This window comes from Stenotrophomonas sp. STEN035 (assembly GCF_056759935.1).
Window position 1 is genome coordinate 1 of sequence record NZ_JBRRDY010000003.1, and the last position, 57,515, is coordinate 57,515.

Sequence of the window (57,515 nt, forward strand, 5' to 3'; positions counted from 1 at the left end):
GCGGAGAAAGTAGCATTTGCAACGATCCGGGTCATCTTTGGGGGCACGGGGGGGCAGATTGGGGCTTTGGCTTTGGCTATGGCTTTGGCTTTGGCTTTGGCTTTGGCTTTGGCTTTGGCCGTTGCCGTTGCCGTTGCCTACGCTTCTAAATGCCGTCATTCCCGCGCAGGCGGGAATCGCTCCTGCTCTGGCTCCTGCTCTGGCTCCTGCTCTGGCTCTGGCTCTGGCCTTGGCAAAGGCAAAAGGCAAAAGGCCAGAGCGATTCCCGCCTGCGCGGGAATGACGGTTCAGATATTGGGAGATTGCCCCGAAACCGACACCTGACGACTTCCGGCATGCCCCTGCCTAAGCTGTACCACCCCGCCCCATTCCAAAACCCATGCGCCAACGCCGCTACCTGCAACTGGACGTCTTCGCCGCCCGCCCCGGCAGCGGCAACCCGCTGGGTGTCATCCTCGACAGCGATGGCCTGGATACCGCCGCCATGCAGGCCCTCGCCGCCTGGCTGAACCTCTCCGAGACGGTCTTCTTCCTGCCGCCGGACGAGGGCGCCAGTTACCGCATCCGCATCTTCACCCCGAGCAGCGAACTGCCCTTCGCCGGCCATCCCAGCGTCGGCGCGGCGTGGGCGGCGGTCACCTCGGGCCTGGCGACGCCAGGTGACAGCCAACTGCTGCAGCAATGCGCTGCCGGCCTGCTACCCGTCCAGGCAAGCGGCCCGCGTGACGCCCCAACCATTCTGTTGGCCAGCCCACCCGCTTGGCGGCGGCAGACCGCGCCGGGTGTCGTACCCGAACAGCTGCAGGCGTTGCTCGCGCCGGGATATGCCCCCGAACTCTGGGATAACGGACCTGGCTGGTGGTTGCTGCCGGCGCGTGACGCCCACAGCGTCCGTGCGCTCGTTCCGGACATGCCTGCAATCGCCGACTGGAGCAATGCCACCGGCGCGACCGGTGTTGCGGTATTCGCCGCCGAACCCGGTGCGGACCACGCACTGGTGACACGGGCGTTCTGCCCGGCCGATGCCGCCGACGTACCCGAGGACCCCGTCACCGGCAGTGCCAATGCCTTGATCGCCGTGTGGCTGCAGCAACACGGACAGCTACCCAACGCTGATGGCAACTACGTGGCCAGCCAGGGCCGTGAAGTGGGGCGCGATGGTCGCGTGCAGGTCTCAATCGACACACAAGGCACCGTGTGGATCGGCGGTCAGGTCCAGCCGGTTATCGCCGGACAGGTGCACTGGTAAGCTGCCCAGCCGTCGTCTGGAACCGATTCGCAATGTCTGTTCGCCGTTATCTGCAGTTGGACGTGTTCGCCGCCCGCCCGGGCACCGGCAACCCGCTGGGCGTCATCGTCGACAGCGAAGGCCTGGACGATGCCGCCCTGCAGGCCATCGCCGCCTGGCTGAACCTGTCCGAGACCATTTTCTTCCTGCCGCCCGATGAAGGCGCCGGCTACCACATCCGCATCTTCACCCCGAAGGGTGAGCTGCCCTTCGCCGGCCATCCCAGCGTCGGTGCCGCCTGGGCCGCGGTGGAACTCGGTCTGGCCACACCCGACGACAACGGCCAACTGATCCAGCAATGCAAAGCCGGTCTGCTGCCAGTACGGGTACAGGGCGGTCGTTGGTTCCGCCAGATCCATGTGCGCAGCCCGCAGGCGGAACGCCGCGATCTCACCCTGGATGCCCTGCCTGAAGGCCTGGCGGCGCTGGCCAAGCCCGGCCACAACCCGGAACTCTGGAACAACGGCCCGGATTGGTGGCTGCTGGAAGCCGGCAGCGAGGCCGCCTTGCGCCGCTACAAGCCGGAGCTGACGGCAATTGCTGCCATGCCGGGCCGCGGCAAGCTGGCGGTGTACGCGCCGGCCGATCGCCCGGACGTGGGCTACCAGTATGTGGTGCGCGCCTTTGCCCCGGGTGTTGGCATCAATGAAGACCCGGTGACCGGCAGTGCGAATGCACTGGTTGCCGCGCAGTTGCTTAAGCAGGGGCGGATCAAACCGTTCCAGCAATACCTGGCCAGCCAGGGCCGCGAACTCGGCCGCAATGGTGAGGTGCGGGTGGAAGTGGATGCGGAGTCCAACATCTGGATTGGCGGCGAAGTGCAGCAGGTTATTGCTGGGCAGATTGAGTGGTGACAGCGCAAGCCATGTCAGCTTTTCCCTTCTCCCGCGCGCGGGAGAAGGTGCCCCGAAGGGGCGGATGAGGGGAAGCGTGCGAAGCACGCATGCCTTTGATTTTGCCTTTGCAGACAGCAACAACCCAAAAGCACCAAGCAAGCGGACTGCGTCCGCCTCCCCTCACCCCACCCCCTCTCCCGCAAGCGGGAGAGGGGCTGAAGCCAAAGACAACTGCCACAGCTACAGCTACAGCCAAAGCCAAAGCAACAGCAACAGCAACAGCAACAGCAACAGAACAGCCTCACAGCACTCGGACTCTCCCATGACCACCCGCCGCTTCCTGCAACTCGATGTCTTCGCCCCCCGCCCCGGCACTGGCAACCCCTTGGCCGTGGTCCTCGATGCCGATGGCCTGAACGACACCGCCATGCAGGCCATCGCCCGCTGGACGCGCCTGCCTGAAACCACTTTCATCTTCGCCCCGACCAAGCCCGGCAGCAGCTACGGCATCCGCATGTTCGCCCCGCAGAAAGAGGTGCCGTTCGCCGGCCACCCCAGCGTCGGCAGCGCGCATGCCGTGCTTGAAAGCGGTGTAGCGGCAGCCATCGACGGACAACTGGTACAGGACGGCATCGCCGGCCAGCTGCCGCTGCAGATCAGCGAGCACGGCGGCATCCGCACCATCGCCATCCGCACCCCGCGCGCCTCGGTGGCCGAGATCGTCACTGCAGAGGATCCACGCCTGCAGCCGGCCATCAATGGCTGGCCGCTGGGTGCCCTGCCACCGGCCCTGATGGACGGCGGCCGCCGCTGGTGGGTTGTTGAAGTAGCCGATGAAGCTGCTCTGCGTGCCCTGAGCCCGGATTGGGACGCGATCGCCACCCTCGCCGAAGACACCGGCGCAATGGGCGTATTCGCCTACGCACGCGCCGCTGGCGACGGTTACCAGCTGGTAGTGCGGGCATTCGTCGGCAATGGCCGCCGCTTCGAAGATGCTGCCTCCGGTGCCGCCAATGCGGTGCTCGCGGCATGGCTGGATGAACGCAACGCCCTGCCCGGCAGCGGCAAGCGCTACACCGCCAGCCAGGGCCGCGAAGTCGGCCACGATGCGCTACTGGAGCTGCGCATCGACGAGCACGGTGATGTCTGGTCCGGCGGTCAGGTGCAGACGGTGATCCGCGGCAGCATTGATTGGTAACCCACTGAAAGGAAAACCCTGTGCAGCACAAACAGCCATTCGATATTCACTGTGATTGTGGCCAGGTCGGCATACGCGTGGAGGGCGCACCTGCTGCCCGCGCGTACTGCCATTGCCGCGCATGCCAGCAGTTCTACGGACTGCCCGTACTGTCTGCCAATGCCTGGCCCAGCGAAGCGTTGAGCATCGTCAGGGGCAATGCTCTGCTGTGCACCTACCAGCATCCGCACTTGCAGATGCGGCGGCACTACTGCATCAGCTGCGGGCAGACGCTGTACGGCAGCAACCGGCTGGGCATGGCGGTAATCCGCACCACCCTGATCGCGCAGGCGCATGGCGGCCATCTCCTCGAAGAGCACGCACCCACACTGCATATTTTTTACGCGTACCGCGTGCTCGATATTGCTGATGCGTTGCCAAAATACAGCGAAGGTTGGGACGGCCCCCTTCATCAGATAGAAACCGCCATCGTCAAATCCACCGCCATTTGAGTGCCTGCGAATCGACGCAGAAAATCACATCAATAAAAAGATCGGAGCGGGAACCATTGACTGGCAAACGGGGTCACACCCGCGGCGACCACCAACCAATGCCGAAGGACCAAAAATGCGCAGATGGATCTCGCTGTTGCTGCTGCTGTTTGTATTTACCGCCTGCTCGGCCGAACCCGCACCGCCGCCGGCAAAAGCTCTGTTCGTTGGCAACAGCCTGATCTACGTGGGCAACCTACCAGCCACGTACGCAGCACTGAGCACCGCCAATGGCCATCCAGTGCATAGCCAGATGATCGTCAAAGGCGGCGCCCTCCTCGATCAGCGGGTTACCGATGGCTCAGTACAACGCGCACTGAGCGAGCATCGCCCGCAGCTGCTGATCCTGCAGGAACAAGGCGGCGCCCTGCTGTGCTGGCCGGACCAATCGGCCTGTACAAAGTCGCAGGCGGCGATAAAGGTTTTGGCAAAGGCTGGTAGCGACGCCGGTGCGCGCGTACTGCTGCTCGGCAGCTACCAGTCGCACCCAGCGGCCTCCGCCCGTCTGATCGCCAAGGAAGCAGCCGCCGCCGAACAGGCCGGCATTCCCTATGTGGCTATATCCGATGTACTACGCAACGCCTCGGCCGCAGCTCCCGACCTGCAGTGGTATGACGCTGACGGCGGGCACCCCGGGCCGGCGCTGACCCTGCTTGATGCAATCCAGCTCTATCGCGCAGTCCACGGCCGTCTGCCTGAGCACGGCTTCTCGGTGGCTGCACCAATCTATCTACCCAAAAGTGGGCTGGGCGCGGACCTGCGCGATGCCGATGCCGCTGCACCACTCGCCGACACACCCACCCATATCCACTACCCGGATGCGATGATCCAGCGCATCAACGCGCTACTGACGTCCACGCAGCCCTGACAACGAGTTCGCCATGCCCCACCTGACCATCGAATACAGCCGCAATCTCGCCACCGCCATTACCCCGGCAGTGCTGCGCACCCTCAACCTTGCCCTGCTTGGCACAGGCCAGTTCGAGGAGGCCGACATCAAATCGCGTGCAGTGGCGTTTGATTGCTTCGCGATCGGCACTGCTGACAGCCCGCGTGGCTTTGTGGCCGCACGGTTGGCAATACTCAGTGGCCGCAGTAGCGAGATCAAACGCCAGTTAGCCGACGTGCTGCTGGCTGCGCTTGAGTCTGCCATCGCCGCTGGTGGAATGGAGCTGCAGATCAGCGCCGAAATTGTCGACATCGATCGTGACAGCTACGCCAAAGCCGTGATCCAGCCCGGGACCTGAGCGAACATCCACAGCGACGGAACTGCCGCTAAAACCGCACTTCAATACGCAGAACCGAGCGCTGTGGCACTCAGCTCGCGTCCATCTTGAACTTGAGCTTCGCAGCGTCAAACAAGGTCAGATAGGCATCGTTTGAACGCAGTTTGACGTCTACCCAGAAGAGCATTTCCTTGGTCCCAGGTGCAAACTCGGAGAACGAGGTGTTGACGCTGAGCTCCACCTTCCCCCTATCGGCCCGCGAGTTCAGCACTTCGCGTTGCAGGCTACGCAGCTGGCTGGCACCCTCTGCGGTCAGAGCCAACTCATAGGTCGTAACGGCGATATTCCTGCTGAGCACGCCGGGGCTGCGTTCACCCTGGGTGCTGCCCATCAAGCGCAGTGGCATCGCCGCGACACGCGCAGCCTGCCCTTCTGGCTGCAGCGTCAAGGTCAGGCGGGTGGCCTCCGGGTCCAAGGTATTGCCGCGAGGAATCGCCACCTTGACCCGGATACCCGCAGGGTCCAATTGGACCAAGGCACGTTCATCCAATGAAGAAAGCCGTAGCGCGGTGGACAACGGAATCGAGGCACAGGCAGACAACAGGAGCAAGCACAGCAATATGAACGTTCTTGCGAAGAACACAGGAAAAGGCATCGCAGCATCTCCTTGATATTTGCACTTCCCTATTGCCGCGCCGGTTCCGAGAACCCTCCCATGTCCCGGCCGTGCCACTATCGCCGCAGCCCTGCCATGGGATCAACAGCGTGATGCCTGTTCACTTTCACTCCGTTTCGCCTTTCCTTGCTACCGAAGACTTGTCTGCCGCATTGGCGTTCTACCTCGACAAGCTCGGTTTTTCCTTGGCGTGGGAATGGGGACACCCCACTGAACTGGCGGCCGTCTGTCGAGATGAGGTCGAACTGACGCTCGCCTGTCGTGCCGATGCCAAGCCAGGAGGCATCAGTCGGTTGTACCTGCACATCGACGGCATCGACGACTATCACGCGCAGCTGCTGGCTGCCGGCGTCGCCATCACCGTTGCCATTGCCGACCGACCGTATGGCATGCGCGACTTCAGCGTCACCGATCCGGCGGGGAATGTGCTGTGCTTCGGGCAAGCCTTGCCTGCGGGCGTGTAGGAGCGGCGCAAGCCGCGAAGCTCGTACCGGCTCTGCCAGCCCAATGCCTGCAATTGCAGGTGGAATGATTCCAGATGGAATTTCAGCTTCGCGGCTTACGCCGCTCCTACAACCGCGGTTTTCTTGCCAATGCGTAACCCAACCAGGCAAATGGCAGGTAGGCCAGCAGTACGTCCAGCACCTCGAACCAGCGTGGTGCTGGCAGCATGAAGCAGCTGGCGATGCCGCCGACCAGGAACAGCAAGCCGATCAGCAGTGCCGGCACTTTACTGACTCGGCCAACAATCCAGGTTGCCAGCAACGCACCCGCAAAGGTGCCCAATGCATGGGCGAGGAAGGGAAACAGGAAGTGGCGGGCTTCGAACATGGGCATTGCGGCTTGCAGGCCTTCCGTGGTGTTGGTATCCGCACCCGCTGGCGGTGGTATCAACTGGCCACCGAGCAGGATCAGCCCCATGTTCACCGCGCTGCCAGCGATCAAGCCCAGCACCACCGCCAGCAAGCCTCTCAGGAATGCGCGCATCACCCTCTCCCCACCCGTCCGATGATGGGCTGAGTATGATCCAAGCCTTGCCTAGGCGCTCATTTTGTTTTTTGGAGATACGCGTGTCCCACCGCCCCCTGCAGACTTACCAGGGCAGCTGCCATTGCGGCGCTGTCAGCTTCCGCATTCAGACCGACTTCCCGGAACTCACCACCTGCGATTGCTCGATCTGCCGGCGCAAGAACGCCTTGATGGTGAAGGTGCATGAATCCGCGTTCGAGCTGCTGTCCGAGCAGGAGGCACTGGTGGAGTATCAGTTCCACACGATGACCGCGCACCACTATTTCTGCGGCACCTGCGGTATCTACCCGTTCCACCGCAAGCGGGTCACCCCGGACTACTACGGGGTGAATGTGTTCTGCCTGGAGGAGTTTGATCCGGCCGGGATTCCGGTTCGGGCGACGGTTGGTGCAGGGATGGTCTGATCGGGCATCTGGAATTCGCGCTCGCTTTGGCTTTGGCTCTTTGCTCCGATGCCGTCATTCCCGCGAAGGCGGGAATCGCTCTGCTCCTGGCTCCTGGCTCTTATGCTTTGGCTTTGGCTTTGGCTTTGGCTTTGGCTTTGGCTTTGGCCGTGGCCGTGGCCGTGGCCGTGGCCCTTTCCCTTCTCCCGTTTACGGGAGAAGGTGCTCCGCAGGAGCGGATGAGGGCGGCTTTTGGCTTCCAGCCCCTGCTTTGCCCGCAGCACTACCAAAGCAGAGCGCAACTCCACGATGCTTCGCCCCCACCCTCACCCCAACCCCTCTCCCGGAGGGAGAGGGGCTTCAAGCAAAACTCAACGCCAGTTGTAGTTGAACGAAACACCAATGATGCGTGGGTCGTTGTAGACCGCCGCCATATAGTTCTCGATCACACCCTTGAGGTTCTTCTCGTTGGTGATGTTGCGGGCGAACGCCGCCACTTCCCAGGCACCGTAGCCGCCGGTATAGCCAACGCGCAGGCCACCTTCGAAATTGCCCTTGGAGTAGAACTCCTTGCTGTCGTACAGCACGAACTGGGTTTCGCCCTGCTTGTTCCAATCCGTTGAGAAGAACACCGCGCCATCATCGCCCACCGGAATGTCGTAACGTGCGGCCAGGTTCAAGTTGTACTTGGGCGCATTCGGCAGCGGGTTGCCGTCGATCTGGGCGTAGACGTTGCTGCCGATCTTGATGGTCGGGTCGTTGACCGTGCACACCACCACACCATTCAAGGCACAAACCTGCGCGTAGACGCGTTTGTCCTGGATCTCGCTGTGCAGCAGGCTCAGGCCGGCCGTCAGCGACAGGTTCGGGATCGGGCGCCAATCCATGTCGGCTTCCAGGCCGTAGGCACGCGCCTTGTCGGCATTGAACAGCACGCCATTACCGTTGGAATCGTTGCCGTTGAGCTGGATGTCGTTGACGGTATAGGTGAAGCCGCTGACATTCAGACGCAGGCGGTTGTCGAACAGGCTGCTCTTGATGCCGGCTTCCCAGGACAGGATGGTTTCCGAATCGGCGGTGGTGAAATCGGCATTGAATACCGCCGAGCGGCCCTGGATGGTAGGGCCACGGAAGCCACGTGCCACGCGTGCGTACAGGCTCAGCTCCGGGCTGACTTCATACATAGCGCTCAGGTCCCAGCTCGGCTGGGTGTCCGACATCTCGACGCTGTGGCGGCCCTTGTAGGTGACCAGACCGGCAGCGGTATCGGCGGTCTTCAGCAGGCGCGTGCTCTTCTCGTCCTTGGTGGCGCGGACACCAGCAGTCAGCGTCAACGCATCGGTGGCCTTCCAGCTCACCTGGCCGAAGCCTGCCCACGAGGTATTGATGTTGCGCAGGCGCACCCAGTTGTTGGGATTGCGTGCCGGCGTGTTGAGAAACCACGCACGCTGGTAGAAATCGGTGGTGTCGCGGCCATCGAAGTAGAACGCACCTACCTGCCACGACAGCGGATCGGTGGCATTGGAGGCCAGACGCAGCTCCTGGGTGAACTGGTCCAGGTCCTGCACCTGGCCCATCGACTGGCCATAGCCGTTGGGCAAGCCATTGACCGGATAGTTCGCCGCCGCACCGCCGTCGGTGTCGCCACGGCTGTAGCCGGAGGTGGTCTCGTAGCCGCTGATCGAGGTCAGCGTGGTGTTGCCGAAGTCGTAGGTCGCCTTCAGCGAGCCACCATGGGTCTTGTAGGCCTGCGGGTTGTTGTCGGCCTCGTCGAAAGCGACCTTGTCGCGCGCCACATCGACGCGGTTGCTGCCCTTCACCAGCGCATTGCGCAGGAACAGGGTGGAGGTACCTTCATAGTCGCGGGTATGCACGGAACTGAGCAACGAGAACTGCTCGTTCGGCTTGTACAGCAGCTGCAGGCGCAGGTTGCGGTCGTCGTAGCCGCCCATGGTGTCGTTCTTCGGTGTCAGCGTGCCGTCGGCGCTGGGGCCGCGATAGGTGTTGTCCACCCAATCGTCACGATGCTGGTACAGGGTCGACACGCGGTAGGACAGCACGTCATTGATCGCGCCGCCCATGCCGCCGTCGATGGCGACGCTGTTGTAGCTGCCGTAGCTGACATTCACGCGGCCACTCGGGTCCTGGCTGGGTTTGGCGGTATCGAACTTGACGATGCCGGCAGTGGTATTGCGGCCGAACAGCGAGCCCTGCGGGCCGCGCAGCACTTCGACCTGGTCCACGTCGTAGACCGGGTTGGACTTGAGCACCACGTGTTCCAGCACCACGTCGTCCTGGATGATGGAGACCGGCTGCGAGGCGCCGAGGTAGAAATCGATGTTGCCAAGGCCGCGGATGTAGAAGCGCGGGAAGATGCGCCCGGTGGTGGTCTCGGCATAGAAGCTGGGCACGCGGCCGGACAGCGCCAGCAAGGTGTCATCGGCACCTTCGGTATAGCTGCGCAGCGCCTCGCCCTGCACCACGCCCACCGACACCGGCACGTCCTGAAGGTTCTGCTCGCGGCGCTCGGCGGTGACGGTGATGGTGTCCAGCGCCGTGGCGGCGCTGCGCGCCTCGGCCGGCGCGGCATCCTGGGCCAGCGCGGTCTGTGCGGCCAGCGGCAGGATCAACAACGCGCAGGCTTGGGCCAGCAGCGAGCGACGCGGAAAATGATGGGTGGTACGGGTGACTGCAGAAGTGATGCGGTGACGCTGCATGGAATGGCCTTGGTTGGCAGTTGATGATTGCGTCCGGCCCGGACAGGGCCAATGACGCGGCATGAGGCGCGTAGATCATCACCGCACAAGGTTGCAATTCGATGGCATTGCCAGCGGACAACCCCCGAAAACCAAACGCCAGCGCAGGAGCCGATTGCTCCCACGCTGGCGATGACACGCTTCAATCAATTCCCGCGTTCCAAGCGCTCAGCGCAGCTGGTCTCTCAGGAACAACCAGGTGATCAGGGTTGCATCCGGCCCCTGCGGATCGGTGAACGGCAAGCCGGAGGTGCTGCCGCTCCACGCATGGCCCATGCCATGCACCAGATAGTCCTGGACCAGGGTCTTGCCACCATAGGTGTAATTCTTGACCGTATAAGCGCGCCCACCCGGCACCTGCCCGGCAACCGTGCTGGTCGGCACGTACTTGACCGAGTCATTGTCCAGCCCGTCATCGGCCAGGTCGTTGGTCTGCAGGAACTGACGCACCGCCTGCTGGCCGTTGACCGGGTTGACCGTGGCATCGGCGCTGCCATGGAACACCAGCACCGGCAACGGCCGCGGCGACGGTGAGCCCGAGCACTGCCAAGCAAGCTTGCCATTGCTCTCCGGCGAATAGATGCTGCCCGCCAGCAGCGCGTAGGCGCTGCCGGATACGGTGGTCGCGCCCTTGTACATGCCACCCGAGTGAATGGCGCCTGCTGCGAACACATCCGAGTAGCAGGCCAGCATGATCGAGGTCATCGCACCGCCGGCAGAGATGCCGGTGACATAGACCCGGCGCGGATCGACCGCATACCCCCCCTTCACCGCATCGACGATCCCGGCCAGGATCGAAGCCTCACCGCTGCCGCGTGCCTGGTTGATCGGCAGCTGCCAATTCCAGCAGCGCGTCGGATTGGAAGTAACGTTCTGCCGCGGATAGACCACGATGAAACCTTCGACATCGGCAACATCATTGAAGCCCGAGGCTTCGCCCATCAGGTTGGGCCCGTTGACGCAGCCGTGCAGCACCAGCAGCACCGGCAGCGGCGTGCTTGCCTCATAGCCAGCCGGAACCCAGACCTGATACTCGCGGCTACCAAAAAGGTTGCCATATAGACCGAAATCCCAATGGCCTGCATCGCTTTGCGCAAACGCGCTGCCTGGCGCCAGCCAGCTACACAGCAGCAGTAGAACAGCCTTGATTGAAACGATTCCAGATTTCATAACCAGATCCTCATGCGTGAGTCGTGGATGAAGTCGTACCGGAAATCCTCGCGGGCCAGCCGCCAGGGTGTTGCGACGCCGCTGTCAAACCCAGCCGGTGGCGTAATAGATGCCGATCACCACGAACACCGCCAGGGTCTTGATGATGGTCACGGCGAAAATGTCCTTGTAGGCCTGGCGATGGGTCAGACCGGTCACCATCAACAAGGTGATCACGGCACCGTTGTGCGGCAGGCTGTCCATGCCGCCGGAAGCCATCGAGGCAACGCGATGCAGCACTTCCATCGGGATACCCGCCGCCTGCGCGTTGGCGATGAAGGTCTCCGACATCGCAGCCAAGGCAATACTCATGCCGCCCGAGGCCGAGCCGGTGACACCTGCCAGACCGGTCACCGTCACCGCTTCGTGCAGCAGTGGGTCCTTGATTGATCCCAGAGCGTTGGCCACCACCATGAAGCCCGGCAGCGCAGCGATCACCGCGCCAAAACCGTACTCGGAAGCGGTATTCATGGCCGCCAGCAAGGCGCCGCTGATCGCGGTCTTGGTCCCATCCGCGAACTGGGTGACCACCGGCCGCCAGGCCAACACCATCACCGACAGGATGCCGACCAGCAGCGCGCCCTCTACCGCCCAGATCGCAGCGATCTTCGGCACCTCCTGTATCACCGGCGCGGACTTGCCGAGGATGGACGGCACGAAGCTGTGCTCGGCGCCATACCAGTGCGGGATGCCCAGGGTGAACAACTTGTTCGAGACGAACACCAGCACCAGCGGCAACACCGCGATGCCCGCATGCGCCAGGTTGGTGCCGATAAACGGCGTCGGCTCATTGACCAGCGTTGCCGGGTCGCCATAGCCCTCGCCATTGCGCACGGCAACGCGCCGGCGCCACTCCAGGTAGGCCATGCCCACCGCCAGCACGAAGATGCTGCCAAGCACGCCGAGCACCGGCGCGGCCCAGGTGTCGGTGCCGAAGAACGTGGTCGGGATGATGTTCTGGATCTGCGGCGTGCCCGGCAACGCGTCCATGGTGAAGCTGAAACCGCCCACTGCCAGCGTCGCCGGAATCAGCCGCTTGGGGATATTGCTCTGGCGGAACATCTCGGCGGCAAACGGATAGACCGCGAACACCACCACGAACAACGACACGCCGCCGTAAGTGAGCAGGCCCGACACCAGCACGATCGACAGCATTGCCCGCTGCGGACCGAACAGGCGGATTGCCGCGCCAACAATCGACTTGGAAAAGCCCGACAACTCGATCAGCTTGCCGAACACCGCACCCAGCAGGAATACCGGGAAATACAGTTTCAGGAAACCGACCATCTTGTCCATGAACAAGCCGGTGAACATCGGCGCCACCAGTGACGGGTCGGTCAGCAGCACCGCCCCGAGTGCGGCAATCGGCGCGAACAGGATCACGCTGTAACCGCGGTAGGCCACCAGCATGAGGAAGCCCAGCGCTGCAAGTACGATCAGTAACGACATACGGCGCTTCCGAATGAGGAGGCGCTCAGTATCCTGATCTGATCGCCGCTGCCGACTGGACCTAGGTCCACTCGCTGGTACACAGCCACCCCGCTAGCCTTGGCTCCGAGGGTGGCATACGGCCATCTACAACGTACTTGCCTGGGGAGGACCGAATGAAGCGGAATTGTTTGAGCCTGATGATCGGCGCGCTGTTGGCCTCCGGGCCGGTATTGGCACAGCAAGCACAACCAGCTGCACCGGCGACGGGCAAGGCCGCTTCGGCCACCAACCTGGACAGCATCACCGTTACTGCCCGTAAGCGTGAGGAAACGCTGCAGGAAGTGCCGGTCGCGGTCACCGCCTTCACCTCCGAAGCGCTGGACAAGTTGAACGTGCAGGACATCGCCGATCTCGACTCGCAGGTACCCAACCTCACCATCTACGCGGCGCGTGGCGCCAGCAGCACGGTCACGGCTTACATCCGCGGTGTCGGCCAGTCCGATCCCACCTGGGGCGCGGACCCGGGCGTGGGCATCTATCTGGATGACGTTTACATCGCGCGCCCGCAAGGTGCGCTGCTGGACGTGTTCGACGTCTCACGCATCGAAGTACTGCGCGGCCCGCAGGGCACGTTGTACGGCAAGAACACCATTGGCGGCGCGATCAAGTACATCTCGCGCGGCCTGCCCACGCAGGTTGAGGGCTATGCCCAGGTCACCGCCGGCAACTACAACCAGCTTGATGCCAAGGCGGCCATCGGCGGCCCGCTGGGCGGCGCCGACAGCGGCCTGCGCGGACGCATCGCCGTGGCCAGCATGAACCGCGACGGCTTCGGCGAGAACACGCTGACCGGCCAGCCGATCAGCGACAAGCAGATCAATGCCGCACGCCTGAACCTGGGCGCCTACGCAGGCGACGACTTCGACGTGCAGTTTGCCCTTGACTGGATCGATGACCAGTCCGGCATGCGTGGCTCCAAGATGCTCGCACGCAACCCGTTCACCCCGGCCTACCCGCCGATGGATGACCGCTACGACATCCGCTCGGGCATGCAGAACCTCAACAGCGTCGAGACCAAAGGCGCCTCGGCAACGGTCAACTGGCGCCCCAACGACGACATTGCACTGAAGTACGTGGTCGCCAAGCGCGAATCCGACAGCCACTCCAACATCGACTTCGACACCACACCGGTCAAGATTGCCGACGTCGGCGGCTTCTACGAGGACAGCCAGGTCAGCAACGAGGTGCAGTTCAACTACGATGCCGGTGGCCGCGTACGCGGCGTGGTCGGCCTGTACCAGTTCAGCGGCGAGGCCGGCGGCCAGATCCGCAACAACTTCTTCAACCTGCAGTTCGGCGATACCCGCGGCAAGGTGCTGACCGACAGCATCGCGCTGTACGCGGACTGGACCTTCGACCTGACCAACAAGCTCAAGCTCGACGTCGGCGCCCGCTACACCGACGAGGACAAGCGTGCGGTCGTGTTGAACCGCTTCTACTCCGATGCGACCTTCACTCGGCCGATCGCAGTTGCCGCCGACTTCGACAAGACCACCAACTTCAAGAACGTCTCGCCGAAGGTGTCGCTGGATTACCAGATCACCCCGGACATCATGGTCTACGGCCTGGCCACGCGCGGCTTCAAGTCCGGCGGCTACAACATCCGCGCCAACGCCGTTGCGGTGCCGCGCTCGGCCGAGCCGTTCGACGACGAGACCGTCGACAGCTTCGAGATCGGCAGCAAGATGGGCTTCCTCGACTCGCGCCTGTTCCTGAACCTGTCGGCCTTCCACAACAAGTACAAGGACATCCAGCTGTCGGTGTTCACCGGTATCGACACCAATGGTGATGGCGTCAACGATGCCTTCTTCGGCGACTTCACCAACGCCGGCAAGGGCACCGTCAACGGCCTGGAAATCGAGTACCAGTACCTGCCCACCGCGCACTGGCTGATCTCCGGCAATCTGGCCTGGTTGGACACCAAGTACGACGAGTACATGGACCGTGGTGTCAACGTCGCCGACAAGATGAAGTTCACCAATGCGCCGGAGTTCTCGGGTGCGCTGAACGTGGAGTACCGCACCGAGCTGGCCAATGGCAGCAACCTGTCCGCACGCGTGGGCTATAGCTACCAGAGCGAAGTGTGGCCGACCACCGACCTGAGCCCGGTGATCCGTCAGGACGGCTATGGTCTGGTCAATGCCGGCGTGATCTGGAAGCTCAACGACGCCTGGACCTTCTCGCTGCAGGGCACCAACCTAGCCGACAAGGAATACCGCACCACCGGCTACAACATCCCAGCAGTCGGCACCCTGATCGGCTTCTACGGCCCGCCGCGCCAGTACAGTCTCAGCGTCCGTTACGATTTCTAGGAAACACCTGCATGACGCAGTCTTACGATGATCTGTACTGGAACGGCAACGATGGCTTGCGCCTGCACGCGCGTGACCATGCACCGGCCGCGGGGCAATCCCCCCGCGGCACGGTGGTCTGCATTCCCGGTTTGACCCGCAATGCCGCCGACTTCGATGCACTGGCACAAACGCTGACCGCAGTCGGCTGGCGTGTGCTCGCAGTCGACCTGCGCGGCCGTGCCGGTTCGGCACGCGCGCCCGACCCGACCAGCTACAACCCGCGCACCTATGCTGACGACATGGTGGCGCTGCTGCGTTCGCAGGGCATCGCCAAGGCGGTGTTCATCGGCACCTCGCTGGGCGTGCTGGTGACCATCACCCTGGCCTCGCGCGCACCGGAGCTGATCGCGGCAGCGGTGCTCAACGATGCCGGCCCCAAGGTGCCGCGCGAAGCCTTGGCACGGATCGGCAAGTACGCCGGCAAGCCATTGCCACCGATGAACCTGGAGCAGGCGGCGGCCTATGCAGAATCAATCGGTAAGGCGTCTTTCCCACGCTTCACCGCCGAGGACTGGCGGACGATGGCATCACGCAGCTTCCGTCAGCGCGACGACGGCCTGCTGGAACTGGACTATGACCCGGCGATCATCCGCACCACCCGGCCGTGGGTACTGTGGCTGTTGCGGCCGGTGTTGTGGCGTGCGGTGCGCGGGCTGACCTCACGGGTGCCGGTGCTGGTGGTGCGTGGTGCTTTGTCCGATATCCTGCCTGCCGATGTTGCACAGCAGATGGCGGCTACGTCGCCGAACGCCAGCCTGGTCGTCGTGCCGGATGTTGGTCACGCACCGACTTTGTCCGAGCCTGAGGCGCGCGATGCAATCCTGGCCCTGCTTGGACGCCTGCAATGAGCGCCGGTGACATGACCAGGGAGTTGCCGGAAGCCCTGCAGGCACTGCAGCAATGGGCCGCAGCCGAGCGCCTTGGCAAGCCCACCCACATCGCACAATCGCGCATCGATGCGTTTGCCGAGGCCACCGGTGACCACAACTGGATTCACGTAGATCCGGCTCGTGCGCAGGCCGGTTTGCCGGGTGGGACGACCATCGCGCATGGCTTCCTGCTGCTCTCGCTCACCGTCGAGGAGGACGTGGCGGCACTGGTCGGCTTCCCCGGCATCGCCCACGTGCTGAACTACGGTTTGAACAAGGTGCGCTTTCTGGCGCCGGTACCCAGCGGCGCCGATATCCGGGTGCGCTCACGCCTGGTCTCACTGGAACCGCGCCAGCCCGGGCAATGGCTGCTGACCCAGCACAAGAGCGTGGAGCTGCAACCCGGCGGCGAGGTGGCACTGGCCGCAGAGCAGCTGTCATTGATCGTGATCGCGCCCTGACGCATACCTGCATGGCGAGCGACCGGCGGGCATCCAGCACGCCGGCCACGGTTCTCTCTACACTGGAGCGATGTTGACGCCCTCCATCGTCCTGTTCGCCTGCATCGCATGGACCGTGCTGCTGTTCGGCGTCGCCCTGTGGGGGGAGCGCCAAGGCCATCGTCTGGGCAGGATCTGGCCAGCCGTCTATGCGCTGTCACTTGGTGTGCACTGCACCGCCTGGACGTATTACGGGGCCGCCTCGCAAGGCGTGCAATGGGGCTTCCCGATCCCGCCGACCTTGATCGGCATGGCGCTGATCTTCGCCTTGGGCCTGCCATTCCTCGCACGGCTGGGCCGCCTGGCCAAGCAACACAACAGCGCCACCATCGCCGACCTGGTGGTCGCACGGCTGCGCACCGATCAGGGCCTGGGCGTGACCATCACTCTGGTCGCGCTGTTCGGCATCGTTCCCTATATCGCGCTGCAGCTCAAAGCCGTAAGCCAGGGGCTCAGCGCGCTGCTCGGCGACACGTTCGCCGCCAACGGCTGGCAGCTGGACATGTCGTTCTGGTTCGCGCTGACGATGGCCGCGTTCACCATGCTGTTCGGCGCGCGCAAGGCCTCGGCCACCGAACACAACCGCGGCATCGTGGTCGCGCTGGGGCTGGAGTCGCTGCTGAAGTTGGCGGCGCTGCTGGCGATTGGCCTGTATGCGGCAATCTCGGTGCATCGCGCCGGCACGCCATTGCTGGAAAAGATGGCGCATCTGCCACCGCCGGCGGTGATTCCCGACTTCCTGACCATGGTCGCGCTGGGTGCGATGGCGGCGTTCACCCTGCCGCATCAGTTCCATGTCGGCGTGGTCGAGCTGCGCCAATCTTCCGATCTGAAGACCGCACGCTGGCTGTTCCCGCTCTACCTGCTATTGATCGGCCTGCCGTCGGTGCCGATGGCCTTGTCCGGCGCTGCGCAACTGCCGGCGTCGGTATCGCCGGACCTCTACGTACTGGCCTTGCCGCAGGAACGCGGCCACCACCTGCTGGCGCTGCTCGCCTACCTGGGCAGCCTGAGCGCGGCCACCGGCATGATGATCCTGTCCGGGTTGACCTTGTCGATCATGCTCGGCAACCACGGCTTTGGCTCGCATCTGCTTGGCGGCATTAACAGCGGCGGCAACGATGCCGGTGCCGACCTGCGCCCGCGCGTGCTGGCATTCCGCCGTGCCGGCATCCTCGCCGTATTCCTGATGTCGTGGCTGTACAGCCGCGCGATGAGCGGCACCGAAGCCCTCAGCGATTTCGGCCTGATGTCGTTCACCGCACTGTCGCAGTTGGCACCGGCGGTGCTGCTGGCGGTGTATCGCCCTCGCACGCCCTCGCCTGCGATCATGACCGGCATCGTGCTGGGCTCGCTGGTCTGGCTGTGGCTGGTGTTGCTGCCGATGGTGATCCCGGCACCCGATCCAACAACCGGCGGCGAAGGATTGCACTGGCTTGCACTGTTCTCGCTGCGCATGCAGCCCGGCCATATCGCCATCAGCATGAGCGTCAGCCTGGCGGTCAACCTGATCACCGTTGCACTGGTATCGCGGGCGATACGTCCATCGCTGCCGCTGCAGAAGGACGCCGTGGCAGCCGCGTCGATGCGCAAGACCGCCGGACGCTTCCTCGGCCCGGAACGGGCGCGGCAGCTGATGGATGGGCACGACGGGCAGATGCTGGATCACGACCGCGTCACCGCCATCGAGCGCGAGCTGACCGCCGTGGTCGGCGCAGGCATGGCGAGGCTGCTGGTCGAGGCAGCACGTGACGGCGGCGCCGCGCCGCTGGATGCGGTCACCCGCGCCGTCGGCGAAGCAACACAGGCACTGCGCTTCAACCAGCGTCTACTGGAAGCCGCACTGGAAAACATGAGCCAGGGCATCAGCGTGGTCGATGCCCAGCTGCAGCTGGTGGCCTGGAACAGCCGTTATGCCGCGCTGTTCAAGTTCCCGCCCGAACTGCTGCAGGTCGGGCAGCCAGTCGCCAATCTCACGGCATGGGCCTTGGGCGAACTGAAGATCGGCGACGCCCCGGGTGACAACGTCGGCAAGGCGCTGAACCGTCGCATCGCGCATATGCGCCGTGGCACGCCGCATCTGTCCGAACGCATCTTCCCTGACAACACCATCGTCGAAATCCGTGGCAACCCGATGCCCGGCGGCGGCTACGTCGCCACCTTCACCGACGTCACCGCCTTCCGCATGGCCGAGGACGCGCTCAAGCGCAGCAACGAAACCCTGGAGCTGCGCGTGCAGGACCGCACCGCGCGCCTGGAACAGGCCGTGCATGAGGCCGAGCGCGCGAACGTGGCCAAGACCCGCTTCCTGACCGCGGTCGGCCACGACCTGATCCAGCCGTTGCACGCCGCGCAGCTGCTCACCGATGCGATGTCGCAGCACATCGAATCCGAATTCCTCGACAGCTTCCTGCGCCAGATCCGTGGTGCATTGGACTCCACCGACGATCTGCTGTCTGGCCTGCTGGACATATCGCGGCTGGAAGCTGGCGGGCTGGTCGCCGATCCGCGCCCGTTCGCCTTGTCGACCGTGCTTGATCCCCTGGCGCAGGAATTCGCGGTACTGGCAGCCGCGCGCGGCCTGCAGTTCCGCTACGTGCGCAGCCGCGTCTGGGTACACAGCGATCCACTGCTGCTGCGCCGCGTGCTGCAGAACTTCCTCGCCAATGCCATCCGCTACACCCGCAGCGGTGGCGTGCTGCTCGGCGCGCGTCGCAATGGCAACACGCTGACCATCGGCGTGCATGACAGCGGCCCCGGCATCACCCCGGAGCAGCAGAGCGTCGTGTTCGAGGAATTCCATCGCGGTGATCGCAGCAATGGCCAAGGGCTGGGGCTCGGACTGGCGATTGCGCACCGCATCGCCGGCCTGCTGCATGCACCGCTCGGCCTGCACAGCGTGGTCAACCGCGGTTCGGCGTTCTCCATCACGGTGACACGCGCAAGCCCGCCGCCGGCCACACGCAATGACGCGCCCTCGGGCGGCACCAGCACCATCAAGGGCACCCGCGTGCTGGTGGTCGACAACGATGCGGACGCGCTGCAGGCGATGCGGCAGCTGCTGCTGTCTTGGGGCTGCGAGGTAAGCGCGTACAGCGATACCAGCGAGCTCGGTGCATCCGCACAGGAGGCGGACCTGTGGTTATTCGACTACCACCTCGACGATGGCGATACCGGCGTCCAGCTGTGGAAGCGTTTGGATGGCGCGCGCAGGCAACGGCCGACCGTGATACTCAGCGCCGATACCGGCAGCGATACGCGCGAGGCGGTGCGCGAAGTCGGGCTGTCGCTGTTGAACAAGCCGTTCAAGCCACTGGCGCTGCGTTGGGCGATCAACCATCTGCTGGCTACGCGCAGCACCGCCGCAAGCTGACCCTAAGCAGACACCGCCGGATCCGTTGATCGGCCAGCGCCGTATCGCGGATCAGGCGTCCTGCGTCTCTTCAATCTGCCGCGACGGATCATTCAGACCCATCTCGTGCAGTACACGGATCGCCTGCGCGCGGTTGCGTACACCGAGCCGGCCCATGATGCGGGTCATATGCGCCTTGACCGTGCGCAGTTGCACACCAAGGCGATCGGCAATCTGCTTGTTGAGCAGCCCTTCGGCCACCAGGCTCAACACCTTGTACTGGTGCGCGGACAAGCTGGCCAGGCGCGCAGCGAGGTCTGCATCCTTGCTGAAAGGTGCAACCCGGGCAACGGTTTCGCGCAGCATCGCTGGTATCCAGCGCTCGCCATCAAGCACGGTCTGCAAGGCCTGCTGCAGATCCACCAGCCCCGAACTCTTGGGCAGGTAACCGGCAGCGCCGAGGTCGATGGCGCGGCGGATCACATGCGGCTCTTCATTGGCCGAGACGATGATGATCGCCAGCCCCGGCTGCAGGGCGCGGATCGTCGCCAGACCAGCAAGACCGTGGTTGCCCGGCATGTGCAGGTCCAGCAGCATCAGGTCGATCTGCTGGCTCTCGATCGCCTCCAGCACACTGTCCAGCGAATCGGCCTCGCTGATCTGCAGGTCATCAACCGCTTCTTCGGCCGCGCGATGCAAGGCTGCGCGGAACAAGGGGTGATCATCGGCGATAAGCAGGGTCGGCATGTCCTGGCGAGGTTAGCAAATTAAGCTTGGGCCGGGCACGGGTACCTAGGTACGCTGGCATGTAAACATTGGCTTGCTAGTGTGGGGCAATGAACATCCCCCGCCCCGTTACCCTGCTTTGCGCCGCGCTGCCGCTGTTGGGCTGCGTTTCCGCCGCCCATGCCGCCAAGCCCGGCCCTGCTGCTGCCGTGCCCGTGTTCGAACAATGGCGCGAAACCGAGCACCGCGGCGGCGATGATCTGCTGACGGCTGGCCTGGGCCTCGATGGCCTGCGCGCCGCTGCCGCGCCGGCATTCGCCAGCCCGGCCCAGCCGACCGCCGAGGAAGCACGCCGCCGCGCGATCTGGAGCAGCTGGCGCGGCATCGCCGACCTCACCCCAGGCGGCGGCTTCGGCGACGTCTACGGCAATCTGCAGGCAGCGCCGGGCCGGGAGTTCTCGGCCTATGTGCGCATCTCCGGCGCCCGCCAGCCGCATCGCGTGCTGGTGCAGGTTCCCGACAATTTCGATCCAGCAAAGCGCTGCCTGGTAGCGGCGGCCTCCTCCGGCTCGCGCGGCATCTATGGCGCAATATCGGTCGCCGGCAGCTGGGGCTTGGCCCACGGTTGCGCGGTCGCCTATACCGACAAGGGCACCGGCAGCGACTATTACGATCTGGACGCCAGGAGCGGCTTCCAGGCCGACGGCACGCCTGCGACGCAGGGCGCACTGGCCTTCGCCCCGACCGATACCAAAGCCACGCATGGCATCGCCTTCAAGCACGCCCATTCCGGTGACAACCCGGAAGCAGACTGGGGCCGGCATCTGCTGCAGGCGCTGCAGTTCGGTTTGCAGGCGCTGGACCGTGCCTACCCGCAATCGGCACCGTTTACCCCCGCAAATACCCGCACGCTGGGCGCAGGTGTCTCCAACGGCGGCGGTGCGGTGCTGCGTGCAGCGGAGATCGAGGGCGACTGGTTCGATGCGATGGTGGCCGGCGAGCCGAATGTCTCGGTGGCCGGCGCTCCGCCGCTCTACAACTTCGTCACCCAATCCGCGCTGCTGATGCCCTGCGCGCTGCTTGCGCTGGATGATCTGCCGCAACCGCCGATGCAGGCGCAAGCGGCGCCGGTATGGACCCAGCGCTGCGCCATCCTGAAATCGGCCGGGCTGGTGCAAGGCGAGGACACCGCCGCACAGGCACAGTCGGCTCGCCGGCAACTCACCGACGCAGGACTCAGCGATGGCGCGCTGCGCGCCGGAGCGTTCTCGACCGGCTTCGATCTTTGGCGTGCGATCGCTGTGGCCTATGCGTCCGCTTACGGTCGCTACGGTGCTGGCGAACATCCCTGCGCTTACAGCTACTTCGCCCTCGGTGCTGATGGCAAACCCACGCCTGCCGCCGCCGAGTTGCGCGCAAGCTGGTGGAGCGAAGGCAGCGGCATTCCACCGGGCAGTGGCGTGGTGCTGGTGGACGGCAATGCCGCCCAGTCGGCGGAAGACCCGCTGCGCGGCCCGAACTGCCTGCGTGCGCTCGGTATGGCTGACAGCGCCGATGCCAAACGGGTACGCGCAGGCATCGCTGACGCTGCCGCCAAAACACCGCGTCGCGGTCTGCCTATCGTGGTCATCCACGGCACCGACGACGGGCTGGTGCCGATCAGCATGACCAGCGATCGCTATGTGCCGCTTGCACGCGAGGCTGGCGCGCAGATTGCCTACTGGCGGGTAAGCAACGGACAGCACTTCGACTCATTGCTGGCCTTCCCGGACTACCGCAAGCGCTACGTACCGCTGCTGCCCTACATGTTCGCGGCAATGGACCAGATATGGGATCACCTCGAAGATCCCGCGCGTGCCCTGCCGCAGGATGCCTTGATCCAACCAACGCCGCGCGCGGAGGCACCGTTGCAGCGTTCGCAGCTGTCCATTCCCGCAGTCTCCGGCCGCTGACGCGCTGCCAACCAGGATATCCAGATGTCATTCGTTACACGCTCCGACCAAGCCGAATTCAGCGCCTACGCCTATCCGCTGCTGATCAAGCAGCTGCTGCACACGCCGCTGGCGATCAATCCCGATCAGGAAATCGTCTACGGCGACAAGGTCCGCTTCGACTACCGCACGCTGCAGGCGCGTATCGGCCAACTGGCCGGCCTGCTGACATCATTGGGAGTGAAGCCCGGCGACACCGTGGCGGTGATGGACTGGGACAGCAACCGCTATCTGGAAAGCTATTTCGCGGTACCAATGATCGGCGCCGTGCTGATGACGGTGAACGTCCGCCTGGCCCCGGAGCAGATCGCCTATACGCTGAATCACAGCAGCGCGCGGGTCATCCTGGCCAACCGCGAGTTCCTGCCGGTGCTGGAGAGCATTGAAGAACAGCTGCCGGACCTGCGCACGCGGGTGCTGCTGGACGATGAAGGCGGCCCGCTCCCGGATGGCTTTGCTACCGAGTACGAAGTGGGCTTGAAGCAAGCAGAGCCGATCAGCAACTTCCCCGACTTCGACGAAAACACCCGCGCCACCATGTTCTATACGACCGGAACCACCGGTCTGCCCAAAGGCGTTTGCTTTAGCCACCGGCAACTGGTACTGCATTCGCTGGCGGCGATGGCGGCGCTGGGCAGCGCGCCCAGCCAGGGCCGGCTGCATCGCGGTGATGTCTACATGCCGATCACGCCGATGTTCCATGTGCACGCCTGGGGCATGCCGTACGCGGCCACGCTGCTGGGCATCAAGCAGGTGTATCCGGGCCGCTACCTGCCGGGCAAGCTGCTGGACCTGATCACGCGCGAGAAAGTGACGTTCTCGCATTGCGTGCCGACCATCCTGCATATGCTACTGGGCCACCCTGCCGCAGCAGATACCGATCTGCACGGCTGGAAAGTCATCATCGGCGGCGCCGCACTGCCGCGTGCCTTGGCGCAGCAGGCCTTGGCGCGCGGCATCGACATCTTCGGCGGCTACGGCATGTCCGAAACCTGCCCGCTGCTCACCCTCGCACAGATTGATGTTGACGCCCTGGCCGGCCCCGATGAGGAGCTGTCGCTGCGTACCAAGGCCGGTATTCCGGTACCGCTGGTGGAGTTGCGCATCGTCGATGAAGAGATGAGCGAGGTCGCCCACGACGGCATCGCCACCGGCGAAGTGGTGGTACGCGCGCCATGGCTTACCCAAGGCTATCTGCACAATCCGGAGGCCTCGGAGACCCTGTGGGCCGGCGGCTACCTGCATACCGGCGACATCGGCAACATCGACAGCGGCGGCTATCTGCGCGTCACCGATCGCATCAAGGACGTGATCAAGACCGGCGGCGAGTGGATCTCATCGCTGGCATTGGAAGACATCATCGCCATGCACCCGGCGGTCAACGAGGTCGCGGTGATCGGCATTGCCGATGCGAAATGGGGCGAGCGGCCGCTGCCCTTGGTGGTCAGGCACGCAGGCAGCACGGTTACCGAAGCCGAGATCATCGAGCTGGTCGCTGCCCGCAGCCGCGCAGGCGACATCTCCCGCTACGCGATCCCCGACCGCGTCAGCTTCGTTGACTCGATAGAACGCACCAGCGTGGGCAAGATCAACAAGAAGAAGCTGCGCAGCCTGCATGACCAGCCGGTGGATCCAGCCCGGGCCTGATGCGCTTGGCATTCATGTGAGACGAAAAGAAAAGCATTCCTTCCGTTGATCTCCTGAACAATGAACTCCAAGTCGAAAATTTGAGCCACGGACCATCCCCACCGCTATCACTCCGGCGGCAAGAAACAAAAATAGCCACGCTGAAAATCCAGGTAAACATCCACCGCTTTCTTGGCCCCACCTCCAATGACAATCTGATAGTCAGAGGCAGCAGACATGTGGAAGAGCAACGAAGTCGCATCCGATACTTCCACTGATCCAACCTGAACTTTCTGGCTGGACACTTTGAACGGCGAAGCATCTCCGTCAGGTACGTGCGGGGTGAACTCAGGCAATCCAGCCACAGCCAAACTCTGCGCCAGCGGATTGACGAAACCAAGCGTTGCGGCCATCCCGGTATCCAGAACAGCGCGATAGGGCTCCCCGTTGTACGTCGAATCAAACACAAGACTACTACTCGTCAGGTACGGCGACGCCGCAAAACGAAAACTCACCCGTTCACAGCCAACATTCAAGCGATCTTGGTTGAACGTCAACCTATTGCGAGAAAACCGGACGTTCTTGAACCTCGACAAGAACCCCATACCTACAATCGTACTCTTGATTCTATTGTCGAGATCAACCCTGACCAGCACGTTTGAATAGTCGATAGCACCAATCCTCAAGGACTGCGCGATCCTGTACTGATCCGGGCCGTCGGGGGTTACACCAGAGAACGGGCGAGACTTCGGGCTTGTCTCCCCAACCACATCTACGATTCCCAGCCTCTCGGCTGTGTCAGCCGACATATGGATGAGGTCAATGCTTCCAGTATCGACTATCGCCGCCACCTGCGTAGCCTGAGCCTGCACAGGCAATAGGTAGTGATTATCTACATCCAAACCATCCAGCACATCCGCATTCGTTGGCGCCGGCATGACGATCGGCCCTGAAGGAATCAAAGCACCAAAAGGCTTTCCTGCTGCCGCCCTCCGCAAGTCAATCAGACCATCATAGCGAGCCATGTAGAAACTCGATTCTTCGATGGTTCCGGAAGCCGGCAAACCACGCTCTCTAAACCAGAGCAGGCCTTCAGCCCACTCTGAAGCGCGCCCCTGGGAACGCAAGATTCCAGCCATTGCCAGCCCACAAGAGGTTGCGGCCTCCGGACTAGTACTCAACTCAGTCTCACGACACTCCAATAGTTCAGGCAACGCTTCGTCGAATCGAGCGCTTTCAAGGAGCCGAAGAATGGACGCCGATCCACTGCCGAAAACTCCAGCAGAAGTCGTCGGCGACGTACTCACCAAAGCCATCAAGAGTAGCCACCTTGTCACGTCCCGCCTCTTGGCTCCACCCGATGCCAATCCCAAGAAACAGGCCTGAACGACCTTATTGTCCACCGCGCCTCGTAACTGAGAAATGCCATCACCGACGAGCCCAGTTTGGGAAGCGGCATCGCAGCCACACTGCAGGCGACGGCTGCGTATCCACTGACGACGGAGACAGCAGAGCTAAAAGTTACGTCTGCTTCATCGAAAGAGTCGTTGGTGAATCCCACGATACGACTCCGCGCGAATCCAGCCTTTCTCCCAAATTCGCGCTTCTTACCGAAAGTAGACGCACCTCTCTGAACATCCTCGGCACTCTTCCACTCGAACTACAGTCGCACAGCTTCAACCCTCCGGCAGAGCCGCCTTGTAAACCGGCTCACCATCAACCCAGGTCGACAGCACCTTCAGGTCATCAAGCTGGTCGGCGGCGACTTTCAGCGGGTCACGATCCAGCACCACGAAGTCGGCACGCAGACCGCGCTGCAGCTTGCCAACCTGCGCTTCGTCATGGCCCGCCCAGGCCGCATCGCTGGTGAAGCCGCGCAGCGCTTCGGCGGCGCTCAGGCGCTGCTCCGGCTGCCAGCCACCCGGCGGCTGGCCGTCACGGTCCTGGCGGGTGACGGCGGCATACAGGCCCAGACGCGGATCAACCTGCTCCACCGGGAAGTCCGAGCCCAAGGCCAAGCGTGCGCCACTGTGCAGGAAACGCTGCCAGGCATAGGCACCGAGGATGCGCTCCGGCCCGACCCGCTGCTCGGCCCAGCCCATGTCCGAGGTGGCGTGGGTGGGCTGCATCGAGGCGATCACGCCGAGCTTGGCGAAACGCGGGATGTCCTGCAGCGACACCACCTGTGAGTGTTCGATGCGCCAGCGATGATCGGCGTCCTTGTGGGTGCCCAGCACCTTCTCGTAGGTATCCAGCACGATGCGGTTGCCGCGATCACCGATCGCATGGGTGGCGACCTGCACCTTGCAGCCGTCGGCCTTGCGCACGGCGACTTCGAATTCCTCCGGCGAGGTCATCAGCAGGCCGTGGTTATGCGGGTCGTCGCTGTAAGCGGTCAGCAGGGCTGCGCCGCGGCTACCCAAGGCGCCGTCCATGTACAGCTTGACCCCGTGCATCTGCAGGCGACCACCTGGATGGGCGTACAGGCCGGCCTTGCACAGGTCCTCCAGCGCTTCATTGTTGCCGTCGGCATAGGCGTCGATGCGCAGCGGCAGCTTGCCCTGGTCGGCCAGACGCTTCATCAGCGTCAGGTCCTCTCGCGACACCCCCATATCATGCACACCGGTCAGACCATTGCTGACCGCGGCCTGCAATGCTGCCTGCAGACGCTTTTCGCGCGAAGCATCGTCCAATGCCGGGATCTGCGCATAGACCAGTGAAGCTGCACCATCGACCAGCACGCCACTCGGCTTGCCAGCGGCATCGCGAAGAATGCGCCCGCCTTCCGGCTGCCAGTCCCCGGACAGTGATTTGCCGGTCTTCTCGGCAATGCGGATGGCCGCACTATTGACCCAACCGGCGTGGCCGTCGACGCGTTCCAGGTACAGCGGACGCTGCGGGAACGCCGCATCCAGATCTGCGGCGGTGGGAAAATCGGTGTTGTCCCAACGGTTCTGGTCCCAGCCGCGGCCCAGCAGCCACTCGCCTGGGGCCAGGTTTTTCTCGAAGGCCTTCAGCCGCTCCAACACTTCGCCACGATTGCGCGCACCGGTGAGGTCGGCCTGCATCAAGGTGTTGCCCAGGCCCATGATGTGCGCATGCGCATCGATCAGCCCGGGCACCACGGTCGCGTCGCCCACGTCGATGCGCGGTGCCTGCGGGTACAACTGCAGCAGCGCATCGGCGCTGCCCACATCCAGTACCTTGCCGCTGTCACTTTCCCAGGCGATTGCGCCGACCACCGGCTGCGCCGGGTCGCCGGTGCGGATGGTATCGGCCACCAGCAGCTTGACCTCGGCCTGGGCCGGGATTGCATGCAGGCAAGGGAGCAACAGGGCTACACAGGCAATACGACGCATCAGGCACTCTCCGCAACGGAATGCGTGGACTATGCCGTCATCGGCCCAACCTGACAAACCGTGCCCTGCACCTCATCCGGGCAGAAGCGCCCTCTGCGCTCAGTCGGCGCTTACGTCCACGCGTACGCGGATCTGCTCGCCCGGGTGGTAGTCGCGATGGGTGTGGTACTGCCGCCCAGCGTATTCGTAGGTGACGTCGTAACCGTCGACACGCTCGCTCTCGCTGCCGTAGCCAACCGGCTCACAGACACGGACGTCACCGCGCTGATAGTTGGGCCGATTGCTGGCCTCGTAGATGGCGCGACCGGCGGCGCCACCGGCAATGGTGCCGACCGCGGTGCCCAGGTAGCGGCCATCACCACCGCCGATGCGGCTGCCGATCACCGCGCCGGCCAGGCCACCGATCACCGTCGCCCACTGGCGACCGCTTTCGCTGCCCTGCCGGTACTGGCCGTTGTCGTAGCCACGCTGGTCATAGCCGTCATTTCGATAGCCGTTATTGTTGCCGTAGCTGTTGTTGCCATAGCCGCCGGCCTGATAACCATTGTTGCCATCCACATAACCACCATCGTTGCGCTCATAGCAGCGCTCGCTACGGCCCCGGTTGCCGTTGACGATGACCGGATCCACCCGCACCACCCGCGCGTAGTCGTACACCGCGCCGTTTCCGGCGCTGTCGCCGCTGCGGTATTGGCCATCGTCGTAGCGCGGATCCGGACGGTACTGGCCATCATCGTAAGAACCGTTGGGGCGGTATTGACCGTTGTCATAACGCTGTGCGGACGCATTGGAGGCGACCAGACCACCGACAACAAGGACAGCGGCAACAGCTAGCGAACGACTCATGGCAGTAACCACTCCGGCTGGAATGAGGAACGAGGGATGAGCGATGCTCAGGCGCGGCGGGTGAAACGACCCTGAACCGGCCCGGCCAGCGCTGAACGCCCGCCGGGCCAGCGCCAGATCAGGCCGAAAACTCGGTGTCCAGGCTGATCGGCACCGCGCTCAGCGCCTTGGAGATCGGGCAGTTCTGTTTGGCGTCATCGGCAATTGCGCGAAACCGGGTCTCGTCCAGGCCAGGCACCACCGCCTTCACCTTGAGCCGGATCTGCGACAGCTGCGGACCACCTTCCATCGACAGGTCGACATCGGCACGGGTATCCAAAGAGGTCGGCGGGAAGCCGGCCTCGCTGAGCTTGGCCGACAGCGCCATGGTGAAGCAGCCGGCATGCGCGGCGGCGATCAGTTCCTCGGGGTTGGTGCCCTTCTCATCGCCGAAGCGGCTGTTGAAGGCGTAGCGGGTGTTCTCCATCAAGCCGCTCTGCGGCGTACTCAAGCGGCCCTGCCCGGTCTTCAGATCGCCTTCCCAATGCGCGGTGGCGTGACGCGAAATACCCATGGTGGAACTCCTCGTGGTGGATGACGCGGCCAGCCTAGCCCACGTCGCGTTAGCAGTTTGTGCGGTGCAGCTGTCAGCGCAACGGCGTGCCCGCAGACCAGGCGCAACACCGTGATTGATCGCAGTCCAACCCGGTTTTTGCATGACTTCCAGCACCGAATTGTTGTCCAAATACGTCCAGAACCAATTTTTATGGGCTTTTTCTTCGATTACCTATTGGCGTCACGCAATTCATGCCCTACATTTCGCTTGCCGACGGGGTCGGCACGACCAACAACCAACCGTTCACGGAACAGGAAATCATGGCAAAGACCGCTAAAAAGGCTGCCCCGAAGAAGGCAGTGAAGAAAGTAGCTACGAAGGCTGCAACCAAGGCTGCCGCCAAGCCGGCCGCACTGAAGCCGATCAAGGAAGCACTGACCAAGTCCGGTCTGGTCGCCCACATCGCTGAAGCCACCTCGGTCGCTGCCAAGGACGTGCGCGCTGTGTTCGCCGCCCTGGAAGGCGCCGTTGCCGCCTCGGTCAACAAGAAGGGCGCTGGCTCCTTCACCCTGCCGGGCCTGCTGAAGATCTCCACCGTGAGCGTTGCTGCCAAGCCGAAGCGCAAGGGCATCAACCCGTTCACCAAGGAAGAGCAGTGGTTTGCCGCCAAGCCGGCCACCACCAAGCTCAAGGTGCGTCCGCTCAAGAAGCTCAAGGACGCTGCGCTGTAATCAGCGCGCCCCTTGGCGAAGAAACGGGACGGCTCTGCCGTCCCGTTTTTTTTGCCTGATCGCAACGTGGAAAACGTTCCCATGGGCCGCAGCGTTCTGCCCGTGACATGGGAAAAGCACTGGAACACAGCGTCATGGTCCAACGCCTCGTACCGGCGCCGGAGCGGGCCTATGGTGGCCACTCCCGCCGCTTCCCCACGTAGTCCACCATGTCCATCAGCAAGCATCGCTACCGAATCTCCGTCACTCCGATCGAGACCGACGGCCAGCAGTGCAGCGGCCGTTGCACGATCGAGTTCGAACAGCGCAGCCAGTACAACTGGATGCGCCAGCTGGAGTCCGCTCAGGGCCAACGTCGCCTGTCCTGCAATGAGGACGCCGGCATCGTGGTCGTCACCGGCCTGCTGGAAACACTGGCCGAATCGGCCGCCAAGCCCGACAGCCTGTTGAGTGCGCTGCAGCCGGAGCTGGGCCAGTTGCTGCACAAACTCAAGCAGTTGCAGACCCCCGCGGAATAAATCACCGGCAATCCTGGCTAGTTGTTCCGCAGACGGCCGGCATCACCTCACCGGAACGGAGCCGTTGGCATAGGCCTCGGCGGTTACAGGGCCTATGCGGCGGATCATCGCGACCGGAAAACAGCACTTCAAGCACTGATACCGCACCGGTCCGCTCATCCGTCGCAATGGCGGGAGACCAGACAGGCCGCACTTCTGTCCGATCGGAGCGAATCTGCTAATTGGCCGTTCACCCTATCCGGTTATCTTGCTATTCCAACCTGCCGCCATCACCGAGTGCGCCCGATGAACCTGCGTTCCCTGCTCCTCCCCTGCATCGCCTTGATCGCCATCGCCGGCAGCGCCGATGCCGCACCGCAGGTCAACGGCAAGCAATTGACTGTTGGTGCCGCCGACGTGCAGCAGTACCTGGACGGCAGCTTCCCGCGCACCCAGAACGCGCTTGGCGGGCTGCTGGCGCTGACCGTCAGCCAGCCGCGCCTGACCCTGCCGCAGGGCAGCCGCCTGGACCTGGGCTTCAACCTGGCCATGGCGGCTGGCGGCTCGTCGATGCCGGTGGGCGATGTGCGGATCAGCAGCGGCCTGCGCTACGACGCGCAGACCCAGGGCTTCCATCTGGACCAGCCCACCGTTGATGGCTTCCGCCCCAGTGCTGGTGGTGGTGAGTTGGATTCAAGTACCCGCAGCCTGCTCAACAGCTGGCTGGCCGACTACGCCCGGCGTGAGCCGATCTACAAGATCGACCCGGCCATTGCCAAGGTGATGGGCGTGCTGCAGGTGAAGTCGGTCGGCATCCAGAACGGGCGCATCGCGGTCGACTTCAATCAGAACCTGGGCAGCTTCGTGCCGCAGGGCTTGTTGGGCAACTGAGCCGGACAGCTGTAGAAACGAAAGAGGCCGCGATTGCGGTCTCTTTGCTTTGTCTGTAGGAGCGGCGTAAGCCGCGAAGCTAGCGAGGTGTCAGCCACCGAGCAGAGTCTTCCCTGCGGGGCTGCGCCACGATCCATTGGCAGCACCTGAGCTGGCAGTGGCTTCGCGGCTTACGCCGCTCCTACAAAACCACGCCGATCCAGGCAGCGCCGCCAGAGACTTAGCGCTTGGGCTGCAGCATCGTGCCGGTGCACTTGGGCGAGCCGCAACGACATTCCCAGATCTTCTTCAACCGCGGGGTATGACGCTCGGCCAGGGTGATGCCGTAGTTGTAGGTCAGCTCTTCACCATCCTTGATGTCGCGGATGGCTTCGATAAACACCTTGTCAGCGGTGCGGTCATCGCCCTCGGCCTCTTCGATCATCGCCTCGCAGTTCGGATCGCAGCTGTGGTTGATCCAGCGTGCGTCGTTGCCCTTGTAGTTGGCATCGATGACGTAGTCGTCGTTCAGGGTGAACAGGAAGGTGTGCCCAGTTTCCACATCACCCGCATCGTCTGCATCCACTTCGGCATGGGTACGGCGCTTGCCCTTGTATTCGATGACGCGCTCGCCCTTCTTGATGGCGGCCACGGCGAACACACCGTTTCCGTGGATGGAGGATTTGCGCGCCTGGATCTTCTTGGGCATGTACATGGCCGGGACTTGAGTGAGGCGGTGATTCTCGCCCATCGGGCTTTACAACCCAAGGGCTGGGATTGGGGATTGGGGATTGGGGATTGGCAAGAGTGTGGCGCTGCGTGGTCTCTTGCCTTCTGTTGCTTCCCGGCAAACTGAAAGCACGAAGCAGCGGCTGCGCCGCCCCCTCTCCTGCCTTCGGCATCCTCTCCCACAAGGGGAGAGGAGAACTGTAGTGGCTGCGCCCCGCTTCCCTGCCTCGACCTCCTCTCCCACGAGGGGAGATGGGTTAGCCGCAGTCCCATGATTGGCGGGGGTTTCTGCCAGCTGAACAGCAAAACTTGGCCCCCCGGACCAGAAAGCGTACAATTTTGGTCCACATTGATTTCCCGCCGCCGCAATGCTCCGCGTCACCAAGCTCACCGATTACGCCACCGTCGTCCTGACCGTGCTTGCCGCACGGCCAGCCGAAGTGCTGAGCGCGACCGATCTGGCTGAAGCCGCCGGATTGGAGCCGCCCACCGTCAGCAAGCTGCTCAAGCCACTGGCCCAGGCCGGCCTGGTCGAAGGCCTGCGCGGCGTGCATGGCGGTTACCGGCTGACCCGCCCGGCCTCCGAGATCACCCTCATCGAGATCCTGGAAGCGATGGAAGGTCCGCTGGCCATCACCGAATGCAGCCAGGAGCAGAGCCAGTGCGGCCTTGCCGGGCAGTGCGGTGTGCGCTCGAACTGGCGGCTGATCAATGACGTGGTTTCCGACGCCCTACGCGGCGTCACCCTTGCGCAGATGCTGCACCCCTTACCGCTTGCCGACCGTCGACGCATCAGCGCCGACGTCGTCTCCTGAACAACCGTAGGCAGCCCTGATGGCCACCGAGATCATTGAAAAGGTCGACACCGTCGACAGTCCGAACCGTGAAATCCACGAACAGCTGGGGCGCAAGTACGACGCCGGCTTTGTCACCCTGATCGAGTCCGAGTCGTTCCCGCCGGGTCTGGACGAAGACGTCATCCGCGCCCTCTCGGCCAAGAAGGACGAGCCCGAGTGGATGACGCAATGGCGCCTGGACGCCTACCGTCACTTCCTGACCATGCGCCAGCCGGACTGGGCCAAGCTCGAAATCGCGCCGATCGACCTGCAGGCGCTGAGCTACTTCTCCGCGCCCAAGGGCCCGAAGTACCAGTCGTTGGACGAAGTACCCAAGGAGCTGCTGGACACCTACGAAAAGCTTGGCGTGCCGCTGCATGAGCGCGCAAAGCTGGCCGGCGTGGCGGTGGATGCGGTGTTCGACTCGGTCTCGGTCGGCACCACCTTCCGCAAGGAACTGGCCGACAAGGGCGTGATCTTCTGCTCCATCTCCGAAGCCATCCGCGAATACCCGGAGCTGGTGCGCAAGTACCTGGGCTCGGTGGTGCCGGTGGGCGACAACTACTTTGCAGCGCTCAACTCGGCGGTGTTCTCCGACGGCAGCTTCGTGTTCGTGCCGGCCGGTGTGCGCAGCCCGATGGAGCTCAGCACCTATTTCCGCATCAACGCCAGCAATACCGGGCAGTTCGAGCGCACCTTGATCATCTGCGAGGACAAGGCCTACGTCTCCTACCTGGAAGGCTGCACCGCGCCGATGCGCGATGAGAACCAGTTGCACGCCGCGGTGGTCGAGCTGGTGGCGCTGGAAGATGCCGAGATCAAGTATTCGACCGTGCAGAACTGGTACCCGGGCGACGAGAACGGCGTCGGCGGCATCTACAACTTCGTCACCAAGCGTGCCGAATGCCGTGGCGCGCGCTCCAAGGTGACCTGGACCCAGGTGGAAACCGGCTCGGCCATCACCTGGAAGTACCCGTCCTGCGTGCTGTTGGGCGACGACTCGGTGGGTGAATTCCACTCGGTCGCGCTGACCCACCACCGCCAGCAGGCCGACACCGGCACCAAGATGATCCACATCGGCAAGCGCACCAAGAGCAAGATCATCTCCAAGGGCATCAGCGCCGGCCGTGGCCAGAACACCTACCGCGGCCTGGTACGTGTTGACCGTGGCGCCGAAGGCGCGCGCAACTACACCCAGTGCGACTCGCTGCTGATCGGCAAGAAGTGTGGCGCCCACACCTTCCCCTATATCGAGGTGAAGAATCCCAGCGCCACCGTCGAGCACGAGGCCACCACCTCCAAGATTTCCGACGACCAGCTGTTCTATTGCCGCGCGCGCGGCATCGATCAGGAAAACGCGGTGTCGATGATCGTCGACGGCTTCTGCAAGCAGGTCTTCAAGGAACTGCCGATGGAGTTCGCGGTGGAAGCCAAGAAACTGCTGGAAGTGTCGCTGGAAGGATCGGTCGGATGAGCCGCCTGCCACTGCTACTGCTGGTCGTGCTGCCGTTCGCAGCCTCCGCCGCGTCGCCGGGCAAGGCCTGCGACGACGCCCGCACCCAGCTGGATATCAACGAATGCGCGGCGGCTGAAGCCACCGCCGCCGACGCCGAACTCAACGCGGTGTACCGGCAGGTGATGCAGACGCTGCAGGGCCAGCAGGTCGCCATCGACAAGCTGCGCGCGGCCCAGCGCCTGTGGATCCCGCTGCGCGATGCCGACATCGAAGCGCGCTACCCGGTGGGCAAGGACGAGAATCCGCGTGTCCTGTACGGCTCGATGTACCCGATGCTGTACTCGGCCAACAAGGCCGAACTGACCCGCAAGCGCACCCAGTGGCTGCGCGCCACCTTCCTCGATCGCGCCGAAGGCGAGCTCTGATCGCCCCGCACCCTACATATTGAAGAACGCACCCTCATGCTGAAGATCGAAAACCTCCACGCAAGCATCGGCGACAAGGAAATCCTCAAGGGTCTGTCGCTGGAAGTGAAGCCGGGCGAAGTGCACGCCATCATGGGCCCGAACGGCGCCGGCAAGTCCACCCTCGGCAATGTCCTGTCCGGCCGCGATGGCTACGACGTCACCGCCGGCAGCGTGCAGTTTGAAGATGGCGACCTGCTGGAACTGGCCCCGGAAGCGCGCGCCGCCGCCGGCCTGTTCCTGGCCTTCCAGTACCCGGTGGAAATCCCCGGCGTCAACAACACCTACTTCCTGCGTGCCGCGCTCAATGCGCAGCGCAAGGCACGCGGCGAGGAAGAACTGGACTCGATGCAGTTCCTCAAGCTGGTCCGGCAGAAGCTGGCCGTGCTGCACCTGAAGGACGAGCTGCTGCACCGTGGCGTCAACGAAGGTTTCTCCGGTGGCGAGAAGAAGCGCAACGAGATCTTCCAGCTGGCCGTGCTCGAGCCGAAGCTGGCGATCCTCGACGAAACCGACTCCGGCCTGGACATCGATGCGCTGAAGAGCGTGGCCGATGGCGTCAACGCACTGCGGTCGCCGGAGCGCTCGTTCCTGGTCATCACCCATTACCAGCGCCTGCTCGACTACATCAAGCCGGACGTGGTGCATGTGCTGGCCGACGGCCGCATCGTCAAGACCGGCGGCCCGGAGCTGGCGCTGGAGCTTGAAGCCCACGGTTATGACTTCCTGAAGGACCGCGTGGTCCGCGAGGCGGCCAAGTAATGAGCGCTCTTCTGGAGTCGTTGCGCGAATCCTTCGCAACAGCCCGCACATCCATGTGCGGGGATTCAACGAAAATCGCCGAACGTGAGGAGATTCTTGAGGCTGCGCTCAAGACCGGCCTGCCCGCCGCCCGCAACGAGGCTTGGAAGTACACCTCGCTGCGCCAGCTGGAGCGCCGCAGCTTCACCGCTGCGCCGCTGCAGGCCCCGGACATCGATGCCACGCTGCTGGCCGACATCCCGTCGCCGCGCCTGGTCTTCGTCAACGGTCGCCACAGCGCTGCATTGAGCGATCTGTCGTCGCTGGATGCCGGTGTACAGGTGCGCACCTTGTCTGCCGTGCAGGCCGAAGAACCCGAAGCGCTGCGTTTCCTTGGCCGTCGCTTCGAGCGCGCCGATGAAGTGTTCGCCCAGCTCAATGCCGCACTCGCCGACGAAGGCGTGCTGGTACAGGTAGCCGATGGCATCGTCAGCGAAACGCCGCTGCATCTGGTATTTGTCAGCGCGGCAGATTCCAGCGATCACGCTTGGCATCACCGTCACCTGATCGAGCTGCGTCGCGGCGCCGTGTTCGGCCTGGTCGAGCATCACCTGCAGGCTGGCGACAGCGCACACCTGGACAACACCCTGGTCCACGTCCACATCGCCCAGGACGCCGTGCTGTCGCATGCCCGCGTGCAGGCCGACAGCGCGCGTGCCACCTCGCTGCTGCGTACCGATGCGGTACTGGCCCGCGATGCCGAGTACCGCCGCATCGACCTGGAACTGGGTGCTGCGCTGAGCCGTCATGAGCTCAACGTGCGCCTGGAAGGCGACAACGCCAAGCTCACCGCCAATGGCGTGCTGCTGGGTACCGGCCGCCGCCATATCGATACCCGCCTGGGCATCGAGCACATCGCCAAGGACACCAGCGCCGAGCTGGTCTGGCGCGGCGTCGCTGCCAACCGCAGCCGCGTGGTGTTCCATGGCGGCATCGGCATCCGTGAAGGCGCCGATGGCACCGACGCCAACCTGTCCAACAAGAACCTGCTGCTCTCGGCCGATGCCGAAATCGATACCCAGCCGACGCTGGTGATCGACGCCGACGAGGTCAAGGCGGCTCATGGCGCCACCGTTGGTCAGCTCGACGCCAATGCGCTGTTCTACCTGCGCTCGCGTGGCGTGCCAGCCGAACAGGCACGCGCAATGCTCAGCGCCGCGTTCTGCCACGAGCCGCTGTCCGCGGTGGAAGGCGTTCTCACCGAAAAGCTGGCCCGCCACCTGGACCAGGCACTGCAACAGGCAGGCATGGCATGAATCTCAGTTCCCCGCGTCCGATCCACCACCCGGCCAGCGCCCCCGACTGGGAGCGCGTGCGCGCCGACTTCCCGCTGCTGATGCGCGAAGTCAATGGCAAGCCGCTGGTGTATTTCGACAATGCCAACACCGCGCAGAAGCCGCTGTCGGTGATCGGCGCGGTGGACGAGTTCTACCGCCGTTACAACGCCAATGTCAGCCGTGCGGTACACGCGCTTGGCACCGAGGCCACCGATGCCTACGAAGGCGCGCGCACAAAACTGGCGCGCTTCCTCAACGTACGCAACGATGAGCTGGTGCTGTGCAGCGGCACCACCTTCGCAATCAACCTGGTCGCGTATTCGTGGGCGTTGCCGCGCTTGAAGGCTGGCGATGTGATCCTGGTCTCGCGCATGGAGCATCACGCCAACATCGTGCCGTGGCAGCTGGTTGCCCAGCGTACCGGCGCCACCATCCGCGTGGCCGAGATCAAGCCCGATGGCAGCCTCGACCTGGACGCGCTGCATGCAGCAATGACCCCGGAAGTGAAGCTGCTGGCGCTCACCCACGTGTCCAACGTGCTGGGCACCATCAATCCGGTCCGCGAGATCTGCCGTGAAGCGCGCAAGCGCGGCATCGTCACCGTGATCGACGGCTCGCAGGCTGCGCCGCACCTCACCGTGGACGTGGCAGCGATCGGCTGCGATTTCTACGCCGTGACCGGCCACAAGATGTGCGGCCCGACCGGCACCGGCGCGCTGTGGGCACGCCGTGAGCATCTGCAGGACATGCCGCCCTTCCTCGGCGGCGGCGAGATGATCAAGGAAGTCAGCTTCGAGGGCACCGTGTTCAACGACGCCCCGCACAAGTTTGAAGCCGGCACCCCGAACATCGCCGGTTTCATCGGCTTGGGCGTCGCTGTGGACTATCTGGAAGCACTGGGCCGCGAGCACATCGAAGCGCGCGAGCAGGAGCTGCTGGCCCACTTCACCGAAGAGCTGCAGCGGGTTGAAGGCCTGCGCATTTTCGGCACCGCGCCCAACAAGGCCGCAGTGGTGTCGTTCCAGATTGAAGGCGCGCATGCGCACGACTTGGCGACCCTGCTCGACCTGCAGGGCGTTGCCGTGCGTTCCGGCCAGCACTGCGCACATCCGCTGCTGCAGTACTACGGCGTGGCGGCCACCTGCCGCGCCTCGCTGGCGTTCTACAACACGCATGAAGAGATTGAATCCTTCATGGCGGCGTTGAAGAAAGTGCGCACCCTGTTGGGTTGAGCAGCGCTGGTTTTGTGGGAGCGGCGTAAGCCGCGAAGCTGGCAATGCCACGGATCGAAGTCCAATGGCAGAAGCGCCCTCACCCCAACCCCTCTCCCGTAAACGGGAGAGGGGCTAAAACGCAACGCTGAGCACTTGTAGGAGCGGCGTCAGCCGCGAAACCACAAATCCAACAGCACAAGCCCTACCCCTCCCCAGCCCTCCCCTTGCCTTCGGCAAAGGGAGGGAGCGCATTGCTGCTTCGGCAGCAGCCTCGGCACTGCATTCGTTCTGGTTGTGGGGGCGGCGTAAGCCGCGAAGCTCGCATCGCTGCAGCGCTCGTTGATACCGCAATCTGAAAATCTGTCAGTTTCGCGGCTTACGCCGCTCCCACAACCGACCAGAACATATCCGCTGCACAGCGCCTGCCGCACGTGCCATAATGCGAACAATTCGCATTTGCACAAACGATGAGCCCCGCGTCGTCTTCCCTCCTCGCCACCCTGTTCCGCGATCATCACCACTGGTTGCTGGCACGGCTGTGCAGGCAGGTTCGGTGCCGCTGGGACGCAGAAGACCTCACCGCCGAGACCTTCAGCCAGGTCGCAGCTTCGCGCACGCCGCTGACCAGCATCGATGAGCCGCGCGCATTCCTGACCACCATCGCCAAGCGCCTGCTGTTCCATCTGCGTCGGCGCCGTGATCTGGAACAGGCCTGGCTGGAGCAGTTGCGGCACAGCCCTGAAGCGTTTTCGCCCTCGCCCGAGGAACGTGCACTGCTGCTGGAAACCGTGCTGCTGGTCGATCGCAGCATGCAGTCGCTGCCGGCACCGGCGCGCGCCGCCTTCCTCTACAGCCAGCTCGACGGCATGGGCCACGAGCAGATCGCACAACAGCTTGGCGTGTCGGTACGCACGGTCGGTCGCTACCTGCGCCAGGCCTGGAGCTACTGCCTGCAGGACCTGCAGCACACGGATCTGGCTCCATGAGCGGGCAAGCGGCAATGGACGCTGCCATCGACTGGATGGTGCTGCTGCAATCCGGCAGCGCCGATGCGGACAGCGAACAGCAGCTGCAGCGCTGGCTCGACGCCTCGGCCGAACATCGCCAGGCCTGGCAGCAGTTGCAGGAGATTCAGGGCCGCTTCCAACTCCTGCGCGAGGTTGCCCAGCGTCACCCCGGCCAGGATCAACAGGCACGCGAACTGCTGCTGCGGCCGTCGCGGCGTGTCGCACTGCGCTCGCTGGCGGCCTTTGCACTCACCGCTGGCGGCGCCGCGTTGCTGGCCGACTGCAAGTTCCCGCTGCGCGAACTCAGCGCCGACCTGCGCACCGCAACCGGGCAACGCCGCCGCTTTACACTGGATGACGGCAGCACCCTCACGCTGGATGCACGCAGCGCGATGGACCTGGATTTCGGTGCCAACCAGCGGCAACTGTGGCTGCGGCGTGGGCGCGCATTGCTGGACATCGCCGCCGATCCACGCCCCGTGTTGCTGCACAGCCTGCACGCAAGACTCAGCCTGTTGCGCGGCAGGTTCATGGTGGAGCGCTACGAGGCATCCACCCAGGTTTCCGCACTCAGCGATCACCTACTGATCGAGGACGAGCGCGGCCACAGCCAGCGCCTGCTGGCCGGGGAAAGTGCACGCATCGATGCCAGCGGCATCACCGCACAGGGCAGCAGCCCGGCGCAGCTGACCGATTGGCTGCACGGCCGAGTCAGCTTCGACAACGCGCCGTTTCTGGATCTGGTCGAGCGCCTGCGCGCTTACCGCAGCGGCTTCCTGCGGGTGTCGCCAGAGGCTGCCGCATTGCGCGTGCAAGGCGTGTTCGCGCTGGATGACAGCGATCGCACGCTCGCCGCCCTGGCCGAAACCCTGCCCTTGCTGATCCGTTCCTATGGCCCGGTCACCCTGATCGAAAAAAAATAGCGTGAGCGTGTCCGGTTTCTCGCCTTCGATACACATCCCTATCCGAAACCCTCTTTCGGAAGCCGTATCGATGTCCGCCTCCCCCCTGCTTCGCCCTTCCTGCCTTGCCCTGGCCCTGTCGCTGGCCTGCGCCGTTCCGCTGGCCCACGCGCAAGCCGCAGCCGCTGATGCGGCAGTGCTCGACTACCAGATCGACGCCGGCCCGCTAGGCGCCAGCCTCAACCGCATCGCCGCCAGCGCCGGCCGCACCTTGTCGGTGGACCCGGCACTGCTGCAGGGCAAGCAGGCCAAGGCCGTGAATGGCCAGTACTCGGTCGAACAGGCCGCCGCACAGGCGCTGCAGGGCAGTGGCCTGCAGCTGGCCACCACCGCCAGCGGTGCGCTGACCGTACAGCGCGCGCCGACCAACGGCGTGGAACGCATCGGCACGCTGCGGGTGCAGGGTGACCAGGGAAACCGAACCCAGCTGGGCGATGACAGCCGCAACTCGGCCGACACGCCTTACACGTCCGCGCAGTCCGGCACGCACTTGTCACTGCAGCAGATCGAGCGTTCGCGCGGCACCCAGGCTGGCGACATCTTCAAGGGCGTGGCCGGTGTCATCAACGGCGACAACCGCAACTCCGGTGCGCTGGACCTGAACATCCGTGGCATGCAGGGCTTCAACCGCGTGCCGGTGCTGATCGACGGCAGCCAGCAGCAGGTCACCGTCTACCGCGGCTATGCCGGCGTAGCCGGGCGCAGCTATATCGACCCGGACATGATTGGCGGCATCGACATCCAGAAGGGCCCGACTGGCGGCGCGGAAGGCGTGGGCGCGATCGGCGGCGTGGTCAGCATGCGTACCTTGAATGCCGAGGACATCATCACCGGCGACAAGGATTGGGGCATCCGCCTGAAGGGCAGTTTCAGCGACAACTCCACATCGCCGCCACCGGCCTTCACCACTGGCGGCCTGCGCAATGGCGGCCGTTTCCTCACCGCCTGCGGCGGCGGCCGCACCTGCACGGTGCAGCAGCTGCCCAGCGAATTTGCCGATGAGACCGGCATGGATCGCCCTTCCAACGGCACCCCAACCGGCGGCAGCGGCAGCATCGCCGCCGCCAAGCGCTTCGGCCAGTTCGAAGTACTCGGCGCCTTCGCGCGACGCAAGACCGGCAACTACTTCGCCGGCGAGAATGGCCCGGGCGCGCCCGAGCCGAACTATGCCACCTCGCGCACCACCGACAGCCGTGGCCGTTGGGTCGAGTACACCACCGTCAGCTTCGAGGGCCTGAACCGCTTCCGTGCCGGCGAAGAAGTGCTCAATACCTCGGTGGACAACCAGTCCTGGCTGCTCAAGGGCACCTGGAAGCCCAGCCCCGACCAGGCGCTGGAACTGGGCCGCATGAAGTACCAGAGCCGTTACGGCGAACTGATGCCGTCGGCCATCCTTCGCGGTGAAGGTGCGCTGCAATCGGCGCTCAGCGATGTCGATGCCGACACCTGGACCGCACGCTACCGCTGGCAGCCAGCCAACGAGCTGATCGACTTCAAGGCCAACGCCTGGCGTACCGCCCTGGACAACACCATCCGCAACGTCTACTCGTTCCCGGCGCTGCCGCCGGAATACACCTATATCGAGACCACCTACCGCCAGGCCGAGCGCTGGGGTATCGACGCAACCAACACCTCGCGCTTCATCACCGTCTGGGGCGACGTCGCCCTGCAGTACGGCTTCACCCACGGCAAGGAAGACGTGCATCCGATCAGCGCCTCGCAGAGCTTCAGCAGCAACAACGCCAAGCGCGAGGAAAGCAGCCTGTTCGCCAGCGCCGAGTGGGTGCCCACCGATTGGCTGAAGTTCGACGCCGCCATCCGCCACACCCGCTACAAGAGCTATGACCGCGAGATCACCCGCGTGCCATCGCAGAGCCGCCCCATCACCTATACCGACGTCCACCTGCAGAACAAGGCCAGCGGCAACGCACCGATCGCGGCGATCACCTTCACCCCGTTCGAGGGCGTGCAGGTCTATGCCCGTTACGCCGAAGCGCTGCGCATGCCCGGCCTGTTCGAGACCAGCTCCGGCCCGGTCCCCAGCACGTTCGCAATGGACCTGCGCCCGGAACGCGCCAAGAACCGCGAGTACGGCATCAATCTGCTGCGCGATGGCCTGTTCGCCGAAGGCGACCAGGCACGCCTGAAGCTGGCCTACTTCGACAACCACGTGAAGGATTACCTGACCCGCACCACCGTGCAGCTGGACGGCTGGGTATCGTCACCGGTGATCGAGAATATCGACAACGCCGACTTCAAGGGCTACGAGATCACCGCCGAGTACCGCACGCCGCGCTTCTTCAGTGAACTGTCCGGCAGCTATTACACCTACACCAACTTCTGCCACAGCGACCGCGCCTATCCGACCAAGTCAGAGCCCTGCCATCCGGGCGGCGTCACCGACAGCTATGCCAGCAACCACGTCCCGCCGCGCGCCTCCGGTGCGCTGACGCTGGGCACGCATCAGCTGGACCAGCGGCTGACCGCCGGTGGCCGGATCAGCTACACCGGCAACCGCCCGACGCTGCCACGTGCCAGCAACATCATCCCGGTGGTGGATTGGGGCTCCTACGTGCTGGTCGATCTGTTCGCCAACTACCGCATCAACGACCACGTCGCGCTGGACCTGAGCGTGGACAACCTTACCGACCGCTACTACATGGACGCGATGACGCTGGGCCTGATGGCCTCGCCGGGTCGCACCGTGCGCATGGGCTTCACCGTCAACTTCTGAGGAACCGTATATGTCCGCTTCCCCAATGCTGCTGGAAATCAGCCGCAGTCAACGCTTGAAGGCCGCCACCCACGGCACGCATGATCGTCTTGACCAACGCATCATGCGCGGCGAACCCTTCGCCTCGCTTGAGAACTACCGGCGCTTCCTGCGCGTGCAATACCGTTTCCATCGCGACCTGGCAGTGCTGTATTCGCTGCCGGCGCTGCAGGGCCTGTTGCCGGATCTGGCCGAGCGCCAGCGCTTGCAGGAACTGCAGCAGGACCTGCTCGATCTGGGTGAAGCCCTGCCCGCCGATGATCATGCAGCCTTGCACAGCGACATCGACCCGGCCACCGCGCTGGGTTGGCTGTACGTCGTCGAAGGCTCGAATCTCGGCGCTGCCATCCTGTTCAAGCTGGCAGCGAAGATCGGCCTGGATGCCAATCACGGTCCCCGCCACCTGGCCGGGCATCCGGACGGCCGCGCGCGTCATTGGCGGCGCTTCACCGAAGCACTGGATGGCAACGCGCTGGATGCCGAGCAGGAGCAGCGCATGGTGGCCGGTGCCACGCAGGCGTTCCAGCGTGTGCATGGTTATGTCGAGCAGGCTTTTGCCGACTGAGATGGAAGCAACACTGAGCACCGCTCCAGCCCTGCCACGGCGCAACCGCGCCGTGCGCGTGGGCTATCTGCTGCTGGGCATGTTGATGGTGGCATTGGGCATCATCGGCGCTTTGCTGCCGGTGATGCCCACCACCATTTTCATGATCCTGGCCGCCGCCTGCTTCGGCCGCTCCTCGCCGCGCTTCGAGCGCTGGCTGCTGCAGCACCCGCAGTTCGGCCCGCCTTTGCGGCTGTGGCGCGAACAGGGCGCGATGTCCAAGCGTGCCAAAGCATTTGCCTGCGGCGGCATGGCGCTGGGTTTTGCGATGTTCTGGTACTTCGCGCATCCGTCGCTGCTGCTGTGGCTGGCGGTTGCGATCGGCATGGGCGGCTGTGCGCTGTATCTGCTGAACCGGCCGCTGCCGCGTGGCGTGGCCTACGTCCCGTCCCCGGAATCGGAAGAGCACGGTATCCGCTCGATCGCTGCAACCGTCACCGTGCTGCTGCACATCGGTCTGTTCGCGCTGCTGCTGTGGAGTCGCGCGCCATCAATCGATCCCCCTTTCATGGAGCCGGCCGAACGCACGCAACTGGTGATGCTGCCCCCGCGCGCACCGGAACAGCCGCTGGAGGAGATCGTCGCGCCAACACCTTCCGCTGCGGCCTCGGCGGAGAAACAGAAGCCGGAACCGCCGCGCCCGCTGCCGCTGTCGCCACCGCGCGCCGACGCCAACTGGGTGGTTCCACCGCCCGCGCCACCACAACCGGTGCAGCAGGCGTTGGCCCCGCAACAACAGGAAGCTTCGGTCGCAGCCGCACCGCTGACCCCGCCGCTGCCACCCGGGCCAAGCGCAGCAAACCCCGGCAAGGACAGCTGGGAAGGCCGCGTGATGGCAAAGCTGGAGCGGCATCGCCGCTATCCAAATGCGGCGCGCGCGCGCCGTGAACAAGGCGTCGCCCACATCCGCGTCAGCCTTGCCCGCGATGGCTCGGTGCTGTCGTTGGCGTTGGAGCAGACCTCCGGTTCGGCCATGCTCGACCAGGCCGCATTGGATACCTTCCGCCGCGCCGCGCCATTGCCGGCGGTGCCGGAAGCACGCAAGGCGCCGCTGGAACTGTCGTTCCCGGTGGAGTTCTTCATCCGCTGAGGGGCCCCCGCGAAGCCCGCATTTGTGGGAGCGGCGTAAGCCGCGAAGCTCGTAGAGCGGCCGTTGCATTGCATCCTTTCCATCGGTGATACCTCTGCCGAGCATGGCTCGGCACTACAACCAGCCTTGCGCTGGTGGAATGGCATACGCCGCGAAACCGAAAGTCCAACCTCCAAAAGCTCTGCTCTTCCCAAATCCCTTCAATCAGGTCTCACGCCAGTGGCATGCAAACAGACCTTCTTCATCCCTTTTGCCGACACGTAGGGAGCACATCTCTGGCTCAAGCAGACCTCCCGGCAACACTTGTCTCCAGCTGCATGCCATGCCAGCCTTGCAAGCCGAAAACGGGGGTTGGAATGAAGCACGGACGCACCTTGTCATTGTCACGAGCTGGCCTTTGGCTGCTACTCGCCTGCCTGTGCTGGCCCGCGGCCAGCTGGGCCGCTATTGATCCAGTGAAACCCGGCGAAATCCCCGTGCTCAAACCTGGTGAGGCACTGATTCTGGCCGCCGTGGACACCAATATCGAGCTGGATTCGGTTCGCCTGAATCGCGATGGCAAAGTTTGGGGCGATGGTGTCATGTCGCGCCTGCAGGCCGGCCACAACTACCGTCTTTATGTCGCCAGCGCTGGACGCTATGTGTGGCGTGAGCTGCAGCCCTTCAATGGCTTCCGCTACCTGCTCAAGGATGAAGAAGAGCTGGCGTTCCAGGTCGATGCCGGCACCATTGTTTATCCGGGCGACCTGGTGTTCCGTCCCACTTCGATGTGGCGTGCCGACGTTCATCGCTCCAACCGCAGCCTGGCAGCAATGGACTGGCTGCAGCGCACCCATCCTGCGTTGTATGCACGCTTTGCTTTCACCTATGCCGGTCACTACTCGGACCCGTTCCCGGCCTTTTACAAGGAACAGGCTGGAGCCAGGACCTTCCCGGCCGAGGTCGAGACGGCAGTGGCAGCCAAGAAGCACGCAACGGACAAGGACAAGGACAAGCCTGCGATTGACCCCTATTGGCAGGACCCACAGATACTGGCCTCCAGCCTCAACCCTGCAGGCACCTTGTTCGCCATGCAGGTGCGCCAGGACGACAAGCATTGGGCGGTGGACATCATCGACCTCAAGTCCAGCATTCAGACCCGGCTGGGAAGCAGCGACATGCCGCTGGCCTCATTCCGCTGGGCCGACGATGAAACACTGCTGACCTCGGTGCGCCTGTCCAACGGCTTGAACCGGGTCTCCGTGCTGCATATCACTACCGCTGCCGACGGCAAGCCACGCTATGCCAGCTATATGGTTCCTGGCGAAGGCAAGGTATTGGATCTGTTGCCCGGCAAGCCCGGCTACATCCTGTTCGCAAGCAGGGCGCGCGATGGCAGGTTGATGGTCCACCCACTCCATGCCGCCAGCCAGATAGCCGTCGAGGACTTCCGCCCGCTGATGCGCACCCGCCTGAACACAGGCATCAACGATGACACCTGGTGGTTTGCCGATGGCGCCGGCGAGCTGCGTCTGGGCATTGTCCAGCGCGGCGAAGACTATGTGCTGGTACAGCGCCAAGCAGATGGATTCCGCGATGTCATGGTGCTGTCGGACGAGCTCGACTTCGACCCGATCGCGATCTCCGCGGATGCCAGCAAGATCTACGCGCTGACCGACGAGAAGCGCAGCCAGCGGGATCTTGTCGAGTATGACGTGGCAACACGTTCGATCACACGCACCCTGTATTCGCAGCAGGGCACCGACGTGCAAGCGGCGATCTTCGACGACAAGCGCAACCCCATCGGCGTTGAGTTCTATCGTGATGGCCAATTGCTCTCGGATTATTTCCAGGACAACGATGCCCGCATTGGCAGGCAACTGGGCAACGCTTTCCCGGGCCAGGCCGTGCAACTGGTCGGGCGCAGCCGCGACGGCAGCAGCATGGTCGTGGAGGTCGACGGTGCCGACGCACCTTCACAGCTATACCACTTGGACACGCGCCAGAACCGCGCCTCATTGCTGGCGCAATCCTACCCATGGTTGGCGGATCGTACTTTCGCGCCCACCCAGGTACTGAAATTCAAATCCACCGATGGCCTGGACGTAGAGGCGTTCCTTACCCTGCCGCCAGGGCAACAGCCGCGCCCGCTGGTAGTTCTGCCCCATGGCGGCCCAATCGGCGTTGCCGACAGCCTGCACTTCGATCCTGAAGTTCAGTTCCTCGCCTCCCGCGGCTATGCCGTGCTGCGCGTCAACTTCCGTGGCTCGGAAGGCTATGGACGCGCCTTCCGTGAAGCGGGGCACCGCAACTACGGCACGCGCATCGAAGACGACATCGATGCGGCAATCAATCTTGCGCTGGCCAGCTACCCGCTTGATGCCTCACGGATGTGCGTGGTCGGCAGCAGCTACGGCGGTTACTCGGCGTTGGTCTCCGCCGTCCGTTGGCCGCAGCGTTTCCGTTGTGCGGTTTCCATCGCGGGCATCAGCGACCGCGCGTTGTTCTTCACCGCCAGTGATACCGCACGCAGTGAGAAGGGCCGGCAATTGGCCGAGAAAATGATGGGCAACCCGAACGAGGATGCCGCCGTGATTCGCGACACCTCCCCACTCTATCGCTATACCGAGCTGTCCATTCCGGTGATGCTTGCCCATGGCAGGGAGGACCAACGCGTGGACTTCGAGCACAGCCGGCGCATTTCACGCATGTTGCGCCTGGCCGGGCGTCCACCGGTCGAACTGTATTTTGATGAGGAAGGCCATGGGGTGGTCGACCCGGCCAACCGCACAGCGTTGTGGAAGCGCGTTGGCGAGTTCCTGGACCAGTCCACCAGACAGTAGTTTCAGCCCCCGGCAGAAGCGGCTGAACTGTTCGACTGCAGACGCCGGGACTAGAATGTGGGCATGGACGCACTTACCTTCCGCACCGCCACCGCCGCCGACATCCCGGCCCTGATCGACCTGGTCACCTCTGCCTACCGTGGCGACGCCTCGCGCGTCGGCTGGACCACCGAAGCCGACATCCTCGATGGCCAGCGCATCGACGCGGCCGGCATCCAGGGCGATCTCGACCGCCCGCGCAGCGTGATCCTGCTTGCTGAACAGGATGGCCAGTTGCAGGCCTGCTGCCACGTTGCCGACGAGAACGGCCACGGCTACTTCGGCATGTTCTCGGTCAGCCCTACTGCCCAAGGCGGTGGCATCGGCAAGCAGTTGATGCAGCGCGCGGAACAGCACGTGGCCGAGCAATGGCAGCTGCCGAGCATGCAGATGACGGTGATCGACTGCCGCGATGAACTGATTGCGTTCTACGAACGCCGCGGCTACGTGCGCACCGGCATCAAAAAGCCGTTCCCGTATGGCGATGAACGCTTCGGCATCCCCAAACGCGATGACCTGCAGTTCGAGATCCTGGAAAAGCTGCTCGGGGCCGCCGCATGAGCGAGACCTGGACCTTCATCTGTGCCAGCGAAGAACTGCTGCCGGGCGAACTGAAGACCGGCTTCGACGAAGTCACCGGCTCACCGATCGTCGTATTCAACCTGGACGGCGAGTTGTATGCGCTGGAAGACCAGTGCACGCACGAGGAGTTCGAGCTGTCCTCCGGCACCTTGGACCCGGACGAAGGCAGCATCGAATGCATCCTGCACGGTGCCCGCTTCGACATCCGCGACGGCCGTGCCCTGTGCGCCCCGGCCTATACGGCTGTGCCGAAGTTCCCGGTCAAGCGCGAACACGGCGGCATCTGGTCCCGCGACGACCGCGACTGAGCCAGACCGCTTTCATGGGAGCTGCGGCAGCGGCTCCCCCTCTGCCAGTTCCAGCACAACACGCCAGCCGCATCCGCCGCGACGGTTCGCTGCACAGCCAAATCTGACAATCCTGTCATCGATAGGCTGACTGCCAACAGCTATATACCCCCACACCGCCCCCGGATGAGGACCTGTACCCATGAAAGGCACGGCTGTCCTAGGCACATCAGCATTGCAAACGCAAACAATTCTCAATAAGATGCGCATCTATCGCGATAACGCGAAATTAACGGCCCGCGTCTTTCCCCCATGCACTCCCCGTCCGCCAAGGCTCAAAAGCTGACTGCCGCCACCGTGCGGCGGCGCCTGCCTTGGTTGATGCTGGTGTTCGGCATGTTGCTGGTCTGGGCCGTCGCGCTCCAGGCCAAGGCCGTGGTTACCGTCCCGGTAGCGATGGAAGGTTTCCAGCAGATTCTGGTTTCGCCTGAGCCCGGCCATCCGCAGCAACCACTGCAGATGACGGCGATAAGCGAATCCGGCGGTGAGACCTCGCGCGTCAGCAAGCAGCGCCCTGCACCGATGCTGTCCAGCCCGGTCCAGCTTGTTCCAGTTACACCCAGCCACGTATTTCTGACTGCCGCCAGCGACACACTGCTGCAGCACGCGGTTGAACGTGCCCAGCGCTATCCGCTGGCACCTTATCTGCTGCTCAATCCCGGCCACGCCCCGCCGCGTACCCACGCCGCCTAAGCAGCATCAGGCGACCTTGCGCGTTCAGCGCGCGTCGCCTTCGATACCTCCGCTTTTCACTTCCGCCCGCGGTGCCATCGGCCCGCCAGGCAAACCTGTTCCTTTTTCTCCCGGATATACCCGTCCATGACCCACATCAAGACCCGCAAGTACGCTCCGCGCGCTACCATGCTCGCTACCGCCACCCTGGCCGCCGGCTTCTCGCCGCTGACCGCCTTCGCTGCCGAAGGTGACGCCGACTCGGCCAAGAACAAGGCCACCGATCTGGACCAGGTACAGGTACGCGGCAGCTGGTTCGCGCCGTCCTCGCCGAAGTTCACCGCTGAACTGCTGGATACGCCGAAGTCGGTGGCCGTGGTCACCGAGAAGACCATCCAGGAAATCGGCGCGACCAACCTGGTCGACGCATTGCGTATGGTTCCGGGCATCACCTTCGGTGCCGGCGAAGGCGGCAACTCCACCGGCGACCGTCCGTTCCTGCGCGGCTTCGATGGCCAGAGCAACATGTTCGTCGATGGCCTGCGCGACGTCGGTACGCAGACCCGCGAAGTGTTCGACCTGGAGCAGCTGGAAGTGGTCAAGGGCCCGAGCTCGGCCTACGGCGGCCGTGATTCCGGCGGCGGCAGCATCAACCTGGTCAGCAAGACCCCGAAGCTGAAGAACGAAACCAGCGCCAGCATGGGCATCGGTACCGACAGCTATGCGCGCGGCACCTTCGATGCCAACTACGTGCTGGGCGATGGCATCGCCGCACGTTTGAACCTGCTCAAGCACGAATCCGACATCGCCGGCCGTGATGCCGCCAATGTCAGCCGCTGGGGTATCGCACCCTCCATCGCCTTCGGCCTGAACGGCCCGCTGCAGCTGATCGCCAGCCACTACCACCTGGAAACCGACGACCTGCCCGACGCAGGCGGCTTCCCGTACGGTGACCCGGCGACCAAGACCACCGTTGGCGCACCGCTGGTTCCGAACCGCAACAACTACTACGGTCTGATCGACCGTGACTTCCAGCGCACCCGTGCCGACATCAGCACCCTGGACGCCAGCTACTCGTTCGGTGAACACAAGCTGCGCAACATCGCGCGCCTGGGCAACACCAGCAATGACTACCTGTGGACCCAGCCGGATGACAGCAAGAACAATCCGAACCTGTACGGCACCTTGTGGCGTCGTACCAACAACCGTGCGATCGACACCAAGACCTTCGCCGACCAGCTGAGCCTGACCGGTGCGTTCCAGACCGGTGGCCTGAAGCACAGCTACAGCGCCGGTGTTGAGTACAGCGAAGAAAAGAGCAGCAAGGGCAGCTACGTGATCGGCGGCGCCGGCACCAACAACCCGATCGGCAACAACCAGGTCTGCAAGACCACCGGCGCGGCGACCGGCTACAACTGCACCGATTTCTACAACCCGAACCCGAAGGATCCTTGGGCGGCCACCCACCCGGTGACCCGCAGCAACAAGGCCCTGGATATCGAGCAGACCACCAAGACCAAGTCGGTGTATGCGTTCGACACCATCGAGTTCAGCGAAAAGTGGCTGGTCAACCTCGGCCTGCGCTGGGATGACTACGACACCGAGCAGGTCACCCCGATCGTCAACAGTGCTCCGACCGTGCTGCGCAACAGCGACGGCTTCCTGAACTACCAGGCTGGCGTGGTATTCAAGCCGACCGCCAATGGCAGCATCTACCTGTCCTACGGCACCTCCTCGACCCCGCCGGGCATGGACAGCGGTGAAGGCAATGACTCGATCAGCGCCGCCATCCAGAACCTGAAGCCGCAGGAAACCAAGAACTACGAACTGGGCACCAAGTGGGACCTGCTCGACAAGCGCCTGAACCTGACCGCTGCCATCTTCCACACCGAGATGAGCAACGCTCGTGTCACGGTTGACTCCGGCAACACCGAGAACGCAGGCAAGAAGGCGATCAATGGCCTGGAGCTGGGCGTCACCGGCCAGATCACCGACAGCTGGAATGTCTCTGCCGGCTACACCTACATGGACTCGGAATTGAAGGACAACGGTTTCGTCTGCGGCGTCACCGTGCCGCGCGGCCAGCCTTGCCCGGCAGGCAAGTACATCGTCTCGCCGAACAACGGCAATGTGTTCCCGAACACCCCGAAGCACGCCGCGACCTTGTGGACCACCTATGTGCTGCCGTTCGGCCTGACCATCGGCGGTGGCGCCAGCTACGTCGACAAGCAGTACGGCGACGCGGCTAACACCAAGTGGATCCCGAGCTACACCCGTTGGGACGCCATGATCGGTTACGCCATCCAGGACAACATCAGCCTGCAGTTGAACGTGCAGAACCTGACCGACAAGGTCTACTTCACCAAGGCCTATGCCTCGCATTACGCGAGCATCGCCCCGGGCCGCGCAGCCACGCTGGCACTGAACGTCAAGTTCTGATCCAGGCATGACCAGCAACGGCGGCAGGTGCGAACCTGCCGCCGTTGTGCTTTTCGTCGCTGCCGTGGCAGGCGACGGCAGTCCCCAGCAATGGCTACCATCAGCAATCAAACGCCGATCAACGTCGGTCACAGGCAGGACCATGTCCAACCCCCTTCCAAGCGATGCCGATGCATTGGCACGGCAACTGCGGAACGACCCACAAGGCACGTTCGCACAGATCCGTGGGGCTGCGCTAAGCGGCCAGCTGGATGCACAACTGCTGCTGGCCCAGCTCTACATCGAAGGCAAAGGCGTGGCGCGCGATGAACAGGCCGCCCTGCTCTGGTACGAAACCGCCGCCAACAACGGCAGCGCACTGGCCATGAACATGCTCGGCCGCTGCCATGAGCTGGGCCAGGGCTGTGCACCTGACGCGACGCTGGCTGCGGTCTGGTACCGCAATGCTGCCGAAGCCGGCCTGGACTGGGGCATGTACAACCATGCCAACCTGCTTGCCACCGGGCGCGGCGTGCCGCAGGACCGGGCCAAGGCGCTGGCGCTCTACACCCAGGCCGCCCACATGGGCCATGCCAAATCGATGAACCTGCTGGCACGGCATCTGGAAGACGGGCTGGATATCGAACGCGATCCGCAGGCGGCACTGGCCTGGTATCAGCGTTCGGCCGAAGCCGGTGATTTCCGCGGCCAGGCCAACCTCGCCTCCATCCTGCTGCAGCAGGGCCAGATCGAACAGGCGGTGCATTGGCTACGGCTGGCACTTGCCAACGGCAGTCCAGCCTTCATGGCGCATATCGTGCCGGAACTGGCCGCCTCTCCCCATCCGCAGATCCGTGCACTGGTCGCCTGAGCCAGGCCCTGAGGAACTCCCATGCTGCTGCATATCCCCAACGTACTCAGCCCGGAACAAGTCGCCCGGTTCCGTCAGAAACTCGATGCGGCCGACTGGACCGACGGTCGCGAGACCGTGGGCCATCTCGGCACCCACGCCAAGCGCAACGAGCAGCTGCCGGAGAACTCCCCTCTGCGCCGCGAACTCGGCGAGACCGTGCTGCTGGCACTGGCCAGCAATCCCTCCTTCTTCAGCGCAACGCTACCGTTGAAATACCTGCCACCGCGCTTCAACCGTTACAGCGGCGGCGGCACCTACGGTTTCCATGTCGATGGTTCGGTGATGAACCTGGGCCAGGGTGAGCAACTGCGCTCGGATGTGTCCTGCACCCTGTTCCTGTGCGAGCCGGAAGAGTACGAAGGCGGCGAGCTGATCATCGCCGACACCTACGGCGAGCACGAAGTGAAGCTGCCGGCCGGTGACCTGGTGGTGTACCCGTCCAGCAGCCTGCACAAGGTGCAGCCGGTGACGCGCGGCGCGCGCCTGGCCTCGTTCTTCTGGGTGCAGAGCATGATCCGTGACGAGGCCCACCGACGCCTGCTGTGGGAAATGGACACCTCCATCCAGCAGCTGACCCAGGACTACCCACAGCACCCTTCACTGGTGAGCCTGACCGGGATCTACCACAACCTGCTGCGGCAATGGGCTGAGACCTGAACTCCTTCGCCCCGGCCTCAACGCGAAGCGGCAACAAGACCGTAGCCCGGGTAAGCGCAGCGCACCTGGGGCGCTTGGCGGAAGCCTGAAAGTGCTCCCGGGTGCGCTGCGCTTACCCGGGCTACAGAACTGCACTTACCTGAGCCACCGCAGTTCCCGCGGTGAAGCGCATGGCAGGAACGGCTTGATAAACGTCAAATTGATAGCAATTCTCATTTGCAAAAGTTAACGAATCGTATCTACAATGCCGCACCGCGAACGTCGGCCCATCTCGCCGCGTCCGCAATCGGGAGATACGCATGCAACAACCACAGCGCCAGCACGCACAGAACAACGCCGTTTCCGGCGCTGTCAGCCTGCGTCCGCTGGCTTTGTGCATGTTGCTGCTGTTGTCGCTGCTGGCTGCGCTTTGCCAGAGTGGCACCCAGTTCTCCCGGCTCGGCCTGGCTCAGAACGGCCACGTCTCTACGCCGTCCGAAGAACGTCCAGGCGGCGAACGCCACCTGGAAGAAGAAAGCCCGGCCAAGCTGCGCCGTGTCGCTCAGCTGCGCGCACCACGCGCAGTCCAGCCCCAGCCCGATGTGCAGCAGCTGCTGTCTGCAGCGGACGACGCTGCCCCCATCCGCACGGTCATCCCGGCATCCACGCCGATCATTGCCCATGCACTGGCCAGCCCGCGCCAACAGCGTGGGCAAGCGCCTCCGCTGAGCTGAAGCTCCGCACCAAGTCGTTTCCGCTTCACCCCTCTCTTCTTCCCAGCTCGTCCCTGCACGCGTGAGCGCCTGCGGTGATGACGGCTGCAACCTGCATTCCTTGATCGAGGTATTCCCATGGCCCTGCGCCAGCGTCACCGCGTGTCCGTTTCCCGCCAACTGCTCAGCCTCGCCGTGCTCGGCGCCATCAGCGCCAGCGCCCATGCCAACGGCAGCGGCGCGCCGACCACGTTGGACAAGGTGGTCGTCACCGCCAGCGGCTTCGAGCAGAAGATCACCGACGCGCCGGCCAGCATCAGCGTGGTCAGCCGCGAGGAACTGGCACTGCGTCCTTACACCAGCCTGGTCGACGCATTGCGTGACGTGGAAGGCATCGACGTCGGCATGGAAACCACCGACAAGAACGGTCGCGCCACCATCTCGATGCGCGGCATGCCGTCCGAGTACACGCTGGTGTTGATTGACGGCCGCCGCCAGAGCAACGTCGGCAACCTGTACCCGAACAACTTCGGAGGTGGCCAGTTCGCCTACATGCCGCCGTTGGACGCCATCGAACGTATCGAAGTGGTCCGCGGGCCGATGTCGACCCTGTACGGCGCCGACGCCATGGGCGGCGTGATCAACATCATTACCCGTCGCAACCAGAGCGAATGGCACGGCTCGGTGACGCAGGGCTTCACCGTGCAGCAGGAAGATGCGTTCGGCGATGCACGTACCACCGACGTCTACCTGAGCGGCCCGCTGATCAAGGACCGCCTCGGCATGAGCGTGCGCGGCAGCTGGTACGACATCGACGAATCGAGCCCGGAATGGGATTCGCTGCCGCTGCCCGATGGCAGCCAGTGGGAACGCGCACTCGGCTTTGGCGGCGGCGGCAAGGCCGTGGCCAACACCAACTGGAACAGCGGCATCCGCCTGAACTTCAAGGCCAGTGACAACCACGACCTGTGGTTGGACTACGACGTCTCGCGCCAGAAGTACGACAACAGCAAGGGCCAGACCGGCACCCTGGACAGCGCCGCGAGCTTGTGGCGCAGCGGCGTGGCCACCATCCCCAACGGCAGCGGTGGCACCACCACCCGCCGCGTGGTGCAGCCGCGCGTGGGCTATACCGCTTACCAGCGCTATGAGCTGGACCAGCTGGCGCTGACCCATCAGGGCCGCTACGACTTCGGCACGTGGCAGACCAGCCTGTCGCGCACCCAGAGCAACAACCTGGGCCGTTCGTTGCCGTTGACCCTGGACGAGCGCGCCGACCTGCAGACCCTGTGGAACGATGTCTGCCGTCGTCGCGGCCAGGCCGCCAACTGCAATATGGCCAGCGGCAACCTGTCGGTGCTCAATGACGCCGAGCGCGCACGCCTGCAGGCCTTCCTGCCGCGCCCGCTGCGCACCATGGAACTGGACGCGATGGTGCTGGACACCATGCTCGACCTGAGCTTCGGCGCGCACAAGGTCACTGTCGGTGGCCAGTACAACAACACCGACATGACCGATGGCGTGTTCGGCATGGACGGCAACGGCTACCGCGACAACGTCAAGCAGAAGCACCGCACCTGGTCGGTGTTCGCCGAGGACAACTGGGCCTTGACCGACGCGCTCACCGCCACGCTCGGCCTGCGCTATGACCACCACAACATCTTCGGCAGCCATGTCAGCCCGCGCGCCTACCTGGTGTGGAATGCCAGCGATGCCTGGACCGTCAAGGGTGGCATCAGCACCGGCTACAAGACCCCGCGTCCGGACCAGCTGTTCCCGGGTGTCACCGGATTCGGTGGCCAGGGCGTGATCCCGTTTGTCGGCTCCCCGCACTTGAAGCCGGAAACCAGCACCAACTATGAAATCGCCACGTATTACGACGGCGGCCGTTGGGGCTTCAACGCCACTGCCTTCCTCAACCGCTTCGACGACAAGATCGCCACCGGCGGCAGCTTCGCCAACTGCGAAGTGGCACCGGCCAACAGCGGCTACTGCATTGACGTGGGCCCGGGCTGGGCGGCGCTTGGGTACAGCGTTTTCAGCCAGAGCGTGAACCTGGACAAGGCCGAGACCCGCGGCGTTGAACTGGCCAGCCATGTTGACCTGCTGGACAACCTGCAGCTGCGCGGCAACTACACCTACACCAAGAGCGAGCAGACCAGCGGCGCCACCAAGGGCCAGCCGATCGCTGGCAACCCGGCCAAGCACATGGCCAATGCCAGCCTGAACTGGCAGCTCAACGACGCCATCAGCCTCAGCCTGATCGGCGAAGGCCGCTACGACCGCTACCGCGACACGCTGCTGTCCAACGTGGGCGGCGTCACCAGCTCGACCGTGCGTTACTACGAGGACTACACCACCTTCCATCTGGGTGGCAGCTGGAAGCTCAACGAGTGGCTGACCGTCAACGCACGCGTCAACAACCTGTTCGACAAGGACTTCGTCTCGCAGTCCTGCGTGCTGACCTCGCCCAGCGAGTACAGCTGCGTCGACGACTACGCAGTGAAGGAACAGCGCCGCAGCTACTGGCTGTCGCTCAACGCGAAGTTCTGATTGGTGTAGCTCTGCCCCCTCCCTTTGCCGAAGGCAAGGGGAGGGCTGGGGAGGAGTAGCTTCACGCTATTGATTCTGCCCATGTCAACGCCGCAGGCCCTGATGCGTTACCAGCACAAGCAGAACCACCCCCTCCCTTTCACGCAGTGAAGGGGAGGGTTGGGGAGGGGTAGCTTTTGATCTTGCTTCTGGCTTGAAGCAAACAACCCGAGCAACAGCCAGATCAAAAGCTACCCCTCCCCGGCCGTCCCCTTGCCTAAGGCAAAGGGAGGGGGCAAAGCACCACACAAATTGCGAATCATTCTCATTAGTGCTCTAATCGTCCTCCTTTAATACCCCTGATCCCCGTGTCCGCAGACCGCAGCACCGCCACCACCGTGCAACAGCAAGCCAACCGTGGTTTCTGGTTGCGCACCTTGCATCAGTGGCACTGGATCAGCTCGGCGGTTTGCCTGATCGGCATGCTGTTGTTCTCTCTGACCGGCATCACCTTGAACCACGCGTCCAAGATCGAAGCCAAGCCGCAGGTGCAGAACCTGCAACTGGAATTGCCAGCTCCGGTGCTCAAGGCATTGGGCGAGCGCGAAGACGGCAACGCGCCGCTGCCAGAGCGCGTGGCGGATTGGTTGTCCAATCGCCTGGACGTGTCCATCGGCAGCCGTGAGGCCGAGTGGTCGCCGGAAGAAATCTATCTGTCCATGCCCGGCCCCGGCAGCGATGCCTGGCTGAGCATCGACCGCGAAACCGGTGCGGTGGAGTTTGAGAAAACCCGTCGCGGTTGGGTCTCGTACTTCAATGACCTGCACAAGGGCCGCAATGCGGGCCCGGGCTGGGGGTGGTTCCTCGACGTGTTCGCGGTGGCCTGCCTGGTGTTCTGCATCACCGGCCTGTTCCTGTTGCACCTGCATGCGCGGCAGCGGCGCATGACCTGGCCGCTGGTTGGCCTGGGTTTGCTGATCCCGTTGCTGATCGCCCTGCTCCTCATCCATTGACCGTCTTTCTCTCCGGAGTCGCACCATGCGCGTCACCCTGACCATCGCCCTGAGTGGCCTGATCGCCACCGCTCCTGCCGCCTACGCCGCCAGCCTCGACGTCAACGTCGAAGTGCCCAAGCTCAACGTGGCCGAATACCACCGCCCGTATGTCGCGGTGTGGATCGAAGGTGCCGACCAGCAGGTCGCCGCCAACCTGTCGGTCTGGTACCAGCTCAAGGACACCGCCGAAGGCCATGGCACCAAGTGGTTGCCGGACCTGCGCCAGTGGTGGCGCAAGAGCGGCCGCACCCTGCAGGTGCCGGTCGATGGCGTGACCGGCCCGACCCGCCCGGTCGGCAAGCACCAGCTCAGCTTCAGCGACCGCCAGCCCCAGCTGCGCGCCCTGCCCGCCGGCCAGTACTCGCTGGTGGTGGAAGCCGCGCGTGAAGTCGGTGGCCGCGAGCTGGTCAAGATTCCCTTCACCTGGCCGGCCCGTGCCGCGCAGAACGGCCGTGCCCAAGGCACCTCCGAACTCGGCACCGTCACCCTCGCCGTCAAGCCCTGATCCCCATTACCAACGGAGCCAACCGATGAAGCGTTCCCTCCTGCTTGCTGCCACCATCGCCGCCGTACTGCCGTTCTCCGCCGCCGCCCACAAGGCCTGGCTGCAGCCGTCGCAGACCGTGATTGCCGGTACCAACCCGTGGATCACCGTGGACGCGGCCGTGTCCAACGACCTGTTCTACTTCAACCAT

General features: G+C 64.0%; 53 protein-coding genes and 1 pseudogene (1 of these 54 running past the window's edge). 43 read left to right on the top strand and 11 right to left on the bottom strand.

Going from position 1 to position 57,515, the window contains the following annotated elements; all coding sequences use genetic code 11:
- From ACVOLL_RS02120 to ACVOLL_RS02150, 7 genes are all read left to right on the top strand, one after another.
- The coding region (locus ACVOLL_RS02120) for a hypothetical protein (protein WP_481511372.1) at positions 1-324 on the top strand (324 nt) is incomplete at its 5' end.
- Between the two features lie 55 nt (positions 325-379).
- The gene (locus ACVOLL_RS02125; RefSeq protein ID WP_481511373.1) at positions 380-1,249 is read left to right on the top strand and encodes a PhzF family phenazine biosynthesis protein; all 870 of its coding nucleotides are present in this window, start codon (positions 380-382) and stop codon (positions 1,247-1,249) included.
- 32 nt (positions 1,250-1,281) lie between these two features.
- Positions 1,282-2,142 carry a PhzF family phenazine biosynthesis protein gene (locus ACVOLL_RS02130; protein WP_481511374.1) on the top strand — a complete coding sequence of 287 codons (861 nt, stop codon included), beginning with the start codon at positions 1,282-1,284 and terminating at the stop codon, positions 2,140-2,142.
- A gap of 304 nt (positions 2,143-2,446) precedes the next feature.
- Complete coding sequence (locus ACVOLL_RS02135; protein WP_481511375.1) at positions 2,447-3,322, top strand: PhzF family phenazine biosynthesis protein; 876 nt, start codon at positions 2,447-2,449, stop codon at positions 3,320-3,322.
- 20 nt (positions 3,323-3,342) lie between these two features.
- Positions 3,343-3,813: a GFA family protein gene (locus ACVOLL_RS02140; protein WP_481511376.1), complete on the top strand. Its 471-nt coding sequence runs from the start codon at positions 3,343-3,345 to the stop codon at positions 3,811-3,813.
- A gap of 115 nt (positions 3,814-3,928) precedes the next feature.
- Positions 3,929-4,720 carry a hypothetical protein gene (locus ACVOLL_RS02145; protein WP_481511377.1) on the top strand — a complete coding sequence of 264 codons (792 nt, stop codon included), beginning with the start codon at positions 3,929-3,931 and terminating at the stop codon, positions 4,718-4,720.
- Between the two features lie 13 nt (positions 4,721-4,733).
- Positions 4,734-5,099, top strand: coding sequence for a 5-carboxymethyl-2-hydroxymuconate Delta-isomerase (locus tag ACVOLL_RS02150; RefSeq protein ID WP_481511378.1), 366 nt, complete (start codon positions 4,734-4,736; stop codon positions 5,097-5,099).
- Between the two features lie 70 nt (positions 5,100-5,169).
- On the opposite strand, the gene ACVOLL_RS02155 is transcribed toward ACVOLL_RS02150, so the two are convergent.
- The gene (locus ACVOLL_RS02155) at positions 5,170-5,697 is read right to left on the bottom strand and encodes a hypothetical protein (RefSeq protein ID WP_481511379.1); all 528 of its coding nucleotides are present in this window, start codon (positions 5,695-5,697) and stop codon (positions 5,170-5,172) included.
- A 149-nt stretch (positions 5,698-5,846) separates the two neighbouring features.
- On the opposite strand from ACVOLL_RS02155, the gene ACVOLL_RS02160 reads away from it, so the two are divergent.
- Complete coding sequence (locus ACVOLL_RS02160) at positions 5,847-6,218, top strand: bleomycin resistance protein (protein WP_481511380.1); 372 nt, start codon at positions 5,847-5,849, stop codon at positions 6,216-6,218.
- 106 nt (positions 6,219-6,324) lie between these two features.
- Here the strand turns inward: ACVOLL_RS02160 and ACVOLL_RS02165 are convergent, their stop codons facing one another.
- The gene (locus ACVOLL_RS02165; protein WP_481511381.1) at positions 6,325-6,741 is read right to left on the bottom strand and encodes a hypothetical protein; all 417 of its coding nucleotides are present in this window, start codon (positions 6,739-6,741) and stop codon (positions 6,325-6,327) included.
- An 83-nt stretch (positions 6,742-6,824) separates the two neighbouring features.
- Here ACVOLL_RS02165 and ACVOLL_RS02170 point away from each other — a divergent pair, with 83 nt between their 5' ends.
- The gene (locus ACVOLL_RS02170) at positions 6,825-7,187 is read left to right on the top strand and encodes a GFA family protein (RefSeq protein ID WP_481511382.1); all 363 of its coding nucleotides are present in this window, start codon (positions 6,825-6,827) and stop codon (positions 7,185-7,187) included.
- A 350-nt stretch (positions 7,188-7,537) separates the two neighbouring features.
- Here the strand turns inward: ACVOLL_RS02170 and ACVOLL_RS02175 are convergent, their stop codons facing one another.
- From ACVOLL_RS02175 to ACVOLL_RS02185, 3 genes are all read right to left on the bottom strand, one after another.
- Complete coding sequence (locus tag ACVOLL_RS02175) at positions 7,538-9,883, bottom strand: TonB-dependent receptor (protein WP_481511383.1); 2,346 nt, start codon at positions 9,881-9,883, stop codon at positions 7,538-7,540.
- Positions 9,884-10,090: 207 nt separating this feature from the next.
- Positions 10,091-11,092, bottom strand: a complete 1,002-nt coding sequence (locus tag ACVOLL_RS02180) for an extracellular catalytic domain type 1 short-chain-length polyhydroxyalkanoate depolymerase (RefSeq protein ID WP_481511384.1) — start codon at positions 11,090-11,092, stop codon at positions 10,091-10,093.
- Positions 11,093-11,176: 84 nt separating this feature from the next.
- Positions 11,177-12,580 carry a GntP family permease gene (locus ACVOLL_RS02185; protein ID WP_481511385.1) on the bottom strand — a complete coding sequence of 468 codons (1,404 nt, stop codon included), beginning with the start codon at positions 12,578-12,580 and terminating at the stop codon, positions 11,177-11,179.
- Between the two features lie 155 nt (positions 12,581-12,735).
- Here ACVOLL_RS02185 and ACVOLL_RS02190 point away from each other — a divergent pair, with 155 nt between their 5' ends.
- The 4 genes from ACVOLL_RS02190 (at position 12,736) to ACVOLL_RS02205 (ending at position 19,718) form a co-directional block, all read left to right on the top strand.
- Positions 12,736-14,934, top strand: coding sequence for a TonB-dependent receptor (locus tag ACVOLL_RS02190; RefSeq protein WP_481511386.1), 2,199 nt, complete (start codon positions 12,736-12,738; stop codon positions 14,932-14,934).
- Positions 14,935-14,945: 11 nt separating this feature from the next.
- Entirely contained in the window at positions 14,946-15,824 is an 879-nt protein-coding gene (locus ACVOLL_RS02195; protein WP_481511387.1) for an alpha/beta fold hydrolase, read from the top strand.
- Positions 15,821-16,306 (top strand): MaoC family dehydratase, encoded by a 486-nt coding sequence (locus ACVOLL_RS02200; protein WP_481511388.1) that lies wholly within the window; start codon positions 15,821-15,823, stop codon positions 16,304-16,306. Before ACVOLL_RS02195 ends, ACVOLL_RS02200 begins: the two co-directional genes overlap by 4 nt.
- Before the next feature lie 70 nt (positions 16,307-16,376).
- Entirely contained in the window at positions 16,377-19,718 is a 3,342-nt protein-coding gene (locus ACVOLL_RS02205) for a hybrid sensor histidine kinase/response regulator (RefSeq protein ID WP_481511389.1), read from the top strand.
- Positions 19,719-19,769: 51 nt separating this feature from the next.
- Here the strand turns inward: ACVOLL_RS02205 and ACVOLL_RS02210 are convergent, their stop codons facing one another.
- Complete coding sequence (locus tag ACVOLL_RS02210; protein WP_313170456.1) at positions 19,770-20,444, bottom strand: response regulator transcription factor; 675 nt, start codon at positions 20,442-20,444, stop codon at positions 19,770-19,772.
- An 89-nt stretch (positions 20,445-20,533) separates the two neighbouring features.
- On the opposite strand from ACVOLL_RS02210, the gene ACVOLL_RS02215 reads away from it, so the two are divergent.
- On the top strand, positions 20,534-22,375 hold the full coding sequence (locus tag ACVOLL_RS02215) for a 3-hydroxybutyrate oligomer hydrolase family protein (protein WP_481511390.1): 1,842 nt from the start codon (positions 20,534-20,536) through the stop codon (positions 22,373-22,375).
- A 24-nt stretch (positions 22,376-22,399) separates the two neighbouring features.
- Complete coding sequence (locus tag ACVOLL_RS02220) at positions 22,400-24,061, top strand: fatty acid--CoA ligase (RefSeq protein WP_481511391.1); 1,662 nt, start codon at positions 22,400-22,402, stop codon at positions 24,059-24,061.
- A gap of 107 nt (positions 24,062-24,168) precedes the next feature.
- Here the strand turns inward: ACVOLL_RS02220 and ACVOLL_RS02225 are convergent, their stop codons facing one another.
- On the bottom strand, positions 24,169-25,179 hold the full coding sequence (locus ACVOLL_RS02225) for a hypothetical protein (protein ID WP_481511392.1): 1,011 nt from the start codon (positions 25,177-25,179) through the stop codon (positions 24,169-24,171).
- Between the two features lie 112 nt (positions 25,180-25,291).
- Here ACVOLL_RS02225 and ACVOLL_RS02230 point away from each other — a divergent pair, with 112 nt between their 5' ends.
- Positions 25,292-25,426 carry a hypothetical protein gene (locus ACVOLL_RS02230; RefSeq protein WP_481511393.1) on the top strand — a complete coding sequence of 45 codons (135 nt, stop codon included), beginning with the start codon at positions 25,292-25,294 and terminating at the stop codon, positions 25,424-25,426.
- Positions 25,427-25,716: 290 nt separating this feature from the next.
- On the opposite strand, the gene ACVOLL_RS02235 is transcribed toward ACVOLL_RS02230, so the two are convergent.
- The 3 genes from ACVOLL_RS02235 to ACVOLL_RS02245 all read right to left on the bottom strand — a co-directional run bounded on the left by ACVOLL_RS02235 (position 25,717) and on the right by ACVOLL_RS02245 (position 28,798).
- On the bottom strand, positions 25,717-27,399 hold the full coding sequence (locus tag ACVOLL_RS02235) for an amidohydrolase (RefSeq protein WP_481511394.1): 1,683 nt from the start codon (positions 27,397-27,399) through the stop codon (positions 25,717-25,719).
- Positions 27,400-27,498: 99 nt separating this feature from the next.
- Positions 27,499-28,245 (bottom strand): glycine zipper 2TM domain-containing protein, encoded by a 747-nt coding sequence (locus ACVOLL_RS02240; RefSeq protein WP_481511395.1) that lies wholly within the window; start codon positions 28,243-28,245, stop codon positions 27,499-27,501.
- Between the two features lie 118 nt (positions 28,246-28,363).
- Positions 28,364-28,798 (bottom strand): OsmC family protein, encoded by a 435-nt coding sequence (locus ACVOLL_RS02245; protein ID WP_481511396.1) that lies wholly within the window; start codon positions 28,796-28,798, stop codon positions 28,364-28,366.
- 302 nt (positions 28,799-29,100) lie between these two features.
- Between ACVOLL_RS02245 and ACVOLL_RS02250 the strand changes: the two genes are divergently transcribed.
- The 3 genes from ACVOLL_RS02250 to ACVOLL_RS02260 all read left to right on the top strand — a co-directional run bounded on the left by ACVOLL_RS02250 (position 29,101) and on the right by ACVOLL_RS02260 (position 30,899).
- The gene (locus ACVOLL_RS02250) at positions 29,101-29,511 is read left to right on the top strand and encodes an HU family DNA-binding protein (protein ID WP_481508646.1); all 411 of its coding nucleotides are present in this window, start codon (positions 29,101-29,103) and stop codon (positions 29,509-29,511) included.
- 209 nt (positions 29,512-29,720) lie between these two features.
- Positions 29,721-30,029: a DUF3861 family protein gene (locus ACVOLL_RS02255; protein WP_481511397.1), complete on the top strand. Its 309-nt coding sequence runs from the start codon at positions 29,721-29,723 to the stop codon at positions 30,027-30,029.
- 285 nt (positions 30,030-30,314) lie between these two features.
- Positions 30,315-30,899: a YceB family lipoprotein gene (locus tag ACVOLL_RS02260; RefSeq protein ID WP_481511398.1), complete on the top strand. Its 585-nt coding sequence runs from the start codon at positions 30,315-30,317 to the stop codon at positions 30,897-30,899.
- Positions 30,900-31,119: 220 nt separating this feature from the next.
- Here the strand turns inward: ACVOLL_RS02260 and ACVOLL_RS02265 are convergent, their stop codons facing one another.
- Complete coding sequence (locus tag ACVOLL_RS02265; RefSeq protein ID WP_481511399.1) at positions 31,120-31,587, bottom strand: SET domain-containing protein; 468 nt, start codon at positions 31,585-31,587, stop codon at positions 31,120-31,122.
- A gap of 388 nt (positions 31,588-31,975) precedes the next feature.
- Between ACVOLL_RS02265 and ACVOLL_RS02270 the strand changes: the two genes are divergently transcribed.
- From ACVOLL_RS02270 to ACVOLL_RS02385, 24 genes and pseudogenes are all read left to right on the top strand, one after another.
- Complete coding sequence (locus ACVOLL_RS02270; protein ID WP_057627263.1) at positions 31,976-32,422, top strand: SUF system Fe-S cluster assembly regulator; 447 nt, start codon at positions 31,976-31,978, stop codon at positions 32,420-32,422.
- Between the two features lie 19 nt (positions 32,423-32,441).
- Entirely contained in the window at positions 32,442-33,917 is a 1,476-nt protein-coding gene (sufB, locus tag ACVOLL_RS02275) for a Fe-S cluster assembly protein SufB (RefSeq protein ID WP_481511400.1), read from the top strand.
- The gene (locus ACVOLL_RS02280) at positions 33,914-34,324 is read left to right on the top strand and encodes a lysozyme inhibitor LprI family protein (RefSeq protein WP_481511401.1); all 411 of its coding nucleotides are present in this window, start codon (positions 33,914-33,916) and stop codon (positions 34,322-34,324) included. The genes sufB and ACVOLL_RS02280 overlap by 4 nt, the downstream gene beginning before the upstream one ends.
- A gap of 36 nt (positions 34,325-34,360) precedes the next feature.
- Positions 34,361-35,125 carry a Fe-S cluster assembly ATPase SufC gene (gene sufC, locus ACVOLL_RS02285; protein ID WP_481511402.1) on the top strand — a complete coding sequence of 255 codons (765 nt, stop codon included), beginning with the start codon at positions 34,361-34,363 and terminating at the stop codon, positions 35,123-35,125.
- Positions 35,125-36,420, top strand: a complete 1,296-nt coding sequence (sufD, locus tag ACVOLL_RS02290; RefSeq protein WP_481511403.1) for a Fe-S cluster assembly protein SufD — start codon at positions 35,125-35,127, stop codon at positions 36,418-36,420. Before sufC ends, sufD begins: the two co-directional genes overlap by 1 nt.
- Entirely contained in the window at positions 36,417-37,673 is a 1,257-nt protein-coding gene (locus ACVOLL_RS02295; protein ID WP_481511404.1) for a cysteine desulfurase, read from the top strand. Before sufD ends, ACVOLL_RS02295 begins: the two co-directional genes overlap by 4 nt.
- 449 nt (positions 37,674-38,122) lie before the next feature.
- The gene (locus tag ACVOLL_RS02300; RefSeq protein ID WP_481511405.1) at positions 38,123-38,641 is read left to right on the top strand and encodes a sigma-70 family RNA polymerase sigma factor; all 519 of its coding nucleotides are present in this window, start codon (positions 38,123-38,125) and stop codon (positions 38,639-38,641) included.
- On the top strand, positions 38,638-39,585 hold the full coding sequence (locus ACVOLL_RS02305) for a FecR family protein (protein ID WP_481511406.1): 948 nt from the start codon (positions 38,638-38,640) through the stop codon (positions 39,583-39,585). The genes ACVOLL_RS02300 and ACVOLL_RS02305 overlap by 4 nt, the downstream gene beginning before the upstream one ends.
- Positions 39,586-39,655: 70 nt before the next feature.
- Positions 39,656-42,358 carry a TonB-dependent receptor gene (locus ACVOLL_RS02310; protein WP_481511407.1) on the top strand — a complete coding sequence of 901 codons (2,703 nt, stop codon included), beginning with the start codon at positions 39,656-39,658 and terminating at the stop codon, positions 42,356-42,358.
- 10 nt (positions 42,359-42,368) lie between these two features.
- On the top strand, positions 42,369-42,962 hold the full coding sequence (locus tag ACVOLL_RS02315) for a biliverdin-producing heme oxygenase (RefSeq protein ID WP_481511408.1): 594 nt from the start codon (positions 42,369-42,371) through the stop codon (positions 42,960-42,962).
- A gap of 52 nt (positions 42,963-43,014) precedes the next feature.
- Positions 43,015-43,371 (top strand): annotated as a pseudogene (locus ACVOLL_RS02320) (YbaN family protein); the annotation flags it as partial.
- 168 nt (positions 43,372-43,539) lie between these two features.
- On the top strand, positions 43,540-44,091 hold the full coding sequence (locus ACVOLL_RS02325; RefSeq protein ID WP_481511515.1) for an energy transducer TonB: 552 nt from the start codon (positions 43,540-43,542) through the stop codon (positions 44,089-44,091).
- Positions 44,092-44,567: 476 nt separating this feature from the next.
- The gene (locus tag ACVOLL_RS02330) at positions 44,568-46,913 is read left to right on the top strand and encodes an alpha/beta hydrolase family protein (protein WP_481511409.1); all 2,346 of its coding nucleotides are present in this window, start codon (positions 44,568-44,570) and stop codon (positions 46,911-46,913) included.
- Positions 46,914-46,976: 63 nt separating this feature from the next.
- On the top strand, positions 46,977-47,513 hold the full coding sequence (locus ACVOLL_RS02335) for a GNAT family N-acetyltransferase (protein WP_481511410.1): 537 nt from the start codon (positions 46,977-46,979) through the stop codon (positions 47,511-47,513).
- Complete coding sequence (locus ACVOLL_RS02340) at positions 47,510-47,842, top strand: non-heme iron oxygenase ferredoxin subunit (RefSeq protein ID WP_282272227.1); 333 nt, start codon at positions 47,510-47,512, stop codon at positions 47,840-47,842. Before ACVOLL_RS02335 ends, ACVOLL_RS02340 begins: the two co-directional genes overlap by 4 nt.
- Before the next feature lie 291 nt (positions 47,843-48,133).
- Complete coding sequence (locus tag ACVOLL_RS02345; RefSeq protein WP_481511411.1) at positions 48,134-48,574, top strand: hypothetical protein; 441 nt, start codon at positions 48,134-48,136, stop codon at positions 48,572-48,574.
- 126 nt (positions 48,575-48,700) lie between these two features.
- Complete coding sequence (locus ACVOLL_RS02350) at positions 48,701-50,992, top strand: TonB-dependent receptor (RefSeq protein ID WP_481511412.1); 2,292 nt, start codon at positions 48,701-48,703, stop codon at positions 50,990-50,992.
- Between the two features lie 142 nt (positions 50,993-51,134).
- The gene (locus ACVOLL_RS02355; RefSeq protein WP_481511413.1) at positions 51,135-51,842 is read left to right on the top strand and encodes a tetratricopeptide repeat protein; all 708 of its coding nucleotides are present in this window, start codon (positions 51,135-51,137) and stop codon (positions 51,840-51,842) included.
- 21 nt (positions 51,843-51,863) lie between these two features.
- Complete coding sequence (locus ACVOLL_RS02360) at positions 51,864-52,541, top strand: Fe2+-dependent dioxygenase (protein ID WP_481511414.1); 678 nt, start codon at positions 51,864-51,866, stop codon at positions 52,539-52,541.
- 299 nt (positions 52,542-52,840) lie between these two features.
- The gene (locus ACVOLL_RS02365; RefSeq protein WP_481511415.1) at positions 52,841-53,254 is read left to right on the top strand and encodes a hypothetical protein; all 414 of its coding nucleotides are present in this window, start codon (positions 52,841-52,843) and stop codon (positions 53,252-53,254) included.
- A 117-nt stretch (positions 53,255-53,371) separates the two neighbouring features.
- Positions 53,372-55,786: a TonB-dependent receptor domain-containing protein gene (locus ACVOLL_RS02370; protein WP_481511416.1), complete on the top strand. Its 2,415-nt coding sequence runs from the start codon at positions 53,372-53,374 to the stop codon at positions 55,784-55,786.
- 347 nt (positions 55,787-56,133) lie between these two features.
- A complete protein-coding gene (locus ACVOLL_RS02375; protein WP_481511417.1) occupies positions 56,134-56,778 on the top strand; it encodes a PepSY-associated TM helix domain-containing protein in 645 nt (214 codons plus the stop codon).
- Positions 56,779-56,803: 25 nt separating this feature from the next.
- Entirely contained in the window at positions 56,804-57,325 is a 522-nt protein-coding gene (locus tag ACVOLL_RS02380) for a DUF2271 domain-containing protein (protein WP_313170411.1), read from the top strand.
- A gap of 25 nt (positions 57,326-57,350) precedes the next feature.
- A protein-coding gene (locus ACVOLL_RS02385; RefSeq protein ID WP_481511418.1) for a DUF4198 domain-containing protein crosses the window boundary here: on the top strand, positions 57,351-57,515 show its beginning. The gene runs 642 nt beyond the window's last position; 165 of the gene's 807 nt are visible here — the first part of the coding sequence; its start codon is at positions 57,351-57,353; its stop codon lies beyond the right edge, outside the window.

Coding starts and splice junctions, on each gene's coding strand:
- ACVOLL_RS02125 (WP_481511373.1), top strand. CDS start 380: ATGCGCCAACGCCGCTACCTGCAACTGGACGTCTTCGCCGCCCGCCCC.
- ACVOLL_RS02130 (WP_481511374.1), top strand. CDS start 1,282: ATGTCTGTTCGCCGTTATCTGCAGTTGGACGTGTTCGCCGCCCGCCCG.
- ACVOLL_RS02135 (WP_481511375.1), top strand. CDS start 2,447: ATGACCACCCGCCGCTTCCTGCAACTCGATGTCTTCGCCCCCCGCCCC.
- ACVOLL_RS02145 (WP_481511377.1), top strand. CDS start 3,929: ATGCGCAGATGGATCTCGCTGTTGCTGCTGCTGTTTGTATTTACCGCC.
- ACVOLL_RS02150 (WP_481511378.1), top strand. CDS start 4,734: ATGCCCCACCTGACCATCGAATACAGCCGCAATCTCGCCACCGCCATT.
- ACVOLL_RS02160 (WP_481511380.1), top strand. CDS start 5,847: ATGCCTGTTCACTTTCACTCCGTTTCGCCTTTCCTTGCTACCGAAGAC.
- ACVOLL_RS02165 (WP_481511381.1), bottom strand. CDS start 6,741: ATGCGCGCATTCCTGAGAGGCTTGCTGGCGGTGGTGCTGGGCTTGATC.
- ACVOLL_RS02175 (WP_481511383.1), bottom strand. CDS start 9,883: ATGCAGCGTCACCGCATCACTTCTGCAGTCACCCGTACCACCCATCAT.
- ACVOLL_RS02180 (WP_481511384.1), bottom strand. CDS start 11,092: ATGAAATCTGGAATCGTTTCAATCAAGGCTGTTCTACTGCTGCTGTGT.
- ACVOLL_RS02185 (WP_481511385.1), bottom strand. CDS start 12,580: ATGTCGTTACTGATCGTACTTGCAGCGCTGGGCTTCCTCATGCTGGTG.
- ACVOLL_RS02190 (WP_481511386.1), top strand. CDS start 12,736: ATGAAGCGGAATTGTTTGAGCCTGATGATCGGCGCGCTGTTGGCCTCC.
- ACVOLL_RS02195 (WP_481511387.1), top strand. CDS start 14,946: ATGACGCAGTCTTACGATGATCTGTACTGGAACGGCAACGATGGCTTG.
- ACVOLL_RS02200 (WP_481511388.1), top strand. CDS start 15,821: ATGAGCGCCGGTGACATGACCAGGGAGTTGCCGGAAGCCCTGCAGGCA.
- ACVOLL_RS02205 (WP_481511389.1), top strand. CDS start 16,377: ATGTTGACGCCCTCCATCGTCCTGTTCGCCTGCATCGCATGGACCGTG.
- ACVOLL_RS02210 (WP_313170456.1), bottom strand. CDS start 20,444: ATGCCGACCCTGCTTATCGCCGATGATCACCCCTTGTTCCGCGCAGCC.
- ACVOLL_RS02215 (WP_481511390.1), top strand. CDS start 20,534: ATGAACATCCCCCGCCCCGTTACCCTGCTTTGCGCCGCGCTGCCGCTG.
- ACVOLL_RS02220 (WP_481511391.1), top strand. CDS start 22,400: ATGTCATTCGTTACACGCTCCGACCAAGCCGAATTCAGCGCCTACGCC.
- ACVOLL_RS02225 (WP_481511392.1), bottom strand. CDS start 25,179: ATGGCTGGAATCTTGCGTTCCCAGGGGCGCGCTTCAGAGTGGGCTGAA.
- ACVOLL_RS02230 (WP_481511393.1), top strand. CDS start 25,292: ATGGACGCCGATCCACTGCCGAAAACTCCAGCAGAAGTCGTCGGCGAC.
- ACVOLL_RS02235 (WP_481511394.1), bottom strand. CDS start 27,399: ATGCGTCGTATTGCCTGTGTAGCCCTGTTGCTCCCTTGCCTGCATGCA.
- ACVOLL_RS02240 (WP_481511395.1), bottom strand. CDS start 28,245: ATGAGTCGTTCGCTAGCTGTTGCCGCTGTCCTTGTTGTCGGTGGTCTG.
- ACVOLL_RS02245 (WP_481511396.1), bottom strand. CDS start 28,798: ATGGGTATTTCGCGTCACGCCACCGCGCATTGGGAAGGCGATCTGAAG.
- ACVOLL_RS02250 (WP_481508646.1), top strand. CDS start 29,101: ATGGCAAAGACCGCTAAAAAGGCTGCCCCGAAGAAGGCAGTGAAGAAA.
- ACVOLL_RS02255 (WP_481511397.1), top strand. CDS start 29,721: ATGTCCATCAGCAAGCATCGCTACCGAATCTCCGTCACTCCGATCGAG.
- ACVOLL_RS02260 (WP_481511398.1), top strand. CDS start 30,315: ATGAACCTGCGTTCCCTGCTCCTCCCCTGCATCGCCTTGATCGCCATC.
- ACVOLL_RS02265 (WP_481511399.1), bottom strand. CDS start 31,587: ATGCCCAAGAAGATCCAGGCGCGCAAATCCTCCATCCACGGAAACGGT.
- ACVOLL_RS02270 (WP_057627263.1), top strand. CDS start 31,976: ATGCTCCGCGTCACCAAGCTCACCGATTACGCCACCGTCGTCCTGACC.
- sufB (WP_481511400.1), top strand. CDS start 32,442: ATGGCCACCGAGATCATTGAAAAGGTCGACACCGTCGACAGTCCGAAC.
- ACVOLL_RS02280 (WP_481511401.1), top strand. CDS start 33,914: ATGAGCCGCCTGCCACTGCTACTGCTGGTCGTGCTGCCGTTCGCAGCC.
- sufC (WP_481511402.1), top strand. CDS start 34,361: ATGCTGAAGATCGAAAACCTCCACGCAAGCATCGGCGACAAGGAAATC.
- sufD (WP_481511403.1), top strand. CDS start 35,125: ATGAGCGCTCTTCTGGAGTCGTTGCGCGAATCCTTCGCAACAGCCCGC.
- ACVOLL_RS02295 (WP_481511404.1), top strand. CDS start 36,417: ATGAATCTCAGTTCCCCGCGTCCGATCCACCACCCGGCCAGCGCCCCC.
- ACVOLL_RS02300 (WP_481511405.1), top strand. CDS start 38,123: ATGAGCCCCGCGTCGTCTTCCCTCCTCGCCACCCTGTTCCGCGATCAT.
- ACVOLL_RS02305 (WP_481511406.1), top strand. CDS start 38,638: ATGAGCGGGCAAGCGGCAATGGACGCTGCCATCGACTGGATGGTGCTG.
- ACVOLL_RS02310 (WP_481511407.1), top strand. CDS start 39,656: ATGTCCGCCTCCCCCCTGCTTCGCCCTTCCTGCCTTGCCCTGGCCCTG.
- ACVOLL_RS02315 (WP_481511408.1), top strand. CDS start 42,369: ATGTCCGCTTCCCCAATGCTGCTGGAAATCAGCCGCAGTCAACGCTTG.
- ACVOLL_RS02325 (WP_481511515.1), top strand. CDS start 43,540: ATGCTGCCCCCGCGCGCACCGGAACAGCCGCTGGAGGAGATCGTCGCG.
- ACVOLL_RS02335 (WP_481511410.1), top strand. CDS start 46,977: ATGGACGCACTTACCTTCCGCACCGCCACCGCCGCCGACATCCCGGCC.
- ACVOLL_RS02340 (WP_282272227.1), top strand. CDS start 47,510: ATGAGCGAGACCTGGACCTTCATCTGTGCCAGCGAAGAACTGCTGCCG.
- ACVOLL_RS02345 (WP_481511411.1), top strand. CDS start 48,134: ATGCACTCCCCGTCCGCCAAGGCTCAAAAGCTGACTGCCGCCACCGTG.
- ACVOLL_RS02350 (WP_481511412.1), top strand. CDS start 48,701: ATGACCCACATCAAGACCCGCAAGTACGCTCCGCGCGCTACCATGCTC.
- ACVOLL_RS02355 (WP_481511413.1), top strand. CDS start 51,135: ATGTCCAACCCCCTTCCAAGCGATGCCGATGCATTGGCACGGCAACTG.
- ACVOLL_RS02360 (WP_481511414.1), top strand. CDS start 51,864: ATGCTGCTGCATATCCCCAACGTACTCAGCCCGGAACAAGTCGCCCGG.
- ACVOLL_RS02365 (WP_481511415.1), top strand. CDS start 52,841: ATGCAACAACCACAGCGCCAGCACGCACAGAACAACGCCGTTTCCGGC.
- ACVOLL_RS02370 (WP_481511416.1), top strand. CDS start 53,372: ATGGCCCTGCGCCAGCGTCACCGCGTGTCCGTTTCCCGCCAACTGCTC.
- ACVOLL_RS02380 (WP_313170411.1), top strand. CDS start 56,804: ATGCGCGTCACCCTGACCATCGCCCTGAGTGGCCTGATCGCCACCGCT.